Here is a 51100-nt window from a genome sequence, read left to right on the forward strand (position 1 = left end):
GGGAGGAGGGACAGCCCGCCGGGGGCGGGGAGGGTGCGTCGGTGCTTCACCGGCCCGACCATCGCGGCCGAGAGCGACGCGCAGGCGAACAGACGGCAACGAACCGATGGACGGGCGCTGGACAGCGATCGTCCCGAGCCCGTCGCGGGACCTCGGTGTGCTTGCATGGCATCTCGTGACCCGACTCGTCCCCCGCGCCCCCGTCGTCCTCGCCGCCGCTGCCCTGGTGGCGGCCGGCACGGTCCTGGTCGCCGGCTGCTCGGCGCAGTCGGACGGGGCCGCGGACCGTGACCCCGGGACGAGCCGGCACAGCGCACCCGTCGGTGTCCCCACGGCCGTCCGCGGCACGGGCACGCTCGGCTCCGACTTCGTCGACCCGGAGGAACCGCCGGCCCCGGAGGCCACGGTGAACCCGGCGCCCGGCTCCTGGGACGACGTCGCGCCGCCGTCTGGGTACCGCGTCGTGCTCCTGTCGCCCGCCGACCCGAGCACCGAGACCGAGACGCTCATGGACGCCGTCGAGTCGTGGGCTGACGCCGAGGACGTCACCGTGGTCCCCGTCGTCGCGGACACCGTCGACGAGCGGCTGTCGTCCGTCGCGACGGCGATCGCGAAGCGGTCCGACCTGGTCATCAGCGTCGGCGACGAGATGGTCGACCCGATCGCCGCGGTGTCACCGTCCGCCCTGCACCAGCAGTTCCTCGTGCTGGGCGCCGAGATCGCCGAGCCGACGTCGAACGTCACGGCCGCGGACTGGACCGGTGCAGGCTTCCGCGGTGAGGGCCTCGGCGTCTCGAGCCACCACGACCCGTCCACCTTCACCGACGAGCGGGCCGGGCGGGCGCTCCGCGCGGGTGTCGCCGCCACGCTGAACGACCTCAGCGGCATCGTCGTCTGGGTTCCCTGACCGCCCTGCAGCGACGCATTCGGGATCGTCCGCGACCCCGTACCCGAGGTGGGACGTATCCTCTGGGACGGAAGCAACGTCGGTTCCGGCCAAGCCTCGCGCGGCCCACCCCCGCCGAGACGTCACTCGCGACCCTGAGCTCCTCGTGACAGAACACATCATCGAATTCGTCGCCCGCGACCGCACGGGCATCACCACCGTCGTCACCGCCAACGGTGTCAGCGACGCGGACACCGTCATCCGTGCCATCTCAGCGGGGCACTCCGGGTACGCCGTCGCGGCCGCCGGCAGCCGCCGGGCGCCGGTCCGCAGCCTGATGGCGCTGGGCACGCCCTACCTGTTCGCGAACTGGGACGGCTCGAAGCGCAACAACCTGCACGACCTCGCCTTCACCGCGCCGGTCCGGACCGTCCCGGCCGCGCCGCCGGTCGGCGTCCGGATCCGGGAGGCCCTGGTGGCGCGGCTCGCCGCGGTCTTCAGCCGGGACCACCACCGCGCCTGACGGCAGCCGATCGGCCGCCGCGCCTGACGGACGGGAGGCCCGGACCGGGTGAGCGGATCTGCCCACCCGGTCCGGGCCTCCCGTCGGACGGTGTGTCCGGGCCGCTGGGTCAGCGCGTGACGTCGTCGAAGTCGGTCACACCGGCGGCCACGGCCGCTGCCCGACGGGCGCGCATCGACGGCGCCGCGAGCGCGGCGACCACCGCGAGGACCGCGACACCGGTGCACGCCCAGAAGCCGATGATGAACGCGTCGTCGGTCGGCAGGCCCTGCGGCGTGCTGTGCGAGGTGATGAGCGCTGCGATGACCGCGGTGCCGACGCTCGACCCGATCGTCCGGACGACCGTGTTGGCGCTGATCGCCTCGCCGGTCTGGTTCGCGGGGACGCTCTCGATGATGGCGTTCGAACAGGCGGCCAGTGCCATGCCGATGCCGACGCCGGTGAGCAGGCCGGACACGACGACCTGCCAGAGCTCGGCGTGCGCGACCGCGGGGATGACGAACGCGGCGACGATCGCGACCCCGCCGATCAGCATCGGGGGCTTCGGTCCGACCTTCCGCACCAGGATGCCGGCGACGGGGCCGGCGATGACCATCATGACGACGGTCGGCAGCAGGAACAGCCCGGCCTCGGTGACGTCCTTGCCGAACCCGTACCCGGTGGCAGTGGGGAGCTGGAGGAGCGTCGGGACGAGGACGAACGTGCCGAACATGGCGAAGCCGAAGACCAGCGCGACGACGTGGGCGGTCCAGACCCCGCGCACGGCGAAGAGCCGCACGTCGATGAGCGGTTCGGCGACGCGGAGCTCGACGAGCACGAACGCGACGAGGGCGACGGCGCCGAGGACGAGCAGGCCGACGGTCTTGCCGTCACCCCAGCCCCAGGTCTGGCCCTCGCTGACGGCGAGGAGGACCGCGACGAGGGAGACGGCGAGGACGGCGGTCCCGACCACGTCGAGGCGGCCCGGCTTGCGGACCGGGGACTCCGGCATGCCGAAGACGGTGCCGAGCAGGGCGATCACCACGAGGACGGCGGGCAGCCAGAACAACCAGTGCCAGGACAGGTGCTCGACGATCGGACCGGCGGCGACGATGCCGACGCCGGCACCGATCCCGAAGATGGCGGAGAGCAGCCCGATCGTGACGCTCACCTTCTCCTTCGGCAGCTCGTCACGGACGATGCCGATCGACAGGGGCATCACGGCGCCGGCCGCACCCTGCAGCGCGCGGGCGACGATGAGGACGCCGAGGTTCGGGGCGAGCGCCGCCAGGACCGCCCCGACCAGCAGGATCGTGAGGACCACGATGAGCACCTTGCGCTTGCCGACCATGTCCCCGAGGCGACCGAGGACGGGCGTCAGCACGGACGCGGAGAGCAGGTAGGCGGTGAGCACCCAGCTCGCGTCGCTCGTCGAGACGTCGAGGTCCCGCCCGATCGTCGCGAGCGCGGGGGCGACGAGGGACTGCAGGACCGCGAAGGACAGGCCGCCGAGGGACAGGAAGACGATGATCGCCGTGCTGTTCGGGCGGTGCGCGGGCGCGGGAGTCGGCGTGGAACCCGTGCGTGGGCTCGCGGTGGCGGTGGACATCGTGCTCCGTCCGGTCGATGGGGAGGCCGACGACGCTGTCGATGTCAACAGTTGCTGACTCGATGAGAGTACGCGGAACGGGCGAGATGTCAACAGCTGATTACATCGGTCGGTGGCGCGCTACGATCGCGGAATGAGCAAGGACGCCGCCGCCACCCGTCTCGCGCTCCTCCAGGCGGCTCGTCGGCGCTTCGCCTTCGACGGGTACCGGGCCACCACCGTCCGGGACATCGCGGCCGACGCCGGGGTGAACGTCGCGCTCATCAACCGCTACTTCGTGTCGAAGGAGGGCTTGTTCCGCGCCTGTCTCGTCCGCACCACGCCGACGTCCACGACGCCTCGGCCCGGGCCCGACCTGGAGCGCGCGATCGGCGGACTCATCCGGCACATCATCCGTTCCCCCACCGACGAGGACTCGATGCAGCTGCTCCTGCTGCTCCGGAGTTCCGGGGACGAAGCCGTCGACGACATCCGACGGGAGACGTTGCGCGGCTACGCCGATCGGCTGGCGGGCGCGGTCCGGCCGGACGGCATCGTCGACGAGGACCTCCTCGTCCGTGCGGAGATCGCCCTGTCCGTGGTGCTCGGCATGACGATGCTCCGGACCTCCACGCGCGTGGAACCGCTGGCGTCGGCCGAGGTCGAGGCCGTCGCCGGCCCGCTCGAGGAAGCGCTCCGTGCGCTCCTCGGCGGCGGACGGTCCTGACGGGGCCGGTCCCGGTCAGGAGTCGGCGGGTCCCATCTCGACGGACACCGGCCGGAGCTCGTCGGGTAGGAGGTGCCGCGCGACCGAGGAGTGATCGTCCTCTTCGTCAGCGTCACGCTCACGGATGACGGCCACCGGCGTCGCGGGGGACACGAGCAGACGGGCGGGGGTCGCACGGCCGTCACCGTGGTTCACCTCGAGCCACATCCACGGCTCGTTGCGGAGGCCCTCGGTGATCCGCGCCTGCACCGACGCGACGTCCTCGTTCGCGATCGTGTACCGGTTGCCGCCGTACGAGATGACCGTGCGCTTCACAGCGTCTCTCCGCTGTCGGTCGGTTCGGGGACGATGCGGAGACCGGCCGACGAGCCCGCGGTCAGACCGAGGGCTTCGACCCAGGCACGGTTCACGGCGGGGACGCGGCTGCCCGAGTAGCGGAAGACCAGCGGCATCGACCGGTCGAGCCAGATGGCCGTCCGGCCGTCGCCGAGCTCGACGTCGTCCTTCCACGAGAACATGAACGACTCGCCGCGGCGCAACTTCATGCCGATCACGATCTGCAGGTGCGTCAGGAGGCGGTCGTCGAACTCCGCGGTGAACGTCGAGTCGTAGACGAGTTTGCCCATGGTGGTGTCCTTCCGCGCCGTTCTGGCCGGCTCCGGCTGATCCTAGGCGCTCACCCAGCGAACGGCGGACAGCCTGACCGACATGCGCCGTGTCCACTACGTCAACAGCTCCTTCCTCGTCGCTGACCGCACCTGCAAGGCCCTCCTCCGGTACTGCCGCGCGCTCGCGGTGGCCGGCCGGTCCGACGTCGTCGAGGTCCCCGTCATCACCGAGACCGGGGACGTCGCCACCGCACATCTCCTCATCGGCCCGGCGAGCGAGATCTTCTCGGTGCCGGTCGACGCCGGCGTCGACGATCCCCGTGACGACGAGGTCACCGCGTACCTCGAGCGCGAGACCCTCCGCCTGCAGCCGGCGCGTCCGGCCTGGGGCGAGGAGATGACCGACGTGCCGGACCTGGACGAGTACCCCGACCTGCAGGAGCCCTGACCGTCAGGAGCGCTGCGGCCGCCACCACGGCCGTCGCGGCAGCGAACACCGGCCCGGTCCCCACGGTGGCGACGACCGTTCCGGCTGCAGCCGCTCCGAGTGCCTGTCCGAGCACCAGCACGACGAACAGCACCGACGTCCCCGAGGCCGCCCGCCCGGCGTCGACCTCGGTCGTCCACGCGATGAGCGCCCCGGTCGCCGCGGTGTAGCCCCAGCCGAACAGCACGCACGTGGCGAGCGCGAGCGCGACGAGGGCCGCGGGGGGAGCGACCGGTGCCAGTCCGAGGCCGAGCGTGGCGACCGCGACCGCCGCCGAGGTGACCGTCCACGCCGTCCGTGCTCGGAGTCGACCGAGGACGCGGGCCGTCAGGGCCACCGCTGCACCGCCGACGCCCAGGGCGGTCCACGCGAGCACCGACAGGGACGCCGGGGCTCCCGCGTCGACGAGGAGTGACCGTCCGTAGGTCCACACCGCGGCGGACCCCGTGCCGAGCAGCAGCGCGACGACCACGAGGCGGCCGTGGGCGACGAACCAGCTCCACGGCGGGAGACCGACGGGCTGCGGGTGGGGCTCCCGGACGTGCCGACGCGGGTGTGTGTACGCGTCCGCGACGAGGACCGCCGCTCCGGCCAGGACCGTGACGACCGCCGCAGCCGTCCACGCCGTGCGCCAGTCGGGCAGGAGCACGAGGGCGAGCAGCCCGGCGACGACGAGTCCCGGCCCGGTCCCGGAGTTCACGACGGCCTGCGCGCCGTCGGCGCGACCGGCGGGGAGGTCCCGCTGCACGAGTCGGACGAGTGCGGGGGAGGCGAGCCCTGCCCCGGCGGAGGCGACGACCGTCGTGATGCCGAACACCGCGGAGGTCGCGCTGGTGGCCATCCACGCGACGCCCAGCCCGGCCGACGCGGAGGCGAGCGCCACGGTCGTGCGCGGCCGGGTCGGGGCGAGCAGGAACCCGACGAGCGCACCGACGCAGTACACGAGCGAGGACCCGGCCGCGATGAGCCCCGCGGGACCGTCTCCGAGGGACAGGGACCGCTGGACATCCGGCAGGAACAGGCCGTACGCCAGGCGGACCAGCCCGTAGGTCGCGGCGATGAGCGCCGTGCCGCTGGCGATGAGTGCTCCGGGACGGGCGAAGAACGAAAACGGACGTTTCACTTTTCACACCCTAGGGTGCTGCCATGACCATGCGTCCAGGGACGGAGCGGAAGCTGCTCGACGCCGCCGAGGAACTCTTCTTCACGCGGGGCATCGCCGCGACCCCGATCGACGCCGTCCTGGAGCGGGCGGGTGTCTCCGCCGCCACGCTCTACCGCGGGTACCCCAGCAAGGAGGCGCTGGTCGCGGCCGCGCTGACCCGTCGCCACGACGAGTGGATCCGGACCTGGGACGACGCCGTGGCGCGGGCGGTCGACGACCGCGGGCGCCTGCTGGCCGTGTTCGACGCGCTCGATGCCTTCCGCTCGACCCCGACCGGGTCGCGGTGGTGCGCGTTCCTCGGGACGGCCTCCGAGTACGCCGACGCCCCAGCGGAGATCGCCGCCGTCCTGCACGGCGAGACGTCGACGCTGCGCGAGCGGCTCCGCGACCGGGCGGTCCCGCTCGTCGGCGACCGCGCCGAGGTCCTCGCCGACCAGCTGCTCCTCGTCGTGTCGGGCTCGCTCGCGATGCGGCTCCGGGACGGCGGCGGGGACACCGCGACCGCGCGGACGGTCGCCGCGGCCCTGCTCGACTGACGGCGGTGGGTCGCGGGTCGGGCCCGCCTGCGTGCGACGCCGCGGGACGGGCGAGACGCCGCCGGATACGGCGGCGTCTCGGGGACCCGGCGGCGTTCCGAGGTGACGCCGGCGTCTCGGGCCGGTGCGGGACGGGGCGGCCGGGAGGCGCGGGTCAGTCGCGGACGAACTGCTCGATCGGCGTGCTCCCGGTATTGACGCGGAAGGTCTTGCCGACCGACGCGTCGTCGTGCAGCGCGGCGGCGACCAGCGCGGCGACGTCCCCGCGGGCGATGCTCGACGACGGGTCCGCCGTCTCGACCGCCCCGGTCGGCTCGTCGTCCGTCAGGGTGCTCGGCGCGACGACCGTCCAGTCGAGGGCGGAGTCGCGGAGGACGGCGTCGGCGACCGTCTTCGCCTCGGCGTAGGCGAAGAAGTCGTCGTCCTCGGGGACGCCGTGGCCGAGGCCCGCGTCCGACCAGGACACGAGCACGTAGCGGTGCACGTCGGCGTCGAGCGCGGCGTGCATCGTGCGGATGGCGGCGTCGCGGTCGACGGCCCACGTGCGGTCAGCGGACCCGCCACCGGCACCGGCCGACCAGACGACGGCGTCGTGCCCGCGGACCAGGTCGGTGAGCCCGGCGATGTCGAGCTGCTCGATGTCGGCGACGACCGGCTCGGCACCGGTGGCGCGGACGTCGTCCTGCTGCTCGGCCTTCCGGATGACCGACGAGACGGTGTCACCGCGAGCGGTGAGGAGCTGCGCGGTGAGGAGGGCGACGCGACCGTGGCCGCCGAGGATGATGACGTTGCTCATGCCTCGGACGGTACGCGCCGGGGCTGACCGGAGCGTCCCCGGGCTGGCCCTCGCAGGCGCAGACCGACCCACGGGGACGGACTGCGCGGCACCACCACTCGGGATGCGCGGCGCTGCCGTGTCCGCGATTCGCGGATCGTCCGGTTCGTTCGTGGCGCGGCCGACCCGTCACCTAGCGTGGAGGATGCCAGGACGCACTCCCCACCGTCGTCCTCAGACATCCTCCGCGATCTGCGGAGGCCGTTCGCACGGTGATCCTGGCCGCAGTCAGGCCGTCCGAGGTCCCAGTGAGGAGGCGTCGCAGATGCACGCCACCACCGTCGTCCGCAATCCGCTCGTCGCGCTCGTCGCCGAGCACCCCACGGCCACCACCCGGTCCGCCGTCGCCCCCAGCTCGCGCCCCGGCACCGGGTTCTCGGAGGTCCGGGAGGCGGCACGGCGCCGCCTGCTGGCAGCCAGCGCGCTCGTCGTCGGCCTCGCGGCCGTGACGGCCTCCGCCCTCGCCGTGATCGTCCTCGGAGTGGCCGCGTGAGCGCCGCGACCGCCGCGTCCGGGTACGACACCGTCGCCCTGACCGAGCCGATCGACATGACCGCTCTGATGCGTGAGCAGGAGGCCCTCCATGCGTGAACCGTCCGTGATGCAACACCTCCGTGAAGACCCGCTCGAGTGGCACCGGCACGGCATGACCTCCCCGTCCGAGATCGACCGCATCGTGCAGACGAAGCTCTCCCTGGGGACCGCTGCCGAGCCGACCTACGCGGACTTCTTCCTGGTCGCAGCGTGACCGACGCTGTCGCGCCCGTGGCCCGCCCGCTCCGGGTCGGGACGAGCGCGACCGGCATCGCCGCGGAACACCAGCACATCTGGTCGCGGCTCGGTCGTCTGGAACGGCTCTGTTCCCGCGACGCGACCACCCCGACCAGGGACCGCTGACGTGGGCGGGGTCGGCGAACGAGCTGACGACCCGTGGGTCAGGGCCCGGATCGTCGAGGCCGCGGACCGCGTGTTCAGCACCTCCGGCGCGGCCGGACTCTCCGCGGGCCGCGTGGCGGGAGCCGCGCTGACCGACACCGAGACGGTGCGAGCGCTGTTCCCCGAGCGGATCGACGCGGTCGTCGCGGTCCTCCGCTTCCGACAGGAACGCTGGACGCTGGGGCTGGCCGCCGCAGCGGACGGGGTCGAGGACGCCCGCGACGAGATCCTCACCGTCTTCGCACACCTCGAGGCCTCGTTCGACGACGACGCCTGGACCGGGTGCGCGTTCATCAACGGCTACGGCGAGCTCGGCCACTCCGAGCCGCTCGTCGCCGCACTGGCGGAAGAGCACCTCACGATCCTCGAGGCGCACCTGCACGCCCTCGCCGCCCGCGCCGGACTCCCGGTCCACGTCGCCGACGCGCTCTCGCTGCTCGTCCACGGCGCGAAGGTCGAGGCGGCCATCCACGGGACGACCCGACCCGCCCGGTCGGCACGCCTCGCCGTGGTGACGCTCATGGGTGCCTACGGGCCGACCGCGGCCTCCGCCTTCATCTGACGTCGCCGCCGTCTGCTCTGCGGCATGGGTGGTCCGGCAACCGTGCGGCGTCCGTCGCGGTCAGGACCTGGCGAGGGTGTCGCTCGGCCGCTCGCCGAACACCGCCGCGTACTGCTGGGCGAAGCGTCCGAGGTGGGCGAAGCCCCAGGCCGCAGCGACCTCGCGCACCGTCCGGGTCGCCGGGTCCGCGGCGAGCAACTCCTGCCGGACCCGGTCGAGTCGCACCCGCCGGATGAACGCGTTCGGGGTGGTCTGCAGGTCACGCTGGAACGCCTCCTGCAGCGCCCGCAGGCCGATGTCGAGGTGGCGCGCCAGGCTGCTCGTCGTGATCGGCGACCGGGCGTTCTCGTGCACGTAGTCGACCGCAGCGCGCACGTGCGGGGACTGCGCGGGGGGCACGTCGGGAGTGGCGGCGTGCTGCTGCGGGTACATCTCGAGCAGGGCCGCCGACGCCAGCCGTGCCATCTCGGCGTGCAGGAGGCGCCCGGGGACGCCGTCACGCAGGGTGTGGGAGACGAGTGACACCGTGTTGTGCCACGTCCGCACCGACTGCTCCGACGGCGGGGCGGTGACGTCGAACCGGAGTCCACCCGTCACGTCCGCGCCCTGCTCGGACGCGACGCGCTCCACGACCTCGCGGGACAGGTGCACGAGCCGCTGCTCGTAGTCGTCCATCTCGAACGAGAACGTACGGTCCGGCAGCAGGGGCACCGGGACGCCGTGCACCATGTCCACGGGGTCGCCGCCGGTGTAGAGCCGGGACGCCCCCGACCGGAGCCACTGCACGATGACGGAGGACGACGGGGGCAGCGAGCCGTCGATGTGCCCGGCGAACCGCGACGTGTGCAGTGACATCGTGTCGTCGCCCATGGACGCGTACCGGAACGCGAACGGGACGGCGCTCGGCGTCGCGACGAGCTCGGCGTCGTACACACGGGCGAGGTGGGCTGCGGCATCGTCGATGTCCGTCCCGGTCACCTCGAGACGCACCGGCATCGCGTCGTCGATCGGCATCGCCTCAAGAGTCGCACGTCGGAGGCCCCGTCCGGCGTCCCGTGTCCGGGAACCGCCGTGACGGAGCCACCGTCGGCGTGGTCGGGCCGGTCAGCCGCGGATCGCCTCGCCGAGCTTCACCCGACCGCCGGTGCGGAGCAGGGCGTTCTCGTACACCCGGGCCCCGAGGAGCACGACGACCAAGGCCGATGCCAGGACGACCAGCAGCGAGAGCACGGGCTCCCACCACGCCGCCGTCCCGAGGAAGATCCGCACCGGCATCCCGATCGGGGCACTGAACGGCACGTACGACATGATGCCGAGGACCGTCGGGTCGTCCGGGGCGAACACGATGAGGAAGTACGGGATCATCAGCAGCATCATCACCGGTGTCGTGACGCTGCCGACGTCCTCCTGGCGGGACACCAGCGCCGCCGACGCCGCGAACAGCGCCGCGATGAGGACGAACCCGATCGCGAAGAAGCCGACGAACCACAGCGCGCTCGGACCGAGCAGCGTGAACAGGTTGTCCTGCCCGGTGACCGCCAGGGCGACGGCCGCGGCGATCGCGATCGCGACGATCTGCCCGAGCGCCATGACACTGTTGCCGATCACCTTGCCCGCCAGCAGCGCCCGTGCCGGGATCGCCGCCATCAGGATCTCCACGACGCGGGTCGACTTCTCCTCCACGACGCTCTGCGCGATGGACTGACCGAACGTCACCGCGGAGGCGAAGAACACGACGCCGAACGCGATGCCGACGAGCGAGACGAGGCCGGGCGGGAGCGCGTCGGGGTCGAGCAGATCGACCTGCGGCGACACGCTCAACGCCGACACCACGTCGGTGGGGGCGCTGTCGAGGCCGACGAGCCGGAACCCGAGCTGGCCGCCGTCCGGGACGACCGCGGCGTCGACCTCGCCCTCGCGGACCAGGCGCTCCGCCGCGTCCCGATCCGCCGTCTCGGTCACGTCGAGACCGTCCGTCGTCGGCAGGGTCACGCCGCTCACCACGGCGACGGGGGTCGTGGCGTCCGCCGCCGACTTCCCGACGATCCCGCCGACGACGATGCCGACGACGACCATCACGAGCAGGATCGCCGCCGAGACGACGAACGCCTTGCTCCGGAGCCGCGCCTGGATCTCGCGCACCGTCACGAGCCGGACGGCGTCGATCGTGCTGCTGTCGAGGAGGCTCATCGGACGACCTCCGTGAAGACCTCGCTGAGCCGGGGGACCCGCGGACCGAACGACGCCACGGTGCCGCGTGCGACGGCCCGTTGCAGGACGGCCTGCGCCACGGACTCGTCCGCCTCGAACAGGGCGTACCCGCCGTCGAAGGTGCGGATGCGGACGCCGGGCTCGTCGCGGACCCACGCCACGTCGTCCGCCACCAGGAGCTCCCACGCGGCGGGACCGGCGGCCCGCCGCAGTTCGTCCTGGGGTCCGGCGGCACGGATCCGGCCGTCGGCGATGACGACCACGTCGTCGCAGAGCCGCTCCACGACGTCGAGCTGGTGACTCGAGAACAGCACCGGGACACCGTCGGCCGCGGTCTCCCGCAGCACACCGAGCACGGTGTCGACCGCCATCGGGTCGAGGCCGGAGAACGGTTCGTCGAGCACGAGCACCTCGGGCCGGTGGGCGAGCGCGGCGGCGACCTGCACGCGCTGCTGGTTGCCGAGCGAGAGCTTCTCGACGGGGTCGCCGGCGTGCGTGGTGAGCTCGAGGCGCTCGAGCAGCTCGGCCGTCCGGGCCGCGGCGGTCCGTCGGTCCACACCGTGCAGGCGGGCCAGGTACGTGACCTGCTCGGCGACGGGCATCTTCGGGTACAGCCCGCGCTCCTCCGGCATGTAGCCGAACCGGCGGCGGTCGGCCGGTCCGATCGGTGCGCCGTCGAGCGCGACCGTGCCGCTGTCGGCGTCGAGCACGCCGAGCATGATGCGCATGGTCGTCGTCTTGCCGGCACCGTTGCCGCCGACGAACCCGGTCAGTCGTCCGCGTCCGACGCTGAAGCCGACGTCGTCGAGCACACGGCGCTCGCCGAAGTGCTTCGTCACTCCCTCGATGGTGAGCATGGGGTCCCCTTCCGCAGCGGCCGTCGCTGCGCCTCCGACGCTATTGCGGTGGCGGGCGGCGGCGCCTCCGGCACGAGACGGGGATCGCGTGCGTCGGCGTCTCCGCCGCGCGGGGGAGGACCGCGGCGGCTCACTCGCCCGAGCGCACCACCCCGTGCTCGTACGCCCAGACCACGGCCTGGATCCGGTCGCGCACGCCGAGCTTCTGGAGGACGTTCGACACGTGCGTCTTGACGGTCGCCTCGCCGACGAACAGCTGGCCGGCGATCTCGGCGTTGCTGAGCCCCCGACCGAGCAGCCGCAGCACCTCGGTCTCGCGTTCCGTCAGACCCGGCAGGGCCACGTCCGTGTCGGGCACGGCATGGTCGACCACCGGCACGCTGGCCGTGGTCGCTCGACTGATCACCCGGCGCGTGACGTCCGGAGCGAGCAGGGCGTCACCGCGGGCGACGGTCCGGACGGCCTCGATGAGCTTCTCCGGCGAGGCGTTCTTCAGCAGGAACCCGCTCGCCCCGGCGGCCAGGGCGTCGAAGAGGTACTCATCGGTGTCGAAGGTCGTGAGGACGAGCACGGCCGGTGGGTTCGGGCCCGCGGTGATCCGGCGCGCCGCTTCGAGGCCGTCGACACCCGGCATCTGCACGTCGAGGCAGACCACGTCCGGCCGGTGCGCGGCGACGGCCGCCACCGCGCCCGCGCCGTCGGCGGCCTCGGCGACCACTTGGACACCGGGCTCCGACTCGAGGATGACCCGGAAGCCGGCGCGGACCAGGTCCTGGTCGTCGGCGAGCACGACCCGGATCACGTCGTCGGCAGCCATGCCCGCACCAGGTAGCCGCCGCGGTCCCGCGGTCCGATCTCGATCCGCCCGCCGACCGCCGCCACGCGCTCACGCATGCCGACGTGTCCGAGCCCGCTGCCGCCCGCCGACCGGGAGGCCCGTGCCCCGGCGCCCGTGTCCGTCACCTCGAGCTCCACCGCGTCCGGCAGGTACCGGAGCCGCAGGTCGGCCCGTGCGTCCGGTCCGGCGTGCTTGAGGACGTTCGTCACCGCCTCCTGCGCGATGCGGTAGGTCACCGCTGCGACGGTCGGCGGGACCGGTCGTTCGTCGCCGACGACGCTGAACCCGGTCTCGTGCCCGGCGTCCGTGGCGGCCCGGGCGAGTTCCGGCAGCCGGGTGAGGCCCTCGGTGCTCGGCGCCTCCGCCGGGGTCGTCGGGGCGTCCGTGCCGGGTTCCCGCAGCGTGCCGAGCATCCGGCGGAGTTCCTCGACCGCGGTCCGGGCACTGTCCTCGACGACGCCGAGGGACGCCGCCGCCTGCGCCGGGTCGCGGTCGAGCACGCGCCGCGCGGCCCCGGCCTGGACGCCCATGAGCGAGACGTGGTGGGCGACGACGTCGTGGAGCTCACGGGCGATCCGGACGCGTTCGAGCGCGACCGCCTGCGCCGCCGACCGCTCGCGTTCCGCGGCGAGCTCGGCCGTGCGCTGGCCGAGCTCGTGCGCGGCGACGGCCGCTGCCCAGGCCCGGTTGCCCGAGTACCAGGCGGCGCCGAAGTAGACGAGGTTGATGACGATCGTGAGGAGCGAACTCGCGACGAACGGCGGGATGACGGAGTGACCGTCGTCGGGCAGCGCGCTCGGCACCGACCAGCGGAAGACGATCGCCAGGAACACCCACGCGAACATCCCGGCGATGACGAACCAGCGCACGGCCTCGGACCGCACGCGGTCCGAGCACCACGCCCCGACGGTGTACAGCGCGATGAACAGCGTGAAGTTGGTGAAGAGCCCCTCGGGCACGTGCAGCAGTTGCGTGGCCGCGAAGGCCAGCGCGGCGACGACGGCCACCGTCATCGGGAACCGGCGGCGGAACGCCAGGGGCCCGGCGTTCGCGACGACCATCAGTGCGCACACCCACCACGCCGCCGGGTCGTCGTACAGCCCCACGGCGGAGTACAGGGTCACCGAGACCGCGAGCGCCCCCGCGAGCACGAGCGCCAGGACCGCGTCCTGCCGGTGCTCGCGGGGACCCACCGGCAGCCGTGACCAGCCGTCGTCCTGCGTCGGACCGCCCCCGGCGGTCGCCCCCGTGCCCGTCATGCCACCACGGTAGCGGCACGGCCGCGCCGCCCGGCGGCGGACCGGACGTCAGCGGTAGGCGCGCTCGTACGGGGCGGGCTTGTACGGCAGGTCCACCCGGAGCGCCTGGGCGGCCCGGATCGGGAAGTTCGGGTCGCGCAGCGCCCCCCGTCCGACGAGGACCACGTCGGCCTGCCCGAGGGCGACGATCTGCTCGGCCTGGAAGGCGTCGTCGATCATGCCGACGGCCGCGACCGGGATCCCGGTGGCCTGCCGGATCGCGGTCGCGAACGGCAGCTGGTACCCGGGGCCGACCGGGATGCGGGCGTCCGCCACGTTGCCGCCGGTGGAGACCGACACGAGGTCGACGCCGTGTTCGCCGAGCCACGTGGAGACCTGTTCGGTCTCGGCGAGGTCCCAGCCGCCCTCGACCCAGTCGGTCGCGGACAGGCGCACGACGAGCGGTACGGCCTCGCCGACCTCGGCGCGCACGGCGTCGACGGTCTCGAGCAGGGCCCGCGCCCGGTTCCCGAGCGACCCGCCGTACTGGTCGGTGCGCTCGTTCGACAGCGGTGACAGGAACTCGTGCAGCAGGTACCCGTGGGCGCCGTGGAGCTCGAGCAGGTCGAAGCCGGCGTCGACGGCGCGACGGGCCGCAGCGGCGAACGCACGGACGACCTCGGCGATGCCCTCGGTCGTGAGCTCGGTCGGGACGTGCAGGCCCGGGAACGCGATCGGCGACGGACCGACCGGCTGCCACCCGCCCTGCTCCGGCGCGACGTTGCCGCCGCCCGCGGTCGGTCCCCACTCACGGCTGGTCGAGGCCTTGCGGCCGGCGTGCGCGAGCTGGATCCCGGCGACCGCACCCTGGCTGTGGATGAAGTCGGTGATCGGTCGGAAGGCGTCTCGCTGGTCGTCGTTCCACAGGCCGAGGTCCTGCGGGCTGATGCGGCCCTCGGGGACGACGCCCGTGGCCTCGACGACGACCGCACCGGCACCGCCACGGGCGAGGGCGCCGAGGTGGACGAGGTGCCACGGGGTCGGGACGCCGTCCTGCGCCTCGACCATGTACTGGCACATCGGCGGGATCCACACGCGGTTCCGGATCTCGAGGCCGCGGAGGGTGATGGGGTCGAAGAGTGCGTGGGTCACGCGGGTCCTTCCGTTGGTCGTGCAGGGGACCGGCCGACGGACGTGGAGCCGCCGGGAGGCCCGTCCACAGTACGACTGTCGACGTACTGCTCGCCCAGGCGCCTCCCCTGTGCGCGAGGTGAGTGCGACGGCACTACGCTCGGACGCGGCCCGCGACGCGATGCTGCGCCAGGTCTGCGGGCTGACCGAACTCTGGCGTCCAGGAGGACCGAAGTGACCGAATCCGCACCCGTCGACCCCACGACGACCGCAGGGTGGAAGCAGCTCGCCGGCATCGCCGACGGCTTCTCCCCGGACCTCCGTGGGTGGTTCGACGCCGACCCCGGTCGTGCCGAGAAGTACACCTTCCAGGCAGCCGACCTGACCGTCGACCTCTCCAAGGGCCTGGTGACCGAGGAGGTCCTGCAGGCCCTCCTCCAGGTCGCCGAGGACACCGGCGTCGCCGAGCGGTACCAGGCGATGATCTCCGGCGAGCGGATCAACGTCACCGAGGACCGCGCCGTCCTGCACACCGCGCTGCGCCGTCCGGCGGCGACCGAGGGCCTCGTGCCCGCGGCGCCCCTGAACGTCGACGGGCAGGACGTCGACGCCGACGTGCACGCCACGCTCGACAAGGTCTACGGCTTCGCCGAGCAGGTCCGTTCCGGCGCGTGGACCGGTGTCACCGGCAAGCGCATCGAGACCGTCGTCAACATCGGCATCGGCGGGTCCGACCTCGGCCCGGTCATGGTCTACGAAGCCCTCAAGCCGTACGTGCAGCAGGGGCTCGAGGTCCGCTTCGTCTCGAACATCGACCCGGCCGACATCGCCGAGAAGACGGCCGGCCTCGACCCCGAGACCACGCTCTTCATCGTCGCGTCGAAGACCTTCGGCACCCTCGAGACGCTCACGAACGCCCGTCTCGCCCGCCAGTGGCTGTGGCAGGGTCTCGGCCTCGCCGACGCCGGCGACGACGAGAAGAAGGACGCCGTCGCGAAGCACTTCGTCGCCGTCTCGACCGCGCTCGACAAGGTCGCCGCGTTCGGCATCGACCCGGAGAACGCCTTCGGCTTCTGGGACTGGGTGGGCGGCCGCTACTCGGTCGACTCCGCCATCGGCACGAGCGTCGTCATCGCGATCGGCAAGGAGAACTGGGAGCAGTTCCTCGCCGGCTTCCACGCCATCGACGAGCACATGCGCACCGCGCCCCTCGCCGAGAACGTCCCGGTCCTGATGGGCCTGCTCAACGTCTGGTACACGAACTTCCTCGGGGCGCAGAGCCACGCGGTCCTGCCGTACACGCAGTACCTGCACCGCTTCCCCGCGTACCTGCAGCAGCTCACGATGGAGTCGAACGGCAAGCGCGTCCGCTGGGACGGCTCGGACGTCGTCACCGACACCGGCGAGGTCTTCTGGGGTGAACCCGGCACGAACGGCCAGCACGCGTTCTACCAGCTCATCCACCAGGGCACGCGCCTGATCCCGGCCGACTTCATCACGGTCGCGAAGCCCGCGCACGCGCTGCAGGACGAGACCGGCGACGGGAAGGCCGTGCAGCCGGGCCAGGACGTGCACACCCTGTTCCTCGCGAACTTCTTCGCCCAGTCGAAGGCGCTCGCGTTCGGCAAGACCGCCGACGAGGTCCGCGCCGAGGGCACCACGGACGAGGCGATCGTCGCCGCCCGCACCTTCACCGGGAACAAGCCGAGCACGTCGATCCTGGCGCCCGAACTCACTCCGAGCGTCCTCGGCCAGCTGATCGCCCTCTACGAGCACATCGTGTTCACCGAGGGGACCATCTGGGGCATCGACTCGTTCGACCAGTGGGGCGTGGAGCTCGGCAAGCAGCTCGCGCTGCAGGTCACCCCGGCCGTGCAGGGCGACCGTGCGGTCCTCGACGCGCAGGACTCCTCGACGAAGGCGCTCATCGCGAAGTACCTCGAGCTGCGCGGCTGACGCCGCCGCCCGGCCGGGAGGCCCGGGGCACGCAGGCAGGGCGACGTCCCTGTCCGGCGGGCCCCGGGCCTCCCGTCATCGCGGGCCTCCCGTCATCCCGGGCCTCCGGTCGTCCCGGGCCGGCCGTCCGGGCCGGTCGTGCGTCCGACCCTCAGGTGCGTCGGGCGAGCACCACGGAGTCCTCGAGCGTCGCCGTGCCACCGTCCGACCCGGTGACGGTCCGCGTGCGCAGCTCCGCGACCTCGACCGTCCACCCGGCACCGAGTGCGAGCTGGCTGACCTGTTCCCCGGGCCCGACCAGGGGCTCGGCGTGCGCGTGCTCCTCGTGAGCGGCCCAGGACGGCGAGCCCGCGTGCCCGATCACGAGCAGGCGTCCGCCCGGGGCGACGAACGTCGTCGCACGGCGCAGCACCGCCGCCCGCGGGAACGACACCGACGAGTGCAGGAACGACGCGGACACGAGGTCGAACCGGTCGTCGGTGTCCCACGCGGCCAGGTCGGCCTGCACCCACCGCACCCGGTCGCCGAGCCCAGCACGCTCCGCCTCGGCCCGGCCCCGGTCCAGCGCGTTCGGCGCGATGTCCACCGCGGTCACCCGCCATCCCTGCGCCGCCAGCCACAGGGCGTCGCCGCCCTCGCCGGACCCGAGGTCGAGGGCTGTGGGGCCGGTCTCGGCGCCGACGGGGTCGGACGCGGGGTCGTCGTCCGATCCGGGGACGAGCGGCCCGAGCGTGTCGACCAGGGATGCGTTCGGCCGTCCCGACCAGATCGGCGAGTCCCCGTAGCGGGCCGTCCAGAACGTCTCGGCTTCGGACCGGGGAGCGGGGTACGCAGTCATGCGCGCAGCATCCCACCGGCGCTCATCCAGGGCCAGTACGATTGCCGGATCGGCAACGGGGACGACAACCCCGGGGTCCGTTCGACGCAGTCGCAACGGAGACCCAGCCTCGATACGGAAGTATGTGCAAGTGACGATCATGACCGAGCGGCCTCAGCAGGACACCCCGAGCGCCGAGACGGAGCGACCCGGCAACGCGACCGTCCGTTTCCAGAACGCCGCGATCCTCGCCGTGGAGACCACCGTCGCCGAGCGCGTGACCACGTCCGCGGACATCGAGGAGAAGCTCCGCGGTGTGCTCCGCCGCCTGCGCCTGCCGATGGGGCTGCTCGAACGCGTCGCCGGGGTGCGGGAGCGCCGCAACTGGGGCGAGGACCAGTCCTTCCAGACCGCCGCGATCGACGCCGGACGTCGGGCGATGGCGGCCGCGGGGATCAAGCCGGAGGACGTCGGCCTGCTCATCAACACGTCGGTGACCCGTCCGCACCTCGAGCCCTCGGTGGCCGTGCGGCTGCACCACGGTCTCGGCCTGCCGACGTCGGCGATCAACTTCGACATCGCGAACGCCTGCCTCGGCTTCGTCAACGCGATGAGCGTCGCCGCGGGCATGATCGACTCGGGGCAGATCAAGTACGCGCTCATCGTGGACGGCGAGGACGCCGACCAGGTGCAGCTCAACACGATCGACCGCCTGAACCAGGGCGGGCGGAACCGCAAGGACTTCATGAGCGAGTTCGCCAGCCTGACGCTCGGCTCCGGCGCTGCCGCCGCCGTGCTCGGCCCGGCCGACCTGCACCCGGCCGGCCACCGGATCGTCGGCGGCGTCACCCGCGCGGCGACCCAGTGGTACGACCTGTGCGTCGGCAGCGTGGACGGGATGTTCACGGACGCGAAGATGCTGCTCAAGGGCGGCATGGAACTCGTCGTCGCCGCCTGGAACGAGGCCCGCGCCCACTTCGACTGGGCCGACATGGACCGCTACGTCCTGCACCAGGTCTCGGACGTGCACACGAACGCCTTCGTCCAGGCGATCGGTGTCGAGCGCGACAAGGTCCCCACCACCTACGAGCGCTTCGGCAACGTCGGCCCGGCGTCGATCCCGATCACACTCGCGGACGAGGTCACCCGCGGCTCCATCCGCCCCGGGGACCGCGTGTTCCTCGGCGGCGTCGGCTCCGGCATCAACACGGCGATGATGGAACTGCGCTGGTGACACCGCGGTTGCCCCGCGTCGCCGCGACCACGGCTCCGGCGACGCTCCCGCCGCCCCTGCCCGGACTCGACCCCGCGTGGTCCCGTCTGGTCACCGTCCCCGCGTCAGCCGGTCCGACGGCGGGCACGGCCCGACCCGAGCGCACCTGGCACCTGCTCGACACGGCCGGGCAGCTCGACGAGCTCGGCCTGGAGCCCGTCGGCACCCTGTTGTGCGTGCACGGCAACCCGACGTGGTCCTACCTGTGGCGCTCGGTGCTCGCGCGCTCGCTCGAGGTCGCCGCGGCAGGTGGCCCCGTGTGGCGTGTGGTCGCCGTCGACCAGCTCGGGATGGGTTTCTCGGAGCGCACCGGCGAGGACCACCGTCTGGCCGACCGGGTCGCGGACCTCGGCGCGCTGACCGACGAACTCGGCCTGACCGGGCCGGTCGTCACGCTCGGTCACGACTGGGGCGGTGTCGTCTCGCTCGGCTGGGCCGTCGACCACCCCGACCTCGTCGTCGCGGTGACGACCTGCAACACCGCGGTCCACCAGCCCGACGACGCCCCGATCCCGGCACCCCTGCGCCTCGCGCTCCGCCCGCACCTGCTCGGCCGGGCCACGGTCGTGACGCCGGCGTTCATCGAGACCACCCTCGCGATCGCGCACCCGCGGCTCGACCGGGCGACCGCCGACGCCTACCGCGCCCCGTACCGCGGCGCTGCCCGACGCGGGGCGGTCGGCGGGTTCGTCGCGGACATCCCCGTCGACGCGCAGCACCCGAGCGCGGCCGAACTCGACCGCATCGCAGCCGGCGTCGCCGCGCTCGACGTCCCCGCCCTGCTCCTCTGGGGGCCGCGCGACCCGGTGTTCCTCGAGCGGTACCTCGACGACCTCGCGGCCCGTCTGCCGCAGGCCGACGTGCACCGGTTCGAGGGCGCCGGTCACCTGCTGCCGGACGACGCCGACGTGGCCGGGACGGTCTTCGACTGGCTCGGCGACCGCCTGCCGGACGGCGCGGTGCCGGCGGACGGTGGTGCGGGCCTCCCGGCCGCCGATGTCGATCCGGGCCGCCCGCTCTGGGCTCACCTCGAAGAGCTGCGGGACAGCGACGACGCTGCCCTGGTCGAGATGGCCGCCCCCGGCGGGACCCGCACGATCAGCTGGCGGCTGCTCGCCCGACGGATCGAGGAGGTCGCCGCGGGACTCGTCGACCTCGGTGTCCGTCCCGGCGACCGCGTGTCGCTCCTCGTGACCCCCGGCGCGGACCTGACCGCCGCGCTGTACGCCTGCGTGCGCGTCGGCGCGGTCGTCGTCGTCGCCGATGCCGGTCTCGGCCTCCGCGGGCTGACCCGTGCCGTCCGCGGTGCCCGGCCCGACTGGGTCATCGGCGCGCTGCCCGGACTCGCCGCCGCACGCGCGCTCGGCTGGCCCGGCCGCCGCATCGCCACCGTCGCGCTCCCCGCACCGGCCCGTGCGGCCCTGCGCGTCGAGCACACCCTCGCCGCCGTCGCCCGCCGGGGAGCAGCACGCCTCGTTGCCGGCACGGCGCTGCCGGCAGCCCCGGCGCCCGACGCCCCGGCCGCGGTGCTCTTCACCTCGGGGTCGACCGGGCCCGCGAAGGGCGTCGTCTACAGGCACGGCCAGCTCGGCGCGGTGCGGGATGCGCTCGCCGGGCAGTACGACGTCGGCGTCGGCACCGGACTGGTCGCCGGGTTCGCGCCCTTCGCGCTCCTCGGTCCCGCGCTCGGCGCTCGCTCCGTGGCACCGGACATGGACGTCACCGCGCCGCGCACCCTGACCGCCCGTGCGGTCGCGGACGCCGTCGCCGCGGCGGACGCCACCGTCGTGTTCCTGTCGCCGGCCGCGATCGCCAACGTCGTCGCGACCGCGTCGGCGCTCACCGACGACGACCGCCGGGCACTCGGCCGCGTGCGGCTGTTCCTGTCGGCCGGAGCCCCGGTGTCGGCCGCGCTGCTGACCGCCGCGACCGAACTGATGCCGAACGCCAGCGCCCACACCCCCTACGGGATGACCGAGGGGCTGCTCATGACCGACGTGGACCTCGACGGGGTCACGGCCGCCTCGGCGTCCGCGTCGTCGGGCATCTGCGTCGGCCGACCCGCTGCGTCCGTCCGGGTGCGCATCGCACCCCTCGACGAGGACGGCCGGGCGACCGGAGCGCTCACGGAGACGCCCGACGTCACCGGCGAGATCGTCGTCGCGGCGCCGCACGTGCGGGACCACTACGACCGGCTCTGGCGCACCGACCGGGTCTCCCGTCTCGGCGTGGACGACCCGCGCGGACACCGCACCGGGGACGTCGGACACCTCGACGCCTCCGGGCAGCTCTGGGTCGAGGGCCGCATGCAGCACGTCATCACGGCCCCGACCGGTGTCGTGACCCCGGTCGGGCCCGAGCAGCGCACGGAACGCGTCCCGGGCGTCGGGCGCGCGGGTGTCGTCGGCGTCGGTCCGGCCGGCACGCAGCCGGTGGTCGCCGTCGTGGAGACCGTCCCCGCCGCCCGTCGCCCCGCGCTCGCCGACCCGGCGCTCGCGGACGCCGTCCGGGCAGCGGCCGGGGTGCCCGTCGCCGCGGTGCTGGTCGTGCCGGAACTGCCGACCGACATCCGCCACAACTCGAAGGTGGACCGGGCACGCCTGGCGCGCTGGGCGTCCTCGGTGTTGGCGGGCGGACGGATGACCCGCCCGTGACGGTCCTGGTGACCGGTGCCAGCGGCTTCCTCGGGCGCGCCGTCGCCGCTGCCCTCCGGGACGCCGGGCACGACGTCCGGACCTTCCAGCGGCGACCGACGGGCGTCGACGGGGTGGTCGACGTCCTCGGCACGGTGACCGACCCGGCAGCGGTGCGGTCCGCCGTGCAGGGCGTCGACGCCGTGGTGCACCTGGCCGCCAAGGTCTCGCTGGCCGGGGACCCGGCCGACTTCGAACGGGTCAACGTCGCGGGCACGCGGGACCTGCTCGCGGCCGCGCGCGACGCCGGCGTCACGCGGTTCGTCTTCGTCTCGTCCCCGTCGGTCGCCCACGCGGGAGCGTCCATCGCCGGGGACGACGCCACGACGGCCTCGCCCGGCAACGCCCGCGGCGAGTACGCCCGGACGAAGGCCGCCGCCGAACTGCTCGCGCTCGCCGCCGACGCCCCCGGGTTCGCGGTCGTCGCCGTCCGCCCGCACCTGGTCTGGGGCCCCGGCGACGAGCAGCTCGTCGGCCGCATCGTGGACCGCGCACGTCGTGGCCGTCTGCCGGTGCTCGACTCCGGTGCCGCCCTCATCGACTCCTGCTACGTGGACAACGCCGCGACCGCCATGGTCGCCGCGCTGGACCGCGCGGAGGCCGTGCACGGCAACGTCTACGTGGTCACGAACGGGGAGCCCCGACCGGTCGGGGAACTGCTGGCACGGATCTGCGTCGCGTCCGGCGTCCCGGCACCGGGGGCACACGCGCCGTCCGGGCTCGCCCGCGCGGTCGGGTCCGCGGTGGAGGCCGTGTGGCGCGTCCGACCCGGCACCGACGAGCCGCCGATGACGCGGTTCCTGGCGGAGCAGCTGTCGACCGCGCACTGGTTCGACCAGCGGCGGACCCGGCGGGACCTGCACTGGGAACCGACGGTGTCGATCGACGACGGCCTGCGGGCGCTGGCCGGGGCGCGCTGAGCCGTCGCGCTGCGCGGGGTCACCGCTCGAGGAGCATCCGGCGCGCGAGCCGTGCGATCTCGCGGGTCGCGGGGGAGAGCGGGACGTCCCGCCGTCGGACGAGGGCGATCGTGTCGTACAGCGGCTCCGCGAACGGCACGGTGTGGATCCCGGCCGGGAAGGTCGGTGCCTCGGCGACGGCCCGCGAGACGATCGTGTCACCGGCACCCCGGGCGACGAGGTCGAGCGCCGAGTCGACGTGTTCGACCTCGATCCGGGCGGTGAGCGTGACCCCGGCGAACTGCGCCCGTTCGGCGAGCTGCCGCCGGGTCGGATCACGCCACCCGTAGTGGGCGTCGTACAGGATGAGGTCCGCGGCCGCCAGGTCCTCGATCGTCACCGGCCGCGCGGTCCGCGCCGGGTCCGCCGAGGCGTAGAGGACGTCGTCGCGGCGGAGCGGCGTCACCTCGAGACCGTCGGCGTCGATCGGCAGGACGACGAGTCCCGCCTCGAGGTCCCCGGCGGTGACGGCATCGGCGACCTCGACCGAGTTCAGGCCGATCACGCGGAGCCGGACGTCCGGGTAGCGGGAGTGGAACCGTTCGAGCAGGCGGGACAGGAAGTAGTAGTTCGCGTTGCGCAGGAGCCCGAAGGTGGCGACACCGCCCTGGAGGCTCGTGAGGTCCCGGAGCGTCCGGTCGGCGTCGTCGGCCGCCTCGACCGCCCGGCGCGCGTGCGGGAGGAGCGCTTCGCCGGCGCTCGTCAGGACGAGGCGGCGGCTGCCCCGGGTGAACAACCGCACCCCGTAGGACTCCTCGAGCCGACGGACCAGTTCCGACACGGACGGCTGCGCCATGCCGAGCTGGGCGGCGGCAGCGGAGAACGAGCCCGCCGTCGTGATGACGAGGAAGGCACGCAACTGGGTCAGGGTCACAGGGGAACCCTATGGGAGGTCGTGGATCATCTGGCCTTGTCCTTGCCGATCAGCCCGGGCAGGGTCGTCTCCATGAAGCTCAGCCCTCGTTTCGTGGCGGACAACGCCGACCGGTTCTCGTTCCTCAAGGCCCCGGCCGTGGACGCCCCCGAGGCCCAGCGCGACCCCGCCGTCGCCGAACGGGTCGCCGGGATGCTCGCCGAGATCCAGCGCGACGGGTTCGAGGCCGTCCAGCGGTACGCCCGCGAACTCGACCACGCCGACGTCGTCGAGCTGAGCGCCGAGGAACTCGCCGCGACCGGTGACCGGCTCACCCCGGAACTCCGCGCGGCCATCGAACTCGGTGCTGCGCGCACGCAGCAGTTCGCGCGTCTGCAGCGCGAGCACCTCGCGGACTTCTCCGCAGAACTCGTCCCCGGGCTCACCGTGGGACAGCGCTACGTCCCGGTCGGCAGTGTCGGCGCGTACCTGCCGGCCGGGCGCTTCCCCCTCACGGCGAGCGCGTTCATGAGCGTCGGCGTCGCGAAGGCCGCGGGCGTCCCGACCGTCGTGGCCTGCACCCCGCCGCAGCCGGACGGTGGCGTGAACGCGGCCGTGGCGTACGCGGCGTACGTCTCCGGTGTCGACCGGCTGTTCGTCGTCGGCGGCGTCCAGGCGCTCGCCGCCATGGCGTTCGGTCTGCTCGGCGCGGCACCGGTCGACATGATCGTCGGTGCCGGGAACGCCTTCGTCGCCGAGGCGAAGCGCCAGCTCTTCGGTGCCGTGGCCATCGACCTGCTGGCCGGGCCGTCCGAGGTCGCCGTGATCGCGGACGAGACCGCCGACCCGGAGCTCGTGGCCGCCGACCTGCTCGGCCAGGCGGAGCACGGCCCGAACTCCCCGGCGGCGCTCGTCACCACCTCCCGCACGCTCGGCGAGGCGGTCATCGCGGAGGTCGAGCGGCAGCTGCCGACCCTGTCCACGAACGAGATCTGCGGACCCGCCTGGCGCGACCACGGCTCGGTCGTGCTCGTCGAGGACCGCGAGTCCGCCGCAGCGGTCATGGACGAGTACGCTCCGGAACACCTCGAGGTGCAGACCGCGGACGACGCCTGGTACCACGACCGTCTCACGAACTACGGCTCGCTGTTCATCGGCACGTGGAGCACCGTTGCCTACTCCGACAAGGGCATGGCGGGCACGAACCACACCCTCCCCACCGCGGGCGGCGCGAAGCACAGCGCCGGCCTGTCGGTGAGCCGGTTCCTCAAGCCGCTCACCTACCAGCACATCGCCCGCGAGGCCACCCCCGAGCTGGCCGACGCCGTCGACGTCATCTCGGCGAGCGAGGGCATGTCCGCCCACCGCGCCACCGCCACCCTGCGGACCGAGCGGCTCACACGCTCCACCACCCCCGAACCCGACCACACGACCCGGAAGTGACCATGACCACACCAGCCGCACGCCGTCGAGGTCTCCTCGCCACGGTGCCCGTCATCGGCCTCGTCGTCGCCCTCGCCGGGTGCTCGGCCCCCGGCTCCGGAGGGCCCGTCGGCCAGGTCGACCAGCCCGAGATCACGAAGAAGGTCGCCGCGTCGGACATCGACGGTGACACGACCCTGACGATGTGGGCCGACGTCGCCGAGAAGCCGCTCATGGAGAAGCTCGTCCCGGCCTACGAGAAGGCCTACCCGGACGTCGACGTCCGGATCACGTACAAGAGCTTCGACGACCTCATCGCGACCGTCGTGAACGCCGCCAACTCGGCGAACGCTCCGGACCTCTTCCAGGGCAACATCGGCTACGCGGTCGACGGGGCGCTCGTCAAGGGCGACCTGGTCCGGCCGCTCGACGACGTGGCGGACGTGTACGGGTGGTCGACGGGCACCGGGGCCTCGACGCTCGGGCCCGCACGCTGGAACGACGACGGCACGGCGTTCGGCTCGGGCACGCTCTACGGCATGTCCGTGATCAGCGAGGTGCAGGGCATCTACTACGACGAGCAGAAGCTCGACGAACTCGGGCTCGAACCGCCGACGTCGATCGACGACCTCGAGCAGGACCTCGCGACTGCGAAGGCAGCGGGCGAGCAGCCGATCATGCTCGGCAACTCCGACCAGTACGCCGCCACCCACGTCTTCTCGGACATCGCCGCGACGAAGCAGGACCCGTCGTCGATCGCCGCCTGGATCGGCGGGAAGTCGGGTTCGACCTTCGCGACCAAGGGCAACGAGGAAGCCGCCCAGACCATGCGCGACTGGGCCGAGAAGGGGTACTTCGGGTCCGGTTACGACGGGCTGAGCAACGAGGACGCGATCGCCCGGTTCGCCGACGGCAAGGGCGTGTTCTTCGTCGGCGGCTCGTGGAACGGCGCCTCGCTCGACTCTCACTCCTTCGGGTTCGCTCCGCTGACGTCCGGCGGTGTCGGCGCCACCGCGTCCCCGTGGCACATCAGCACGAAGTCCGAGCACCAGGAGGCGGCCATCGCGTTCCTCGGGATGATGCACAGCCCCGAGGTCGGCCAGTGGATCCTCGACACCGGCCGCCTGCCGGTGGTCACCGACGGCGTCAGCTCGCAGGACCGGCTCCAGGAGCAGACCCTGACCGCGCTGAAGGACACCATCGCCGCGGGCACCCAGGTCGGGTACTACGACTGGAGCACCACGGACATGCTCACCGCGATGGGCGGAGCGCTGCAGGAGGTGATGGCCGGCCGGACGACGCCGTCCGAGTTCACCGACACGGTCCAGCGGACCTGGGCGAAGGCGCACGACTGACATGGCGGCCACGCTCGTCGAGCGCGGGACCGACCGGGCGACGCCACGTCGGCGTCGCCCGGCCGCCACCCGTGTCAGCTGGAGTTCGCTCCTGTACGTCGCCCCGGCCCTGGCGTTCTTCGTCGTGTTCGTCGTGGTGCCGATCGTCCAGTCGGTGCGCATCTCGTTCTACGACTGGGACGGCATCAGCGTCGCCACCCCGGCCGGGTTGTCGAACTACGCGGCGGTCTTCGCGGACGCCGACCTCCGTCAGGCGCTCGGACACTCGGTCGTGCTGCTGTTCTTCTACGCCGCACTGCCCGTCCTGGTCGGGCTGCTGCTCGCGGGCGCGATGTCGCGGATCCGCATCCACGGCCTGACCGTGTTCCGGGCGGTGCTGTTCCTGCCGCAGATCCTGTCGAGCGTCGTCGTCGCCGTCGCCTGGCGCGGGCTGCTCGCCGAGGACGGCCCCGTCAACGGCTTCCTCCGGGCGGTCGGGCTGGGCGGTCTCGCCCGCAGCTGGCTCGGTGACTTCGGCACCGCCCTGCCGTCCATCGGGCTCATCGGGACCTGGGTCGAGTACGGCCTGTGCATGGTGCTCTTCCTGGCCGGCATCGCGACGATCGACCGGTCCCTCTACGAGGCGGCCCGGCTCGACGGCGCCGGGGCGATCCGGGAGTTCACGTCGATCACACTGCCGGCGCTGCGCCCGCAGATCTCCATCGCGCTCATCCTGACCATCACGTTCGCGCTGCGGAACTTCGACCTCATCTGGAACACCACGCGCGGTGGCCCCGGGACGTCGACCACGGTGCCGAGCGTCTTCGTCTACCAGGACGCGTTCCAGGACCGTGCCCTCGGGCAGGCGTCCGCGCTGGCCGTGGTCCTGACGGTGCTCATCCTGGTGGTCGTCGGCATCGTGCAGCTCGCCCTCCGCGAGCGGAAGGGAGCGGCGTCGTGAAGGTCGCACGCAGCGAGACCCTCGTCACCCACGCGGTGCTCGTCGTCGCCGCGCTCGTCGCGGTGTTCCCCCTCGCGTCGGTGATCGTCACCTCGCTGAGCGGGGACGACGGCGGGGTCGGGTTCGACAACTACGTCGACGCCTGGACGCAGGGCGGGTTCGCGTCCGCCCTCGTCTCGAGCGCCGTCGTCGCGATCACGGTCGTCGTCGTGACCGCGACGGTCGCCTGCCTGGCCGGCTACGCCCTCGCACACATGCGGGTGCCCGGGGGCCGGTTGCTCCTCGGCCTCCTGCTCGTCGGGCTCGTCCTGCCGTACGAGGTCACCGTGCTGCCGCTGTACCAGATGCTCGCCGGGTGGGGTCTCGTGGACACGTACTGGGCGCTCATCCTGCCGCAGATCGGTCTGTCGGTGCCGCTCGGGGTGTTCTGGATGCGGTCGTTCTTCGCCTCCGTCCCGGGTGAGCTGCTCGAGGCGGCGCGCATCGACGGCGCCTCCCGCTTCCGGATCCTCCGCAGCGTGCTGACCCCGGTCGCGCTGCCGGCCGTGGCGACGCTCGCGACGATCCTCTTCCTGTTCACGTGGAACGAGTTCCTGCTCGCGCTCGTGCTCGTGCCGCAGAACGAGGCCGTCCAGACGGCGCCGCTGTCGCTGTCGTTCTTCTCCGGCGCGCAGCGTGGCGCCCAGCCCGACGTCACCGCCGCGGCAGCCGTGCTCGTCGCCCTGCCGATCGTCGTCGCCTACGTCCTGCTCCAGCGTCGGCTCATCACCGGGCTGACGGAAGGCGCGGTCAAGTGACGGCCGGCGGGACCGGCGTGGCCCGGGTCCGGTGCGACCAGCTCGCGCCGGTGCTCGGTGACCTCGAGGGCAACGGCAGGAGCGTCCTCGCCGCGGTGGAGCGGGCCGTCGAGGACCGGGTCGACGTCCTCGTCCTGCCGGAGCTCGCCACGACCGGGTACGTCTTCCGGGACGCTGACGAGGCAGCGGCGCTCGCGGTCACGGCGGACGACCCGCTCTTCGCCCGGGTCGCCGGCGCGCTGACGGGGACGGACACCGTCGTCGTGGTGGGCTTCTGCGAGCGGGACGGGCGCGTCCTGCGCAACAGCGTCGCGGTCGTGGACCGGACCGGTGTCCGGACCGTCTACCGGAAGACGCACCTGTGGGACCGCGAGACCCTCGTGTTCACGCCGGGCGACGCCGCGCCTCCCGTCGTCGACACCGCGCACGGCCGCATCGGCGTGCTCGTCTGCTACGACATGGAGTTCCCGGAGATGCCCCGCATGCTCGCGCTCGCGGGCGCGGACCTCATCGCCGTCCCGACGAACTGGCCGGTCGGGGACCACCCGGAGCGCGACCGTGTCGCCGAGGTGATCGCCGCGCAGGCGGCCGCGCGGACCAACGGCGTGTTCATCGCGTGCTGCGACCGCGCGGGCACGGAACGGGGCCAGGACTGGAACGAGGCGAGCGTGATCGTCGACCAGTTCGGCTGGGTCGCCGCCGAGACCGAGCCCGGGGCCGGCGCGACCGCGATCACCGTCGACGTCTTCCCGGCCCTCGCCCGCGACAAGTCCACGAGCCCGCACAACGACTGGATCGGGGACCGCCGCCCCGAGCTCTACGACCGGAAGGTGCCGACCGCATGACCACCCCCGACGTGACCGACGCCGACGTGACCGACGCTGCTGTGACCGACGCCGCGACCGACTGGTGGCGCACCGCCGTCATCTACCAGGTCTACCCGCGGTCCTTCGCCGACCTCGACGGTGACGGGACCGGTGACCTGGCCGGGATCACGGCGCGGCTCGACCACGTCGCGGCGCTCGGTGCCGACGCCGTGTGGCTCTCGCCGTTCTACCCGTCCCCGCAGGCCGACGGTGGCTACGACGTGGCCGACTACCGGGACGTCGACCCGCTGTACGGCACGCTCACCGACGCGGACGCCCTGCTCGCACGGGCGCACGACCTGGGGCTGCGGGTCATCGCCGACCTCGTCCCGAACCACTGCTCGGACCAGCACGTGCTCTTCCGTGCCGCGCTCGCCGCCGCGCCGGGCAGCCCGGAGCGTGGGATGTTCCACTTCCGCGACGGACGCGGCGAACACGGCGACCTGCCGCCGAACGACTGGCAGTCGATGTTCGAGGGCCCGGCCTGGACCCGCGTCACCGAGGCGGACGGCACCCTCGGCCAGTGGTACCTGCACCTCTTCGCGCCCGAGCAGCCGGACTGGAACTGGGACGACCCCCGGGTGCACCGGGAGTTCGAGACGACGCTACGGTTCTGGCTGGACCGCGGGGTGGACGGGTTCCGGGTCGACGTGTGTGACGCGATCGTGAAGGCCCCGGGCCTGCCGGACTGGCCGCACGCGACCCACGGCGTCGTGGAGCCGGTCGACGGCGTGATGCCGCCGATGTGGGACCAGGAGGGCATCCACGCCGTCTTCCGCGAGTGGCGACGGATCCTGGACGAGTACGAGGGCCAGCGCATCCTCTGCGCCGAGGCGTGGCTCCCACCGGAGCGGGCGGCCCGCATCGTCCGGTCCGACGAGATGCACCAGGCGTTCAACTTCGCGTACCTGTCGCTCCCGTGGGACGCGGCGGCGATCCGGGCGAACGTCGACACGAGCATCACCGCGAACGACGCCGTCGGTGCGCCGACCACGTGGGTGCTCTCGAACCACGACGTGATGCGGCACGCGAGCCGCTTCGGCTACGACGGACCGGTCGAGCTCGAGGCCGGTGTGGGCGTGGACGACCCGCAGCCGGATCGTGCCACCGGTCTCCGCCGTGCCCGGGCCGCGACGCTGCTCATGCTCGGCCTGCCGGGCTCCGCCTACCTGTACCAGGGTGAGGAACTCGGCCTGCCCGAGGTCACCACGCTTCCCGACGCGGTCCGCCAGGACCCCGTGTGGGAGCGCTCCGGCCACCGGATCCGCGGCCGCGACGGGTGCCGGGTGCCGATCCCGTGGACCTCCGACGGGCCGTCCTTCGGCTTCTCGTCCGCCGCGGACACATGGCTGCCGCAGCCGGTCGACTTCGGCGCGTACGCCGTCGCCGAGCAGGAGGACGACGAGACCTCCACCCTGGCGATGTACCGCCGGGCGCTCGACGTCCGACGGCGGACGGCCCTCGGCGCCGGGACCCTGCGCTGGCACGAGACCGGCACCGGCAGCGTGCTGGCGTGGTCGAACGGCCGGGTCACCGTCGTCGGCAACCTCGGCTCCGAGCCGGTGCGGCTGCCGGCCGGGGAGGGCGTGTCCGGCGGGGAGGTCCTGGTCGAGTCGGTGCCGGGCGCGCTCGTGGACGGGATCCTCGCTGCCGACGCCGCTGTCTGGTTGACCACGGAGCCCGCCCGCACGACCTGACCCGACGGCGGTGCGCCCCCCCCCCCCGGTGCCCGGACCGCCGCTCGCGGTCACCCGCACCTCGGTCCTCCGGTCCGCACGCCTGCCGCTCCGGTCGTGTGCCCAAGCGTCGGTCCGCCCCGCCCGCCGACGCGGCCGGCTGGTCTGCCTGTCGGCGGGCGCAGCCAGGCGCCGGGCTGCCCGTGCGCCGGTCCGCCCGTGCGCCGGTGCGCCGGGCTGCCCGTGCGCCGGGGCGGCGGGCTGCACGTCCGCCGTTCCGTCGTCCGGACGGCCGGGAGGCCCGACCCACGTCGGTCGTGCACGGTACCGTCGTCGCATGGACCGTTCCGAGATCCTCGCGGCCGCAGCAGCGGCCCACGCCGCCCGCATCGCCGCCGCCGGCGGCGACGACCGCGGTGCCCGCGAGCGCGCCGAAGCGGCGTCGGCGGCCCCGGCACCCGAGCGTCGCCGGTCGGCGGACGCCGAACGGGCGGCGGAGTCGGACCGCGCTGCCGACCGGACCGAGGGCGCGCTGTCCGACTGGCGCCGTATGGGCACCCGCCGCGGCATGACCCCGGACGCCCAGGTCCGGAGCGCCTGGACGGTGACGGGCATCCCCGAGCAGGGGGACGCCCGCGCGTTCGCGAACGTGCTGCTCTCGACCGCCGGGCACGCTGGCCGGGTGGCGGACGCCGCGCGTCGCAACGAACGGCTCGCCGGGGCCGCACGGGCCGCCGCACGACGAACCGTGCGCCGCTACACCGACCACGGGGCGGGGATGTCCGCGCTCGGGGACGTGCTCGACGCCGGACCCGCTCGGGACGACGACGGCGGGGCCGAGCACGCCTGACCCGGACGCGCCCCGCCCGGGCTCGGACTACCGCCGGAACGGGTCGAGGTTCAGCACGGTGTCCTCGTACAGGTACTGCTGGTCGCCGTACACGGTGACGTCCGGGTTCAACCAGACCAGGTCCTTCACCGTGATGCCGAGCCGGGCTGCGACGGCGCCGATGAGGTCCTCCGACGCGATCCGGTAGGCGACGGGTGACCCGTCCGGAGACCCCTCGCTGCTCGTGATCCCGGTGGCGTTCGGGCGTGCCCCACCGTCGACGGGGTGCAGGTTCGTCGTCCGCGCCGGTACCGACCAGTTGACCGGTGTGACCGCGAGCACCTTGTCCGGCCCGAGTTCGACCGGCAGGTCGGGGGCCGCGGACTCGGCCGCCGAGTAGACGACGAGCGTGCCGAGCCACGACGGGTCCACCCGTCCGGGGTCCATGTCGGTCGTGGCCGGGGTCGGGACCGCGGGGGAGCCGCCCCCGAGCACGGTGTCCCCGACGCCGTGCCAGGAGAGGCCGTCGCCGACCGAGGGCGGCGTCTCGAGGAAGGTCGCACCGACGGGGACCGGCAGCGTCGAGGTGAACCCCGACCACTGCACGGTCGGGTAGCCGTTGTCAGCGACGACCACGCGGTAGTGGAACCGCACGCTGCCCTTCGGCGTGACGACGTCCGCCTCGCTGACGACGGTGCCGACCGGGATCGGGGAGACCGTGGGCTCCGGCGCCGCGGCCTCGGTGGGGACGGCGGTCGGGGTCCGTGGTGACGCGGACTCGGCGATGCGGCGGGCCTCGGCGCTGGCGCTCGGGTCGGGGGCCTTGCCCGTGCCGTCGGCGGTGGCGCTGCGGCTCGGCGCCGGCAGCTCGTCCGGCCCGCGGAGGAACGCGCACCCCGCTGCGGTCGTGACGACGACCGTGGCGAGCGCGACCGCTCCGAGCAGTCGGCCGGGCCTGCCTCGGCCGTGCCCCGGTCCGGCGTGCCCCTGTCCGGCGTGCCCCTGTCCGGCGTGCCCCTGTCCTGCGTGTCCCTGTCCTGCGTACCCGCGACGCATGGTCCCCCCGTCCCGTCGTGCCTGGTCCCCTCGCGCTGCGAGCCTACGGCACCACGGTCGGCCCGGCTCCTGCGCGTCGGACCTGCACGTCGGACCTGCGCGGCGGTGGGAAGATCACTGGTGGCCCGCCGGGAGCCGTCCCGGGACGGTGGGCCGCGCCGGTCCCTGCCGGACCCCCGCTCGCGATCACGGACGAAGGACACACCGCATGGTCGACACCCGACCCACAGCACACGAGGCCGGGCTCCCCCCGGTGGGCACCGGACCGCACCGCCGCCGCCTCGGGCTGCTGGCGCTCGTCGCGACCTTCGGCGGTCTGCTCTTCGGGTACGACACCGGGGTGGTGAACGGCGCGCTCCTGCCGATGCGGGAGGAGCTCGGCCTGACGGACGTCACGGTGGGTGTCGTCACGAGTTCGCTGGCCTTCGGCGCGGCAGTCGGCGCGGTGTTCGGGGGACGGGTCGCCGACGCCTGGGGTCGACGGCGGACCATCATCCTCCTGTCGGTGCTGTTCTTCGTCGGGACGCTCGTGTGCGTCGCCGCCCCGTCGTTCGGCGTGATCGTCGTCGGCCGCGTGCTGCTCGGCCTCGCGGTGGGCGGTGCCTCGACGGTCGTGCCGGTGTTCCTCGCCGAGCTCGCTCCGTACGAGATCCGCGGTTCGCTGTCCGGTCGCAACGAGCTCATGATCGTCATCGGGCAGCTCGCCGCGTTCGTCGTGAACGCCGTCATCGCCAGCCTCTGGGGTGAGGGCGACGGGGTCTGGCGGATCATGCTCGCCGTCTGCGCACTCCCCGCCGTCGCCCTGTTCGTCGGGATGCTCCGCGTGCCGGAGTCGCCCCGGTGGCTCGCGACGCACGGCCGTGACGACGCGGCGCTCGCCGTCCTGCGGCAGGTGCGGTCGGCGGACCGTGCCGAGGCCGAGCTCGCGGACATCCGCCGCGCGCACGAGCACGAGGCGCAGGAGCAGCGGGAGAGCGGGTGGACCGTCCTGCTCCGGAACAAGTGGCTCGTCCGGATCGTGCTGGTCGGCGCCGGCCTCGGGGTCGCGCAGCAGCTCACCGGGATCAACTCGATCATGTACTACGGCCAGTCCGTCCTCATCGAGTCCGGGTTCAAGGCATCAGCCGCGCTCATCGCGACCATCGCGCCGGGGGTCATCGCGGTGGTCGGTGGCGTCATCGCGATCGCGAACATGGAGCGGATCGACCGGCGGACGACGCTGCTGCTCGGCTTCTCCCTGACGACGGTGTGCCACTTCCTCATCGGCACCGCCTCGGTCGCCCTGCCGGCGGGCAACCCGGCGCGACCGTGGGTGATCCTGGTCCTCGTCGTCGCGTTCGTCGGCTCGATGCAGACGTTCCTCAACATCGCGGTGTGGGTCGTGCTGTCGGAGGTGTTCCCGACGCAGATCCGGGCGCTCGGCATGGGCATCGCGGTGTTCTGCCTCTGGATCGCGACCGCGCTCGTCGGGCTGTGGTTCCCGTCCGTCGTCGCGGCGACGGGCATCACCGGCACGTTCTTCGGCTTCGGCGTCGTCGGGGTCCTCGCGCTGCTGTTCATCTGGCGGTTCGTGCCCGAGACGCGCGGCCGCACCCTCGAGCAGGTCGAGGAGGGCGTCGCCTCGGGCAGCCTCTTCACCGTCGACGCGGCGGGTCGCCGCTGACCACGAGGACACACGGGAGGCCCGTCACCAGCTGGTGACGGGCCTCCCGTGTGTCTCAGGTCGGGCTACGGGCGCAGGAGCACCTTGCCGACGCGGCCGGCGGTGTCGCTCGCACGGGCGGCGTCGCGGGCGTCCTCGAACGCGAAGGTCTCGGACACGGGGAGCGTCAGCGACCCGTCGAGCACGCGGCTGATGAGCTCGCCGAACAGCTCCTGCTTCGTCTCCGCGGGCATGGTCCGGCTGACCACACTGCCCCAGAAGCCCTTCACGGTGAGCTGGCCGAAGATGACCTTGCCGGACGGGATCTCGAGCGTGGGGGAGGCCATCGCGCCGAAGACGACGAGGGTCGCCTCGTCACCGAGCACGGACGCGATGTCGCCCGCGGCCTTCCCGCCGACCGACTCGACGCCGGCGCGGATCGGGGCGCCGCCGGTGATGGCCGAGACCTGGTCCTGCCAGTCCTCGGTGTCGGTCGCGACGATCCGCTCGATGCCCTGGGCGCGCATCTCCTCGACGCCCTCGGCACGGCGGACGAGGCCGATGACGTTGATGCCGCGGGCGGCACCGAGCTGGGCGACCATGCGGCCGACCGCGCCGTTCGCGGCGTTCTGGATGAGCCAGTCGCCCTCGTGCAGGTCGAGCGAGTGCAGCAGGCTGATCGCGCTGAACGGCATCGACACGAGCTGGGCGGCCGACTCGTCGGGCATCGCGTCCGGCACGGGGATCAGCCCGGCGGCGTCGGCGACGTAGTACTCCGCCCAGACGCCGAAGGTGCCACCGGCCACGCGCTGGCCGACGGACAGGTGCGTGACGCCCTCGCCGAGGGCCTCGACGACGCCGAGCGCCTCGGTGCCGGACGGCGCGGGCAGCTCCGGCTTGAAGCCGTACGTGCCGCGGATCGTCCACAGGTCGTGGTTGTGGATCGGGGAGAGCACGGTCCGGACGAGCACCTGGCCGGCGCCCGGGGTGGGGACGGGGCGCTGCTCGACGGTCAGGACGTCGGCGGGCTCGCCGAACTCCGGGTGGACGACGGCGCGCATGGTCTGGTCTGCCACGGGTCAGTCCTCCGAGACCGTGATCGTGACGTCGATGTTGCCGCGCGTCGCGTTCGAGTACGGGCACACCTGGTGGGCGGCGTCAGCGAGGGCCTGGGCCTGGTCGTGCTCCATGTCCGGGATGACGACCTCGAGCACGACGGCGAGCTGGTATCCGCCCTGGCCGTTCGGGCCGATCTGGACGCGGCCGCCGACGGACGAGTCGGTGACCTTGACCTTCTGCGCGCGGGCGACGCCCTGCAGTGCGGAGTGGAAGCACGCGGCGTAGCCGGCGGCGAAGAGCTGCTCGGGGTTCGTGCCGGCGCCGGAGCCGCCCATCTCCTTCGGGATCGCCATGTCCAGCTCGAACGAGCCGTCGCTGGTCTGGACCTTGCCGTTGCGGCCTTCGCCGGTGGACAGGGCTTCTGCGGTGTAGAGGACGTCCATGTGGTGTCCTTCCTTCCTTCGTGGGGTCTGTCTGGTCAGTGGGGACCGAGGTCAGTGGGGACCGAGGTCAGCGGGTCAGCGGGGCCGCGGTGGCCGCCGCGCGGTGCATCGTCTCGGTGAGGCGCTGCAGCGTCGCGATGAGGTCGGCGGCGGACTGCTCGTCGGGCAGCCCGGTGCCGGCGGCGACGCGGGCGGGGACGTGCGCGAGTTCGGCGCGGAGGGACCGGCCGCGCTCGCCGGTCGTCACGGTGACCACGCGCTCGTCGTCACTGCGGCGTTCGCGACGGACGAGGTCGCCCTGCTCCATGCGCTTGAGGAGCGGCGAGAGGGTCCCGGAGTCGAGCTGCAGGTGGTCGCCGAGGCTCGACACGGTCTGGTCGCCCTCGACCCACAGCGTCACGAGCACGAGGTACTGCGGGTAGGTCAGGCCCCACGGCTCGAGCAGCGCGCGGTACGCCTGGGTCGTCGCCCGGGTCGCTGCGTAGAGGGAGAAGCACACCATCTCGTCGGTCACCGGCATGACGTCACTGTTGCACGCGACCGGGTTGTGCACAACCTGGTCGGGACGACGTCCAGCCGACACACGGCATCCGTCCGCCGAGAGCGCACCGGACGGACGTCCGTCGTCGGGTCCGGTTAGGCTGGCCGGACCGACGATGACCAGCAACCACCCCGCCACCGCACCGACGACGACCACAGCGATCCCGCGAGTCGGCTCATCAGTGTCCCACGGCAAGACGATCCTGATCGGCGAGCACGCCGTGGTCTACGGCGCACCCGCGCTCGTGCTGCCGGTGACCGACGTCCGCGTGACGGCCACCGCGACGCCCCTGCCGGCGACGCACTCGTCCGGGGCGGAGCACGTGCTGGAGTCCACCGTCCACACGGGGCCGTTCGGCCTCGCGCCGGCCGCCGTGCTGCCCACGACGACCGCCGTCACCGCGACGCTCCGCCACCTCGCCGACCTCGGGTACCCGCACGCCGTGGACACCGCGTTCCACGTCCGGGTCGACAGCCAGGTGCCCACCGCCCGCGGGATGGGGTCGAGCGCCGCCGTCGCCGCGGCCGTGACCGCCGCGGTCGCCGACGCCCTCGGGGTCGTGCTCGACCGCGCCACCCACCACGACCTCATCCAGGCGTGCGAGCGCGTCGCCCACGGGCGCCCGTCCGGACTCGACGCCCGGGGGGTCGTCGCCGACGAGCCCGTCTGGTTCGAGCACGACGTCATCGAGCCGGTGCAACTCACCGGGCGCTTCGTCTTCGTCGTCGCCGACACCGGTGTCCCCGGACACACGCGCGAGGCCGTCGCGGCCGTGCGGGAACGCCACGACCGCGCCCCCGAGGTGGTCGACGCCGTCGTGCAGCGCATCGGGGACCTCGCCCGGGCAGCGCGGGGGACGCTCGTCGACGGCGACGCCCAGGCCCTCGGTGCCACCATGGACGCCGCGCACGAACTGCTCACCACCCTCGACGTGTCGAGCGGGGACATCGATCGGCTCGTCGGCGCCGCACGCAGCGCGGACGCCCTCGGCGCGAAGCTCACCGGTGGGGGACGGGGCGGATGCGTCCTGGCCCTCGCCGCCGACGACGAGCACGCCGCCCGCATCGTGACCGCACTGCGCGACGCGGGCGCCGCCGCCACCTGGACCACCTCGATCGGAGCCCGTGCCTGATGACCGCAACCGCCGTCGCGCACCCCAACATCGCGCTCGTGAAGTACTGGGGCAAGGCGGACGCCGACCTCGCGCTGCCCGCCACGGGCAGCGTCTCGATGGGCCTCGACGTCTTCCCCACCACGACCTCCGTCACGCTCGACGCCGGCCGGGAGGCGCGTGACACGTTGACCCTGAACGGTCGCGTCGTCGACGACGGTGCGCTGGTGCGGGTCGAGCGCTTCCTCGACCTCGTCCGTGACCTGTCCGGCTCGGAGGCCCGCGCCGCCGTCGTCACGGAGAACACCGTGCCCACGGGCGCCGGTCTGGCCTCGAGCGCATCGGGCTTCGCCGCCCTCGCCGTCGCCGCCGCGAGCGCGTACGGTCTCGACCTGTCGTCGCGGGACCTCTCCCGGCTCGCCCGCCGCGGTTCGGGCTCGGCCACGCGGTCGATCCCCGGCGGGGTCGCGGTCTGGCACGCGGGCGACGACGAGGGCTCCTTCGCCGAGACGATCCCCGCGCCGCCGATGGCGATGGTGGTCGTGACGATCGACGACGGCCCGAAGGAGATCGGCTCGCGCGAGGCCATGCGCCGGACGATCGCGACGTCGCCGTTCTACCCGGCCTGGGTGACCTCGACGACCGAGACCGTCCAGGACATGCTCGCCGCGTGCGCGGCCGGCGACTTCACCCGCATCGGCGAGCTGACCGAGAGCAACGCGCTCCGCATGCACGCCACCATCGAGGGCGCCTTCCCCCCGATCCGCTACCTGAACAGCCGCAGCGTCGCGGTCTTCGACGCCGTCGCCGCGCTGCGGGCCGACGGCCTCGAGGCCTACGCCACCGCCGACGCCGGCCCGAACGTCGTCGTGCTCTGCCGTCCGGAGGACCGTGCCCGCGTGGCCGCGTCCCTGGACGGGTTCGGCGCGGTCATCGAGTCCGGCACCGGACCAGCCGCTCACCTGGTCGGCTCCGAACGCCCGGGGGACCACCCCCGAGCAGAGGAGACCACCGCGTGACCGAGTTCCGAGCCCACGGCAAGCTGTTCGTGGCGGGCGAGTACGCCGTCGTCGAGCCGGGTCAGCCGTCCGTGCTGATCGCCCTCGACCGTGCGATCACCGCCCGCGTCTCCGAGGGGCACGAGGCCGGCAGCGTGCACTCCGAGGAGTACGGCAACCTCCCGCTGACGTGGACCCGTGCCGAGGACGGCCTCGCACTGGACCGCGAGCACCACCCCTACGACTACGTCATGGCGACGATCGACCTCGTCGAGAAGCTCCGCGCCGAGCTCGGGATCGCGCCGCGGTTCCACGACCTGCGCATCGAGAGCCAGCTCGACGACGCCAGCGGCCGGAAGTTCGGGCTCGGCTCGTCGGCCGCGGTGACCGTCGCGACCGTCGGCGCCCTCGACCGCTTCTACGGCCTCGGCCTGTCGCAGCGCCGACGCTTCATGGTGGCGCTGCTCGCGACAATCCGCGTGGCACCCCGCGCCTCCGGCGGCGACCTCGCGGCGAGCACCTTCGGCGGATGGCTCCGCTACAGCGCGCCCGACCGCGAGGTCCTGGCCGGTCTGCTCGACGAGCGGACGGTCTCGTCGATCCTCGACGACGACGACGCCTGGACCGGTTTCGACGTCGAGCACCTGCCCGCCCCGACCGACCTGCGGCTCCTCGTCGGCTGGACCGGGTCACCGGCGTCCACGACGAAGCTCGTCGGCGTCGTGCGTCGACACCGCGACGGTGACTACGCGGCGTTCCTCGACGCCAGCCGCGCCTGCGTCGACGACCTGACCACGGGCCTCCGGACCGGGGACGCCGAGCGCACGCTCGGCGCACTCCGGCGCGCCCGCGGCCTGCTGCAGGACCTCGGGACATCCGTCGGCTCGCAGATCGAGACGCCGCGCCTCGCGACGCTCTGCGACGTCGTCGAGGCAGCCGGTGGCGCCGCGAAGCCGTCCGGGGCCGGTGGCGGCGACTGCGGGATCGCGCTCGTCCCCGCCGACAGCGACCCCGCCGACATCCTCCGCACCTGGGAGGCACACGACATCAGGCACCTCAGCGTCGCGGTGCAACCCGAGGAAGGGACCACGCGATGACCGACCTGCAGACCCCGATCCCCACGAAGTGGGTCGGACCGATCCGCGTCAGCGGCAACGCCGTCGAGGGCGAGCACGAGGTGCCCCTCGCGACGTACGAGTCCCCGCTCTGGCCGTCCGTCGGCCGCGGCGCACGGATCTCGCGCATGGTCGAGGGCGGCATCGTCTCGACCGTCGTCGACGAGCGGATGACCCGCTCGGTGGTCGTCCGCGCCTCCAGTGCCGCCGCCGCGCACATGGCCGCCGGACGGATCCTCGCCCGCCAGGGCGACCTCGAGACCATCGTCACCGGGCAGAGCCGCTTCGCGAAGCTCATCGAGGTGCACCCGGAGATCGTCGGTGACCTGCTCTTCCTGCGGTTCGCCTTCACCACGGGCGACGCCTCCGGTCACAACATGGTCACGCAGGCCGCGGACACGCTCCTGCCGGCGATCCTGGCCTGGGAGCCCGAGCTGCGGTACGTGTCGATCTCGGGCAACTTCTGCTCGGACAAGAAGGCCACCGCGGTGAACGGCATCCGGGGCCGCGGCCGGAACACCATCGCCGAGATCGTCATCCCGGGCGAGGTCGTCGAGAAGCGCCTGCGCTCCTCCACCGAACGGATCGTCGAGCTCAACACGGCGAAGAACCTGGTCGGGTCGACGATCGCCGGGGCACTGCGCTCCGCGAACGCGCACTACGCGAACATGCTGCTCGGGTTCTACCTCGCCACCGGGCAGGACGCGGCGAACATCGTCGAGGGCTCCCAGGGCATCACGCTCGCCCAGGCCCGAGGCGACGACCTGTACTTCTCGTGCTCGCTCCCGCACCTCATCGTCGGCACGGTCGGCAACGGCAAGGGCAACGACCTGCCCGTCGTCGAGGACGCCCTCGTGCGCCTCGGCTGCCGGGAGGACCGCGAGCCCGGCGCCAACGCCCGACGCCTCGCCGCGCTCTGCGCCGCCACCGTGCTCTGCGGTGAACTCTCACTGCTCGCCGCCCAGACGAACCCGGGCGAGCTCATGGCCGCACACGTCGCCATGGAGCGACGCGGCCACCGACCGGAAGGAGCGTCGGCATGACCGCGCAACAGCCGCTCACCGTGGGCATCCACGACCTCGCGATCGCCACCGGCCACCACGTGCTCGACCTCGACGACCTCGCCGCCACCACGGGCGTCGACCCGGCGAAGTACCACGTCGGCATCGGCCAGGACGCCTTCAGCGTGCCCGCCCCCGACGAGGACATCGTCACGATGGGCGCCGCCGCCGCGAAGGAGGTCCTCGACCGTCACGGCGTGGAGGGCATCCGCACGGTGCTCTTCGCGACCGAGTCCGGCATCGACCAGTCCAAGGCCGCCGGGGTGTTCGTGCACGGGCTGCTCGGTCTGCCGACCAACGTCCGTGTCGTCGAGCTGAAGCAGGCCTGCTACGGCGGGACCGCCGCGGTGCAGATGGCCCTCGGCATCATCGCGCGGGACCCGGGTGAACGCGTGCTCGTGATCGCCGCCGACGTCGCCCGCTACGACGTCGAGACGGCCGCGGAGCCCACGCAGGGCGCCGGCGCGGTCGCGATGCTCATCGCCGCCGACCCCGACCTGGTCGAGCTCGAGCCGCAGTCCGGTCTGTTCACCGCCGACGTCGACGACTTCTGGCGCCCGAACGACCGCTCCACCGCGCTGGTGGACGGGCGGCTGTCGGTCACCGCGTACGTCGACGCCTTCATCGGGGCCTGGGACGACCTCGCCGCGCGCGGTGGCCCCGGCATCGAGGCGATCGACCGCTTCGTGCACCACCAGCCGTTCACGAAGATGGCGATCAAGGCGCACCGGAAGCTCGCACAGCACGTCGACGTCCCGTTCGAGGAGACCGAGCTCGCCGTCGGGTTCACGTACAACCGACAGACCGGCAACACGTACACGGCATCGCTCTGGATCGCCCTCGGCGCGCTGCTCGACCTGGACGACGACCTGGCCGGCGCCCGCATCGGCATGTTCAGCTACGGCTCCGGCAGCGTCGGCGAGCTCATGACCGGCGTCGTCCGGCCGGAGTACCGCGACCACCGCCGGACCGGACGCGTCGCCGAGCTGCTCGCGGCACGGGTCCCGCTGTCCGTCGAGGCGTACCGGGAGCTGCACGCCGCCGGTGCCGCGACGAGCGACGACGTCGAGCGTCCGCGCGTCACCGCGGGGCCGTTCCGCTTCGCCGGGGTCACCGGCGGTGCCCGGCACTACGAGGCGACCGGCGCCTGAGCCGGCCGGCCGCACACCGAACCGACCCCGCCCCGACCCGAGGTGAGCCACCCTCGGAGAGGGGTCGTGCCTCCCGGATCGGACCCGCACCCACGCCCTAGGCTTGCGGTGTGGACGCTGTCAGTGCCGGGGCGATCCGCGACGTCGTCGCGGTGCTCCCGAACGCGCCCCGCCTCCGTCACGTGGTCGACGCCGTCGCCGCACGGATCGGCAAGCCGATCCGTGTCGTGGACGTCGACGGCCCGAGCTGGGGCGCCCTGACCGCGCTCGTGTCCCAATCGCCCGACGCGGCGCTCGTGCTGCTGCCGCCGGGGTCGACGCCGCTCTACCGGATGCACTGCGTCCTGCACGAACTCGGCCACCTCGTGCGCGGGGACACCGGCGTGCCGGTCCCGCGGACCCAGCTCGACTTCGCCGCGTGGTCCGCCGGCGGCACCGTCTGCCACCGCTCGGTCGACGACGTCCAGCACACGCTCCCCGCACCCGCGGGTTCGTCCCTGCAGGGTGACGACGAGGAGTTCGCCGAGACCTTCGCGTACGAACTGGCCACGGTCCTCCTGTCCGGCACCGTGGGGGCCGACGAGCGGACCTACGGCTAGTGGGGGTCCTGCACGCCCTGGCGTTCTGGTGTGCCGCGGCGAGCTTCGCGATCCGCGCGCCCTCGATCGGACGGAACCCGCACGGGCGAGCGAGCTGGGCGGCCACCGGTGTGGGCGCGCTCGGGTTGCTGACGCTCGGCGCGGTCGTCCCGCAGCGGGACCTGGACGCGCTGCTCGGCGGCACGAACCTCGTGAACCTCGTGCAGAACCTCTGCGCGACGACGGCGTTCTGGTTGCTGTTCCGCGGCAGCGTGCGTGACGTCGACCGGCGTCCGGCACTGGCGCACCCGCTCGCCCTGGTGGCGATGCTCGCGTCCTTCACGGTGCCGTTCCTGTTCATCCGGGACCGCGGGGACACCGTCTTCACCTTCATCGTGGACGAGATCGACCAGACCGCGACCTGGTCGTACGCGAGCATCTACATGGCGTGCGTCGCCGCGATCACCGCCACGACGCTCGCTCGCGGGGTGCTCGGCAGCCGCGGGGCGCTCGTCGTGTTCCGGGTGGGGCTGTCCCTCGTCGCGATCGCGAGCGTCGAGGAGATCGCGTCCCTGACGGCCGACCACTTCGTGCTCGGGCCGGTGCTGCTCCGCGACGTCCTCCGGGCCGCGTTCGATCCGCCGTTCTACCTGGGGATCGTGCTCATGGTCGCCGCGATGGCGTCGATGACCGTCCGGCGATGGGCCCGGGAGGCCCGGCTCCGCGGACACCGCATCCGTCTCGCCCGCATCGCCCGCCGCCTCGACCTGCGCGCACGCCGACGGCGAGGCGGTCTCCAGGTGCGCACCTACGACCTGCTCATCGCGATCCGGGACGCCGAGGTCCAGGGGCGGGAGCTCACGCCCGCGGAGACGGCGTCCGTGCGGTCCGCGGAGCTCATGCTCGCGAAGGACCTGGCGGGGTGAGGCGGCGGGGTGGGGCGGCAGGGCCGCTGGCGTGTGACATGTCCCGCCTGGTACCATGGGTGTGCTCGTTGCGTTGAGCTCCGAGAAGTGGACCCGAGACCCATCCGGACGGTTGTGGCGCTCGGGTCTCGCGTCTTCTCGGGCGTCATCGCGCGACGGTCCGGCAGTCGACCAGGTGGGTCACCCGGCGCCTCCAGTCCCCGCCCTTCGCCCATGCCCAGGCGAGCGCATCGGGCAGGGCGAGGAGGGGCTCCTCGCGAGCGGTGGCATGCCGGTGCCGCAGCTGCGCTCCCTGCTGGTGCAAGGTGTCGATGATCTGTCGGCGATCCCGGCGCTCCAGGGTCTCGTCACGCTCCAGACACAGCCCTGAACAGCCGGATCGCGTGAGGTCGATCACCAGTGCTCGGAGGCACGCCGCTCGACGGTCGACCTCGGACCGGCCGTCCTTCGGAGCGCGGTGGATGGTCGTCGAGGACGGGATGCTCGCGATTGCGTCCAGGATCATGCGACGACGCCCGTCGCTCTCCTTCGCCATGTGGAGGCGGTGCTGCCCCGGCAGGACGAGCGACCGGACCAGGTTCCGGGCTGCTCCGACGTCCCCGGGTTCGAGGAGCGTCGCTGCGAGCAGGTAGTCGCGCGCCTTCGACTCGTCGGCGAACGCCGCTCGTCCGGTCCCGCTCGTTGCTCGCACCGCCACCCTCCTCGCGGGCGCAACACTCTACACATCACCGGAGTGGGTCGGAGGTGCACCCCGACGGGGTCACTGCCCGGTGACGGCCCGACGGATCTGCTCGACGGGGACCTTCGGTGACCGGTCGGCGTTCAGCAGCCCGTTCGCCTCCTGCATCGTGTCCGTCAGCTGCGTCCAGCACGAGCCGGCGAGGAAGGTGCTGGCGCGGACGGCGTCGTGCAGCGCGGTGATGCGCTCGACCCAGTCGTCGCCGTCGGTGGCGGTCGTGTAGCCCCAGCCCTCCTCCCGGCGCCCGCCCGACTGGTGGCGCACCCCGCCGAACTCGGTGAGCATCACCGGCTGCCCCTGGTCCACGGCCCCGCCGACGAACTGTGGGTGGCCGGACGGGGCGAGTCCTTCGAGGGCACGGGTGCGGGCTGCGTCGTCCGCGTAGGTGCGCGCCAGCACCGCACCGTCGCCCTCGTAGTCGTGGATCGTCACGATGTCGGTGTCCTGCTGCTCCCAGCCGTCGTTCCCGATCACGGGGCGGGATGGGTCGAGCGCGCGCGTCAGGTCGACGAGGGCGCGGGAGTACGCCTGCTGCGCCGGGTCGGACACGACGTGCTGGATGCCCCACGACTCGTTGAACGGGACCCAGGTGACGATGGACGGGTGCGAGGCGTCCCGTTCCACGGCCGCGGTCCACTCCGCGGTGAGACGGCGGACGGCGGTGGGGGAGAACTCGTACGCGGCCGGTGCCTCGCCCCACACCATGAGGCCGAGGCGGTCCGCCCAGTGCAGGAACCGCGGGTCCTCGATCTTCTGGTGCATCCGTGCGGCGTTGAACCCCAGGGCCTTGATGAGTTCGACCTCCTGGCGGTGGGCGAGCGGGTGCGGTGCGGCCAGGTGCGACTCCGGCCAGAACGCCTGGTCGAGCACGCTGCGCACCGGGTACGGCGCACGGTTGAGCAGGAACCGGCCGCCGCCGACGCCGACGCTCCGCATGCCGAGGTAGCTCGACACCGCGTCGAGCACGTGGCCGTCCTGGTCCACGAGGGTGAGCACGGCGTCGACCAGGCGTGGGTGCTCGGGCGACCAGGTCAGCTCGTCCTCGGCCTGGCCGTTGCGCTGCCGTGCGACCGGCACCGTCACGTCGAGGGTCGGCCGGCTCGCGGTGGCGTCCCAGTCGGTGGTCCCGAGGTCCTCGTCCCGTTCGTCGAACCGCAGGGCGACCCGCAGCCGCGATCCGGCCGGCACGCGGCCCCGGAACCGGACGGTCAACGCGGTCGCCGTGGGCCCCGCCGGCGACCACCGGAGGGAGCTGATCGCGGTGCGCGGCACGGCCTCCAGCCAGACCGGCTGCCAGATGCCGGTGGTGCGGCGGTACCAGATGGCGTGCGCGTCCTCGTGCCAGTCCTGCTTGCCGCGGGGGAGGGTGACGTCGGCAGGGTCGTCCTCGGCGCGGACGACGAGCAGGTGCTCGGTCGTCCCGTCGGCGCCGTCGGTCAGCAGCGCGGTGACGTCGAACGAGAACGGCGTGTGCCCGCCCTCGTGCTCGCCGACGAACCGGCCGTCGATCCACACCTGCGCGCGGTGGTCGACGGCGCCGAAGTGCAGCACCAGGCGGGGGCGTGCGGTGCCGTGGCCGGCTGCCTCGAGTTCGGCGCGGCCGATCGTCCGCGCGTACCAGACCACGGGGTGGAACCCCGGGTCGCCGATCCCGGACGCCGGGGACTCTGGCGGGAACGGCACCGTGATCGCGCGGGGGGCCGGGAGGCCCGTGGCCCATCCCGAGTCCGCTCCGGAGTCGTCGTCGTCGTACCGGAAGGACCAGGTGCCGCTGAGGTCCGTCCAGTCGCGGCGGAGCATCTGCGGTCGGGGGTACCGGCCGTCCTGACGACTCGCGAGGGGGAGGTCGGTGACGTCGACGGGGACCGGGGAAGCGACGGTGCTCATGGTCGAGCAATTTACAGCGCTGTAAACGCAGCGTCAACGGTACGGTGAGCGCGTGGGCCAGGTCACGCTGCAGGACGTCGCGGAGCACGCCGGCGTCTCGATGAAGACCGTGTCCAACGTGGTCCGCGGGTACCGGCACGTCAGCGACGCCATGCGGGAGCGCGTGCAGCGGTCCGTCGACGAGCTCGGGTACCGGCCGAACGTCTCCGGGCGGAGCCTCGCCACCGGACGGACGAACATGCTCGCGTTCGCCTTCCCCGACCTCCGCCGTCCGTACTTCGCCGAGCTCGCGCACGTGTTCTCCCGCGTGTGCGCCGACCGCGGGTACCAGCTCCTGCTCGAGGAGACCGCCGGAGCGCCGGGCGGCGAGCTCTCCGCCGTCCGTGGGCGTGAGGCGGGCGTCGTCGACGGCGTCGTCATCCACCCCCAGGTCCTCACACCGGCGGAGATCGACCGGGCGCGCGGAGACACCGCCGTCGTGTTCCTGGGCGAGGACGTCCGACCCCCGGGCGGCGACCTCGTGGCCATCGACAACGTCCTGGCCGCGTCCGAGGCCGTCGCGCACCTCGCCGCACTCGGGCGACGCCGCATCGGGTTCCTCGGGCACGAGGTGGGCGAGCAGTCCCGCACCTCGGCCTTCCGCATGGAGGGGTACCGCGACGGCCTGGCCGCCGCCGGCCTGCCGTTCGACCCGTCGCTGTGCGTGCCGCGCGAGGTCGGCGACGCCCGCGGGGCCGAGCAGGCCTTCGGACGCGCGCTCGACGACGGACTCTCGATCGACGGGCTGCTCTGCCGGGACGACCTCGCCGCGGTCGGCGCCCTCCGTGCGATGCGGTTGCGCGGGCTCGAGGCGCCACGCGACGTCGCCGTCGTCGGGTGGGACGCCATCGGCCTCGCCGCGAGCCTGGTGCCGAGTCTGACCTCGGTCGCGCCGGACACCGTCGCGCTCGCCGAGGCGGCACTCGACCGGTTGCAGGAGCGCATCGCCGGTCGGCCGGGCGAGGGGCGTGCCGTGACCGTCGGGCACCGGATCCTGGTCGGGGAGAGCGCGCCCTACCCGGACGGGTCCGTCGACTGACGGGAGGCCCGCCCGAGTGGACCGGGAGGTGCTCAGTCCTCGTCGTGGCCGGATCCGCCGTGCTCTCCGCGTCGGCCACGGTGGCCGGGCTCGCCCTCGTGGTCGACGACGCGGTCCAGCCACTCGGCGAGGACCGACCGTTCGGCCGGGGACAGGGCCGCGAGGTCCGGCGCGACCGACCGGAGGGTGAGCGCGGCCGTCCGGGTCGCGGACGGCCCGTCCGGCGCCGCCCCGCTCGGATCGGGCGTGCAGATCTGCGTCATGACGGCCGCGAACGCGGCGTCGGCGAGGGCGGGGTCCCGCTCGCCCTCGGGCTCCTCGAGGAGGGTGAGCACGGCGCCCGTGCCGGCCGCGTGCAGGAGCCGGACGGCGTCGCGCTCGCGGACCGCGAGCCTCCCGGCCGCTGCGACGCGGCGAAGACGGTCCTCGAGCAGGCGGAGCCCCGCGGCGACGGCCGGTGACCCGTTGCCCCGTCGCGGGTCGCTCATGATGACGAAGAGGTCGGGGTTGTCGAGCCCGAAGCCGATCGTCAGGTCCCAACCCGTGCGGAGGTCGGCGACGGGGTCGACCTCGTGCTCGGCGGCTGCGTGGACGGCATCGGCCTTCGTCCGACTGAACTCGGTCATCGCGTGTTCCGCGACGGCGTCGAGCAGCCCGTCCTTGTCGCCGAACAGGCGGTAGATCGTCGGCGGTTGCACGTGCGCGCGGTCCGACACCGCCCGGGTCGTGACACCGGCCGCTCCGTCCCGGCGCAGGAGTTCCGCGGCGGCGGTCACGATCCGGTCGCGGACGTCGGCGCGGGGCGCGGGGGCATCGGGCATGGATCAACGATAACGACTCCTTGCTACCGCTGTGTTTCCGGTGGTACGTTCATCGTGTTACCACCGATAGCACGAAGGAGACAACGATGATCACCGTCACCGGAGCGACCGGCGCCCTGAACGGCGCGACGACCGACCACCTGCTCGAGCGGCTGCCTGCATCGGAGGTCACCGTCGTCACCCGTGACCCGGCCCGAGCCGCACGGTTCGCCGAGCAGGGCGTCACCGTCCGGCAGGGCGACTACGACGACCCCGACGGACTGCGGTCCGCCTTCGCCGGTGCCGACCAGCTCCTGCTCGTCTCGTCGAACGACCCTGCCGGCGACACGATCGGCCAGCACCGCAACGCGGTCGACGCCGCGGTGGCAGCCGGGGTCGGACGGGTCCTCTACACGAGCCACCAGGGAGCCGGTGCCGGCTCGCCGTTCCTGCCGGCCCAGCACCACGCCGCGACCGAGGACATGCTCGCCGCGTCCGGGCTGCCGTGGACCTCGCTGCGGAACGGCTTCTACGCGCACAGCATCCAGTGGATGACCGGACCGTGGCAGGCCACGGGTGTCGTGTCGGTACCGGCCGACGGGCCGGTGTCCTGGACCGCCCGCGAGGACGCCGCCGAGGCCGCCGCGCAGATCCTCCTCGCGGCGGAACCCCTCGACGGCCCGCTGACGCTCACGGCGAGCGAGGCACCGACGTTCGAGGACCTGGCGCGCACCGCCGCAGCGGTGTCCGGTGCCCCGGTGCGCTTCGAGGTCGTGGACGAGGACGAGTGGGTCGCCCGCGCGGTCGCCGGCGGACAGGACGAGCGCATGGTGCGCTTCCTGCTCGGCATGTACCAGGCGGCGGCGCAGGGGCGGTTCGCGGGCACGGACCCGCTGCTCCGCGACCTGCTCGGGCGCGAGCCGGTGACCGCGCGGGACGTGCTCGCGCGGATGGTGGCGGCCTGACGGACCGCGGCGAGCCCGTCGTCAGCGCCCGTCCGGCTGCACGCTCCCCAGCAGCTCGACCAGGGCGCTCCGCAGGGAGTCCGGCAGCCCGACCGTCTCGAGCTCGACGATCCGGTCGGCCCGCGGCACGTCGCGGTCCACGACCTCCCACGCGGTGAGCTTCTCCGGGTTCCCGGCCTGGGCGCCCTCGAGCAGCTCCCGCGCGGCGTCCCGTGCGTCGACGCCGACCGACGGGAGACCGGCCAACGTGAGGACCGCGCCCTCGTCGGTGGGGACGTCGAGGTCGACCGAGAACCGGTCGGGCCGGACGACCGCGGCCTCCTGCCCGGCGGCGGGCGACCCGAGGAACGTGACGCGCCACCGTCGACGGACCGGGACGACGTCGACGTCCCCGACCGCCGCGTCGACGCGGAACGAGGCGGTGTCCCGGTCCCACGTGAGCGTCGTCCGGCAGGCACCGGTGCCGTCGGCGACGGAGGGTCCCGCGGATCCGCCGGTGTCCTCCTGCCCGGACGTGTCCTCGCGGTCCTCGACGAGCGTGAAGCTGCCGGAGGCCCCGGGCGCGACGAGCACCTCGAGCGCGGCCGGGTTCACCGTCGCGTCGACCTCCTCCGGTGCGGCGAGCGGCAGGATCCCGCCGGCCCGCAGCAGCACGGGGATCGTGTCGAGCGTCCGGTGCAGGTCGACGAAGCGGTCCCCGGCGTAGGTGGTGCCCGTGAACACGTCCGTCCAGGTCCCGGCCGGCAACCAGGCGCGGGCGCGCCCACGCAGGGTCACCGGGTCACGCGGTTCGACGATCGGCGCGACGACCAGCTCGGTGCCGAAGGCGTACTCGTTCGGGACGCGGTACGCCTCGTCCCGGTGCGGCTCGAGGTGGTACATCGGCCGGACGAGCGGGGTGCCGGCCGCGGCGAGGTGGTTCATGGTGTGCAGGTACGGCACGAGACGGTGGCGGAAGCGCAGGGCGTCGCCCATCGCCGCCCGCGGTTCGGCGGGGAAGACCCACGGCTCCTTGCGGATGAAGGGGTTGTTCGCCGAGTGCAGGCGCATGATCGGCGAGAACACGCCGAACTGCACCCACCGCGTCGCGAGTTCGTCGTCCCGGACCCCGCGGGTGTGCCCGCCGATGTCGTGACTCCACCACGGGTAGCCGATGTTCGCGGCGGTGGCGGTGAACTCCGGCTGGAACGCCAGGGACGCCCACGAGACGACGGCGTCCCCGGAGAACCCGACGGCGTAGCGGTGGCTGCCCGGTCCGGCGTAGCGGGAGAACGTCATGCCGGCGCCGCCGTCACGGGCCGAGTCGAGCAGGTGGAAGTGGTTGAGCACCCAGAGCGGGTCGACCCCCGGGACGGAGGACGTCCGGCCCTGCTGCCAGTCGATCCACCAGAAGTCGACGCCCTGCTCCTCGAGGGGACGGTGCAGCACCTCGAAGTACGCGCGGAGGAAGTCCGGATCGGTGGGGTCGAACGGGATCGCCTGCTCGGTGTCCGGGTCGACCCCCATCGCCGTGGCCATCGCGGGGTAGGCGTCCTCGAACGCCCGGACGCCGTCCGCGGGGTGCAGGTTGAGCGTCGTGCGCATCCCGCGCCGGTGCAGCTCGGCCAGGAACGCTGGCGGGTCGGGGAAGAGCGAGGGCTCCCACGAGTAGCCGGTCCAGCCGTTGCCGAACCGGGACGGCACGGAGTCCACCCGGTGCCAGTCCATGTCGATCACGGCGACGGAGAACGGCAGGCGCTCCTCGTCGAACCGGTCGAGGAGGGCCAGGTACGACGCGTCCGAGTACGGGTGGTAGCGGCTCCACCAGTTGCCGAGCGCCCACCGGGGCATCAGGGTCGGCGGCCCGGACACCGCGTGGAACGCCCGGAGCGCCGCGGCGTAGTCGCGCCCGTACGCGAAGACGCTGACGTCCCGCCGGCCGGGGACCCGGCTGCCGACCCAGCCGTCGTCCTCGAACAGGAACGACTCGCTGTCGTCCAGCATGACGATGCCGTCGCGCGCCAGGACGCCGGACTCGAGCGGCATCCGCCCGTCCACGTCGTCGAGGGTGCGTCCGGTGCCACCCAGGTCACGGGCCTCCTGGCCGTAGCGCCAGCGGTTCGCGTCGGGTCCGGAGGTCTCGACGACCAGGCCGGCCGACGAGAACGGCCGCCCGTCGTACCGCAGGGTCGCACGGTCGGTCGTCACCTCGACACCCGCGCCGCGGCGCAGCACCGTGTACTCGGGTACCTCGAGCCGCCGACGCACGGCGAACGTCGAGGCACGGTCCTCGAAGCCGCCGTCCTCGCTCCACTCGACCCGGAACAGGCCGTCCTGCAGGACCGTGACCCGCCAGTGGTCGCCGTGCACGACGGCCTCGGCGGAGGCGACGGGGTCGGATCCGGGGAAGGGGCGGATGGTGGGCAGG

At 73.3% G+C, this 51100-nt stretch carries 51 protein-coding genes; 30 read left to right on the top strand and 21 right to left on the bottom strand.

Translation table 11 applies throughout. The features are described 5' to 3' along the window. The first annotated feature begins 175 nt into the window (after positions 1-175). Both DEI95_RS14925 and DEI95_RS14930 read left to right on the top strand, forming a co-directional pair. Complete coding sequence (locus DEI95_RS14925) at positions 176-907, top strand: hypothetical protein (protein ID WP_110901729.1); 732 nt, start codon at positions 176-178, stop codon at positions 905-907. Positions 908-1052: 145 nt separating this feature from the next. Then, entirely contained in the window at positions 1053-1409 is a 357-nt protein-coding gene (locus DEI95_RS14930; protein WP_110825895.1) for a hypothetical protein, read from the top strand. Positions 1410-1518: 109 nt separating this feature from the next. On the opposite strand, the gene DEI95_RS14935 is transcribed toward DEI95_RS14930, so the two are convergent. Then, a complete protein-coding gene (locus tag DEI95_RS14935; RefSeq protein WP_111060737.1) occupies positions 1519-2997 on the bottom strand; it encodes an MFS transporter in 1479 nt (492 codons plus the stop codon). 133 nt (positions 2998-3130) lie between these two features. Here DEI95_RS14935 and DEI95_RS14940 point away from each other — a divergent pair, with 133 nt between their 5' ends. Next, the gene (locus DEI95_RS14940; protein ID WP_111060738.1) at positions 3131-3703 is read left to right on the top strand and encodes a TetR/AcrR family transcriptional regulator; all 573 of its coding nucleotides are present in this window, start codon (positions 3131-3133) and stop codon (positions 3701-3703) included. Positions 3704-3718: 15 nt separating this feature from the next. On the opposite strand, the gene DEI95_RS14945 is transcribed toward DEI95_RS14940, so the two are convergent. Continuing rightward, positions 3719-4018, bottom strand: a complete 300-nt coding sequence (locus tag DEI95_RS14945) for a hypothetical protein (protein WP_111060739.1) — start codon at positions 4016-4018, stop codon at positions 3719-3721. After that, a complete protein-coding gene (locus tag DEI95_RS14950; RefSeq protein WP_110911008.1) occupies positions 4015-4329 on the bottom strand; it encodes an ATP-dependent DNA ligase in 315 nt (104 codons plus the stop codon). The genes DEI95_RS14945 and DEI95_RS14950 overlap by 4 nt, the downstream gene beginning before the upstream one ends. A gap of 82 nt (positions 4330-4411) precedes the next feature. Here DEI95_RS14950 and DEI95_RS16485 point away from each other — a divergent pair, with 82 nt between their 5' ends. After that, complete coding sequence (locus tag DEI95_RS16485; RefSeq protein WP_146243692.1) at positions 4412-4759, top strand: hypothetical protein; 348 nt, start codon at positions 4412-4414, stop codon at positions 4757-4759. Here the strand turns inward: DEI95_RS16485 and DEI95_RS14955 are convergent. Then, a complete protein-coding gene (locus tag DEI95_RS14955; protein WP_111060740.1) occupies positions 4644-5921 on the bottom strand; it encodes an MFS transporter in 1278 nt (425 codons plus the stop codon). The genes DEI95_RS16485 and DEI95_RS14955 overlap by 116 nt on opposite strands. Before the next feature lie 23 nt (positions 5922-5944). Here DEI95_RS14955 and DEI95_RS14960 point away from each other — a divergent pair, with 23 nt between their 5' ends. Beyond that, the gene (locus DEI95_RS14960) at positions 5945-6499 is read left to right on the top strand and encodes a TetR/AcrR family transcriptional regulator (protein ID WP_111060741.1); all 555 of its coding nucleotides are present in this window, start codon (positions 5945-5947) and stop codon (positions 6497-6499) included. Positions 6500-6653: 154 nt separating this feature from the next. On the opposite strand, the gene DEI95_RS14965 is transcribed toward DEI95_RS14960, so the two are convergent. Next, positions 6654-7295 carry an NAD(P)H-binding protein gene (locus tag DEI95_RS14965; RefSeq protein ID WP_110825902.1) on the bottom strand — a complete coding sequence of 214 codons (642 nt, stop codon included), beginning with the start codon at positions 7293-7295 and terminating at the stop codon, positions 6654-6656. Between the two features lie 304 nt (positions 7296-7599). Between DEI95_RS14965 and DEI95_RS14970 the strand changes: the two genes are divergently transcribed. From DEI95_RS14970 to DEI95_RS14975, 4 genes are all read left to right on the top strand, one after another. Beyond that, positions 7600-7827 (top strand): hypothetical protein, encoded by a 228-nt coding sequence (locus tag DEI95_RS14970; protein WP_111060742.1) that lies wholly within the window; start codon positions 7600-7602, stop codon positions 7825-7827. A gap of 90 nt (positions 7828-7917) precedes the next feature. Continuing rightward, a complete protein-coding gene (locus DEI95_RS16780; protein WP_181436387.1) occupies positions 7918-8082 on the top strand; it encodes a hypothetical protein in 165 nt (54 codons plus the stop codon). Then, positions 8079-8231: a hypothetical protein gene (locus DEI95_RS16785; protein ID WP_181436389.1), complete on the top strand. Its 153-nt coding sequence runs from the start codon at positions 8079-8081 to the stop codon at positions 8229-8231. The genes DEI95_RS16780 and DEI95_RS16785 overlap by 4 nt, the downstream gene beginning before the upstream one ends. A 70-nt stretch (positions 8232-8301) precedes the next feature. Further along, complete coding sequence (locus DEI95_RS14975; RefSeq protein WP_146243693.1) at positions 8302-8832, top strand: TetR/AcrR family transcriptional regulator; 531 nt, start codon at positions 8302-8304, stop codon at positions 8830-8832. 60 nt (positions 8833-8892) lie between these two features. Here DEI95_RS14975 and DEI95_RS14980 read toward each other — a convergent pair whose 3' ends face one another. The 6 genes from DEI95_RS14980 to DEI95_RS15005 form a co-directional block, all read right to left on the bottom strand. Beyond that, the gene (locus DEI95_RS14980; RefSeq protein WP_111060744.1) at positions 8893-9846 is read right to left on the bottom strand and encodes a helix-turn-helix domain-containing protein; all 954 of its coding nucleotides are present in this window, start codon (positions 9844-9846) and stop codon (positions 8893-8895) included. 90 nt (positions 9847-9936) lie between these two features. Further along, positions 9937-11022: an ABC transporter permease gene (locus DEI95_RS14985; protein WP_110891375.1), complete on the bottom strand. Its 1086-nt coding sequence runs from the start codon at positions 11020-11022 to the stop codon at positions 9937-9939. After that, complete coding sequence (locus DEI95_RS14990) at positions 11019-11900, bottom strand: ABC transporter ATP-binding protein (protein WP_111060745.1); 882 nt, start codon at positions 11898-11900, stop codon at positions 11019-11021. Before DEI95_RS14990 ends, DEI95_RS14985 begins: the two co-directional genes overlap by 4 nt. A gap of 130 nt (positions 11901-12030) precedes the next feature. Further along, positions 12031-12717: a response regulator transcription factor gene (locus tag DEI95_RS14995; RefSeq protein WP_111060746.1), complete on the bottom strand. Its 687-nt coding sequence runs from the start codon at positions 12715-12717 to the stop codon at positions 12031-12033. After that, positions 12699-13997, bottom strand: a complete 1299-nt coding sequence (locus DEI95_RS15000) for a sensor histidine kinase (RefSeq protein WP_111060747.1) — start codon at positions 13995-13997, stop codon at positions 12699-12701. Before DEI95_RS15000 ends, DEI95_RS14995 begins: the two co-directional genes overlap by 19 nt. Positions 13998-14045: 48 nt before the next feature. Continuing rightward, positions 14046-15128: an NADH:flavin oxidoreductase/NADH oxidase gene (locus DEI95_RS15005; RefSeq protein ID WP_111060748.1), complete on the bottom strand. Its 1083-nt coding sequence runs from the start codon at positions 15126-15128 to the stop codon at positions 14046-14048. Between the two features lie 213 nt (positions 15129-15341). Here DEI95_RS15005 and pgi point away from each other — a divergent pair, with 213 nt between their 5' ends. Then, positions 15342-17063: a glucose-6-phosphate isomerase gene (gene pgi, locus DEI95_RS15010; RefSeq protein ID WP_111060749.1), complete on the top strand. Its 1722-nt coding sequence runs from the start codon at positions 15342-15344 to the stop codon at positions 17061-17063. A 151-nt stretch (positions 17064-17214) separates the two neighbouring features. On the opposite strand, the gene DEI95_RS15015 is transcribed toward pgi, so the two are convergent. Further along, the gene (locus tag DEI95_RS15015) at positions 17215-17901 is read right to left on the bottom strand and encodes a cyclopropane-fatty-acyl-phospholipid synthase family protein (protein WP_111060750.1); all 687 of its coding nucleotides are present in this window, start codon (positions 17899-17901) and stop codon (positions 17215-17217) included. Between the two features lie 139 nt (positions 17902-18040). On the opposite strand from DEI95_RS15015, the gene DEI95_RS15020 reads away from it, so the two are divergent. The 3 genes from DEI95_RS15020 to DEI95_RS15030 are packed head-to-tail and all read left to right on the top strand — an operon-like array spanning position 18041 to position 22766. Further along, positions 18041-19114 carry a 3-oxoacyl-ACP synthase III gene (locus tag DEI95_RS15020; protein ID WP_110826038.1) on the top strand — a complete coding sequence of 358 codons (1074 nt, stop codon included), beginning with the start codon at positions 18041-18043 and terminating at the stop codon, positions 19112-19114. Next, positions 19111-21807 (top strand): alpha/beta fold hydrolase, encoded by a 2697-nt coding sequence (locus DEI95_RS15025; protein ID WP_258367623.1) that lies wholly within the window; start codon positions 19111-19113, stop codon positions 21805-21807. Before DEI95_RS15020 ends, DEI95_RS15025 begins: the two co-directional genes overlap by 4 nt. Beyond that, on the top strand, positions 21804-22766 hold the full coding sequence (locus DEI95_RS15030) for an NAD(P)-dependent oxidoreductase (RefSeq protein WP_110901704.1): 963 nt from the start codon (positions 21804-21806) through the stop codon (positions 22764-22766). The genes DEI95_RS15025 and DEI95_RS15030 overlap by 4 nt, the downstream gene beginning before the upstream one ends. A gap of 19 nt (positions 22767-22785) precedes the next feature. Here DEI95_RS15030 and DEI95_RS15035 read toward each other — a convergent pair whose 3' ends face one another. Further along, on the bottom strand, positions 22786-23679 hold the full coding sequence (locus DEI95_RS15035; RefSeq protein ID WP_111060751.1) for a LysR family transcriptional regulator: 894 nt from the start codon (positions 23677-23679) through the stop codon (positions 22786-22788). 72 nt (positions 23680-23751) lie between these two features. Between DEI95_RS15035 and hisD the strand changes: the two genes are divergently transcribed. The 7 genes from hisD (at position 23752) to DEI95_RS15070 (ending at position 31564) form a co-directional block, all read left to right on the top strand. Next, on the top strand, positions 23752-25101 hold the full coding sequence (gene hisD, locus DEI95_RS15040; protein WP_111060752.1) for a histidinol dehydrogenase: 1350 nt from the start codon (positions 23752-23754) through the stop codon (positions 25099-25101). 2 nt (positions 25102-25103) lie between these two features. Next, positions 25104-26435, top strand: coding sequence for an ABC transporter substrate-binding protein (locus tag DEI95_RS15045; RefSeq protein ID WP_111060753.1), 1332 nt, complete (start codon positions 25104-25106; stop codon positions 26433-26435). A 1-nt stretch (position 26436) separates the two neighbouring features. Then, positions 26437-27375, top strand: a complete 939-nt coding sequence (locus DEI95_RS15050; RefSeq protein WP_111060754.1) for a carbohydrate ABC transporter permease — start codon at positions 26437-26439, stop codon at positions 27373-27375. Continuing rightward, positions 27372-28172: a carbohydrate ABC transporter permease gene (locus DEI95_RS15055; protein WP_110825918.1), complete on the top strand. Its 801-nt coding sequence runs from the start codon at positions 27372-27374 to the stop codon at positions 28170-28172. Before DEI95_RS15050 ends, DEI95_RS15055 begins: the two co-directional genes overlap by 4 nt. Beyond that, complete coding sequence (locus tag DEI95_RS15060) at positions 28169-29017, top strand: nitrilase-related carbon-nitrogen hydrolase (protein WP_220032903.1); 849 nt, start codon at positions 28169-28171, stop codon at positions 29015-29017. Before DEI95_RS15055 ends, DEI95_RS15060 begins: the two co-directional genes overlap by 4 nt. Beyond that, positions 29014-30735 carry an alpha-amylase family glycosyl hydrolase gene (locus DEI95_RS15065; protein ID WP_111060755.1) on the top strand — a complete coding sequence of 574 codons (1722 nt, stop codon included), beginning with the start codon at positions 29014-29016 and terminating at the stop codon, positions 30733-30735. The genes DEI95_RS15060 and DEI95_RS15065 overlap by 4 nt, the downstream gene beginning before the upstream one ends. Before the next feature lie 316 nt (positions 30736-31051). After that, entirely contained in the window at positions 31052-31564 is a 513-nt protein-coding gene (locus DEI95_RS15070) for a hypothetical protein (RefSeq protein WP_111060756.1), read from the top strand. A 27-nt stretch (positions 31565-31591) separates the two neighbouring features. On the opposite strand, the gene DEI95_RS15075 is transcribed toward DEI95_RS15070, so the two are convergent. Further along, complete coding sequence (locus tag DEI95_RS15075) at positions 31592-32599, bottom strand: LysM domain-containing protein (RefSeq protein WP_111060757.1); 1008 nt, start codon at positions 32597-32599, stop codon at positions 31592-31594. Positions 32600-32807: 208 nt separating this feature from the next. Here DEI95_RS15075 and DEI95_RS15080 point away from each other — a divergent pair, with 208 nt between their 5' ends. Next, positions 32808-34262 carry a sugar porter family MFS transporter gene (locus tag DEI95_RS15080; protein ID WP_111060758.1) on the top strand — a complete coding sequence of 485 codons (1455 nt, stop codon included), beginning with the start codon at positions 32808-32810 and terminating at the stop codon, positions 34260-34262. Between the two features lie 65 nt (positions 34263-34327). Here DEI95_RS15080 and DEI95_RS15085 read toward each other — a convergent pair whose 3' ends face one another. The 3 genes from DEI95_RS15085 to DEI95_RS15095 all read right to left on the bottom strand — a co-directional run bounded on the left by DEI95_RS15085 (position 34328) and on the right by DEI95_RS15095 (position 36263). Continuing rightward, complete coding sequence (locus DEI95_RS15085; RefSeq protein ID WP_110891406.1) at positions 34328-35302, bottom strand: zinc-binding dehydrogenase; 975 nt, start codon at positions 35300-35302, stop codon at positions 34328-34330. A gap of 18 nt (positions 35303-35320) precedes the next feature. Beyond that, the gene (locus DEI95_RS15090; RefSeq protein WP_110825923.1) at positions 35321-35743 is read right to left on the bottom strand and encodes an organic hydroperoxide resistance protein; all 423 of its coding nucleotides are present in this window, start codon (positions 35741-35743) and stop codon (positions 35321-35323) included. Between the two features lie 67 nt (positions 35744-35810). Continuing rightward, positions 35811-36263 (bottom strand): MarR family winged helix-turn-helix transcriptional regulator, encoded by a 453-nt coding sequence (locus DEI95_RS15095; RefSeq protein WP_181419616.1) that lies wholly within the window; start codon positions 36261-36263, stop codon positions 35811-35813. 136 nt (positions 36264-36399) lie between these two features. On the opposite strand from DEI95_RS15095, the gene mvk reads away from it, so the two are divergent. The 7 genes from mvk (at position 36400) to DEI95_RS15130 (ending at position 43224) form a co-directional block, all read left to right on the top strand. Then, positions 36400-37416, top strand: a complete 1017-nt coding sequence (gene mvk, locus DEI95_RS15100; RefSeq protein ID WP_181436397.1) for a mevalonate kinase — start codon at positions 36400-36402, stop codon at positions 37414-37416. Continuing rightward, positions 37416-38414, top strand: a complete 999-nt coding sequence (gene mvaD / locus DEI95_RS15105; RefSeq protein WP_309146548.1) for a diphosphomevalonate decarboxylase — start codon at positions 37416-37418, stop codon at positions 38412-38414. The genes mvk and mvaD overlap by 1 nt, the downstream gene beginning before the upstream one ends. Beyond that, positions 38411-39490, top strand: coding sequence for a phosphomevalonate kinase (locus tag DEI95_RS15110; protein ID WP_111060759.1), 1080 nt, complete (start codon positions 38411-38413; stop codon positions 39488-39490). Before mvaD ends, DEI95_RS15110 begins: the two co-directional genes overlap by 4 nt. Next, positions 39487-40551, top strand: coding sequence for a hydroxymethylglutaryl-CoA reductase (locus tag DEI95_RS15115; RefSeq protein ID WP_110825927.1), 1065 nt, complete (start codon positions 39487-39489; stop codon positions 40549-40551). The genes DEI95_RS15110 and DEI95_RS15115 overlap by 4 nt, the downstream gene beginning before the upstream one ends. After that, entirely contained in the window at positions 40548-41720 is a 1173-nt protein-coding gene (locus DEI95_RS15120) for a hydroxymethylglutaryl-CoA synthase (protein ID WP_111060760.1), read from the top strand. The genes DEI95_RS15115 and DEI95_RS15120 overlap by 4 nt, the downstream gene beginning before the upstream one ends. 110 nt (positions 41721-41830) lie before the next feature. Then, on the top strand, positions 41831-42319 hold the full coding sequence (locus tag DEI95_RS15125) for a hypothetical protein (protein WP_111060761.1): 489 nt from the start codon (positions 41831-41833) through the stop codon (positions 42317-42319). After that, positions 42319-43224, top strand: coding sequence for a hypothetical protein (locus tag DEI95_RS15130; protein ID WP_111060762.1), 906 nt, complete (start codon positions 42319-42321; stop codon positions 43222-43224). The genes DEI95_RS15125 and DEI95_RS15130 overlap by 1 nt, the downstream gene beginning before the upstream one ends. 145 nt (positions 43225-43369) lie before the next feature. On the opposite strand, the gene DEI95_RS15135 is transcribed toward DEI95_RS15130, so the two are convergent. Together DEI95_RS15135 and DEI95_RS15140 are read right to left on the bottom strand one after the other, a co-directional pair. Further along, positions 43370-43915 carry a hypothetical protein gene (locus tag DEI95_RS15135; protein WP_146243694.1) on the bottom strand — a complete coding sequence of 182 codons (546 nt, stop codon included), beginning with the start codon at positions 43913-43915 and terminating at the stop codon, positions 43370-43372. 69 nt (positions 43916-43984) lie between these two features. Next, complete coding sequence (locus DEI95_RS15140) at positions 43985-45850, bottom strand: sugar-binding domain-containing protein (RefSeq protein ID WP_111060764.1); 1866 nt, start codon at positions 45848-45850, stop codon at positions 43985-43987. A 52-nt stretch (positions 45851-45902) separates the two neighbouring features. Between DEI95_RS15140 and DEI95_RS15145 the strand changes: the two genes are divergently transcribed. Beyond that, positions 45903-46928 carry a LacI family DNA-binding transcriptional regulator gene (locus DEI95_RS15145; RefSeq protein WP_111060765.1) on the top strand — a complete coding sequence of 342 codons (1026 nt, stop codon included), beginning with the start codon at positions 45903-45905 and terminating at the stop codon, positions 46926-46928. Positions 46929-46960: 32 nt separating this feature from the next. On the opposite strand, the gene DEI95_RS15150 is transcribed toward DEI95_RS15145, so the two are convergent. Next, entirely contained in the window at positions 46961-47749 is a 789-nt protein-coding gene (locus tag DEI95_RS15150) for a TetR/AcrR family transcriptional regulator (protein WP_110891399.1), read from the bottom strand. Between the two features lie 86 nt (positions 47750-47835). Between DEI95_RS15150 and DEI95_RS15155 the strand changes: the two genes are divergently transcribed. Beyond that, positions 47836-48693: an NAD(P)H-binding protein gene (locus DEI95_RS15155; protein WP_111060766.1), complete on the top strand. Its 858-nt coding sequence runs from the start codon at positions 47836-47838 to the stop codon at positions 48691-48693. 21 nt (positions 48694-48714) lie between these two features. Here the strand turns inward: DEI95_RS15155 and DEI95_RS15160 are convergent, their stop codons facing one another. Then, positions 48715-51099, bottom strand: a complete 2385-nt coding sequence (locus tag DEI95_RS15160) for a glycoside hydrolase family 31 protein (protein ID WP_111060767.1) — start codon at positions 51097-51099, stop codon at positions 48715-48717. Between the last annotated feature and the right edge of the window lies 1 nt (position 51100).

The sequence above is a fragment of the Curtobacterium sp. MCBD17_008 genome (genome assembly GCF_003234475.1).
In the GTDB taxonomy this organism is placed as follows: Bacteria; Actinomycetota; Actinomycetes; order Actinomycetales; family Microbacteriaceae; genus Curtobacterium.

Coding starts and splice junctions, on each gene's coding strand:
- mvk (WP_181436397.1), top strand. CDS start 36,400: ATGACCAGCAACCACCCCGCCACCGCACCGACGACGACCACAGCGATC.
- DEI95_RS15155 (WP_111060766.1), top strand. CDS start 47,836: ATGATCACCGTCACCGGAGCGACCGGCGCCCTGAACGGCGCGACGACC.
- DEI95_RS15070 (WP_111060756.1), top strand. CDS start 31,052: ATGGACCGTTCCGAGATCCTCGCGGCCGCAGCAGCGGCCCACGCCGCC.
- DEI95_RS15065 (WP_111060755.1), top strand. CDS start 29,014: ATGACCACCCCCGACGTGACCGACGCCGACGTGACCGACGCTGCTGTG.
- DEI95_RS15075 (WP_111060757.1), bottom strand. CDS start 32,599: ATGCGTCGCGGGTACGCAGGACAGGGACACGCAGGACAGGGGCACGCC.
- DEI95_RS15020 (WP_110826038.1), top strand. CDS start 18,041: ATGACCGAGCGGCCTCAGCAGGACACCCCGAGCGCCGAGACGGAGCGA.
- mvaD (WP_309146548.1), top strand. CDS start 37,416: ATGACCGCAACCGCCGTCGCGCACCCCAACATCGCGCTCGTGAAGTAC.
- DEI95_RS15115 (WP_110825927.1), top strand. CDS start 39,487: ATGACCGACCTGCAGACCCCGATCCCCACGAAGTGGGTCGGACCGATC.
- DEI95_RS15015 (WP_111060750.1), bottom strand. CDS start 17,901: ATGACTGCGTACCCCGCTCCCCGGTCCGAAGCCGAGACGTTCTGGACG.
- DEI95_RS14990 (WP_111060745.1), bottom strand. CDS start 11,900: ATGCTCACCATCGAGGGAGTGACGAAGCACTTCGGCGAGCGCCGTGTG.
- DEI95_RS16485 (WP_146243692.1), top strand. CDS start 4,412: ATGCGCCGTGTCCACTACGTCAACAGCTCCTTCCTCGTCGCTGACCGC.
- DEI95_RS14935 (WP_111060737.1), bottom strand. CDS start 2,997: ATGTCCACCGCCACCGCGAGCCCACGCACGGGTTCCACGCCGACTCCC.
- DEI95_RS15050 (WP_111060754.1), top strand. CDS start 26,437: ATGGCGGCCACGCTCGTCGAGCGCGGGACCGACCGGGCGACGCCACGT.
- DEI95_RS15085 (WP_110891406.1), bottom strand. CDS start 35,302: ATGCGCGCCGTCGTCCACCCGGAGTTCGGCGAGCCCGCCGACGTCCTG.
- DEI95_RS15045 (WP_111060753.1), top strand. CDS start 25,104: ATGACCACACCAGCCGCACGCCGTCGAGGTCTCCTCGCCACGGTGCCC.
- DEI95_RS15120 (WP_111060760.1), top strand. CDS start 40,548: ATGACCGCGCAACAGCCGCTCACCGTGGGCATCCACGACCTCGCGATC.
- DEI95_RS14950 (WP_110911008.1), bottom strand. CDS start 4,329: ATGGGCAAACTCGTCTACGACTCGACGTTCACCGCGGAGTTCGACGAC.
- DEI95_RS15140 (WP_111060764.1), bottom strand. CDS start 45,850: ATGAGCACCGTCGCTTCCCCGGTCCCCGTCGACGTCACCGACCTCCCC.
- DEI95_RS14995 (WP_111060746.1), bottom strand. CDS start 12,717: ATGGCTGCCGACGACGTGATCCGGGTCGTGCTCGCCGACGACCAGGAC.
- DEI95_RS15080 (WP_111060758.1), top strand. CDS start 32,808: ATGGTCGACACCCGACCCACAGCACACGAGGCCGGGCTCCCCCCGGTG.
- DEI95_RS14970 (WP_111060742.1), top strand. CDS start 7,600: ATGCACGCCACCACCGTCGTCCGCAATCCGCTCGTCGCGCTCGTCGCC.
- DEI95_RS14940 (WP_111060738.1), top strand. CDS start 3,131: ATGAGCAAGGACGCCGCCGCCACCCGTCTCGCGCTCCTCCAGGCGGCT.
- DEI95_RS15090 (WP_110825923.1), bottom strand. CDS start 35,743: ATGGACGTCCTCTACACCGCAGAAGCCCTGTCCACCGGCGAAGGCCGC.
- DEI95_RS15095 (WP_181419616.1), bottom strand. CDS start 36,263: ATGCCGGTGACCGACGAGATGGTGTGCTTCTCCCTCTACGCAGCGACC.
- DEI95_RS15000 (WP_111060747.1), bottom strand. CDS start 13,997: ATGACGGGCACGGGGGCGACCGCCGGGGGCGGTCCGACGCAGGACGAC.
- DEI95_RS14960 (WP_111060741.1), top strand. CDS start 5,945: ATGACCATGCGTCCAGGGACGGAGCGGAAGCTGCTCGACGCCGCCGAG.
- DEI95_RS15150 (WP_110891399.1), bottom strand. CDS start 47,749: ATGCCCGATGCCCCCGCGCCCCGCGCCGACGTCCGCGACCGGATCGTG.
- DEI95_RS14980 (WP_111060744.1), bottom strand. CDS start 9,846: ATGCCGATCGACGACGCGATGCCGGTGCGTCTCGAGGTGACCGGGACG.
- DEI95_RS16780 (WP_181436387.1), top strand. CDS start 7,918: ATGCGTGAACCGTCCGTGATGCAACACCTCCGTGAAGACCCGCTCGAG.
- DEI95_RS14985 (WP_110891375.1), bottom strand. CDS start 11,022: ATGAGCCTCCTCGACAGCAGCACGATCGACGCCGTCCGGCTCGTGACG.
- hisD (WP_111060752.1), top strand. CDS start 23,752: ATGAAGCTCAGCCCTCGTTTCGTGGCGGACAACGCCGACCGGTTCTCG.
- DEI95_RS14965 (WP_110825902.1), bottom strand. CDS start 7,295: ATGAGCAACGTCATCATCCTCGGCGGCCACGGTCGCGTCGCCCTCCTC.